Here is a 56,141-nt window from a genome sequence, read left to right on the forward strand (position 1 = left end):
CACTAGCCAGTAGGCCCTCATGGTGAGGAGGCGCGAAGCGCCGTCTCGAACCATGAGCGCGTAGTGGTAGGCAAAGCGCAGCGTGCCCACCATCCCGAGCGGAGTGCTGATGGTGGGCACGCTTCGCTTTGCCCACCCTACCGAGCTACTGAGCCTCATGAACCGAGACGAATTCCTCGCAGCCGTGCTGCGCAATCCCGCCAATGCCACCATCGCCGATGAGCTGCTGCAGCTTGCGCTGCCCGACGCGTGGCTCGTGTCGGGCTGCCTGGTGCAGACGGTCTGGAACGTAAAGACCTATCGTGTAGTCGATCACGGCATCAGCGACTACGACATTTTCTATTTCGATCCCGATACATCCTGGGAAGCCGAAGACCGGATCATCAAGCGCGTGCATGATGCGGTTGGCCACCTCGGCGTGACCGTTGAAGTCCGCAACCAGGCACGCGTCCACCTTTGGTATCCCGAAAAGCACAGCCTGCCCTACCCGCCGTTGATGCGTTCGACGGATGGCATCGACCGCTTTCTCACGAAGAACACCCAGATCGGAATCCGTTGCAGGCCTGAAGGCTATGATGTCTATGCGCCCAACGGCTTCGATGACGTCGCCAACATGATCGTGCGGCCGAACCCGGGACCGAATTTCTCTGCAGAGAGTTACGCGAAGAAGGCGGCGAGGTGGAAGGCGCTGTGGCCGGAGATCACGGTGCTGCCGAGTTGCTGATGCCTCCCCTCATTGCGAGATGCGTAGGGCGGGCAAAGCGCAGCGTGCCCACCTTCCCGAGCGGAGTGTTGATGGTGGGCACGCTGCTCTTCGCCACCCTACAACAAAACTAGCGCACCACGCCCGAAGTGAATCCCGCCTTGCGTCGCGGTGGCTTGATTTCCTTCTTCAGGAAACAATGCGGCTCGCGCCCGGCATAGCCGGGCCGCGCAAAGGTCCAGGCACGGCATTTGTTGTCGGCCGCGCACGCGGCCTTGCAGACCTCGTCGCCCTCGCCCGCCTTCAGGTCGAAATTCTTGTAGTCGCCGCCGAAACGATCGATCGAGGTTTCGACCGTGCCGTTGCGCGGCTCGACGACGCCGGCGCCGCGCACGCCGGAAACGCAGCAATTGTTCTGCGCGCGCGGCGGCACGCTGTTCTTGAGCCAGCACACCGCGCCCGTGGTGATGTCGGTCGGATAGTTGAAGCTCCAGGCGCGGCAGCGGCGATCGCGCTCGCACACCAACGCGCAATCGGCGGGGTCGCCCGAGGCGACGGGCGAACTCAGGTAGTCTCCGCCGGGGCGATCGAAGTTGACCTGCGCCAGCGCCGGCCGTGACGTCGCCACGGCCGCCAACAAGGCGAACGTCACCACACACGCCCAGACGAGGCGGCCAATTCTCATATCCAACGCTTTCGACTGTCCCCCCGCGCTCACCGCGGGCGGTCATTTGAGCGCCGCCAACCTGTACGCCGGATGAACGGCTCAAAAATGCGGCAAGCTGGCACACCAGTTATCGTGACCAGCGGCCCGCACATAGCGTGAACGCCATGCGCGTAAATATGATGCATCAGAACAAGCGGATAGGGCACGATGTCGCTAGAACGCGCATTCGGCGTAGGCCGGTTCGACGGAGCCGTTCCAGGCGCCGTTGAACTTGTCCAGCAGCTCTTCCGCCGGCGTCCGGCCACAATCGATGATCCGCTCGAGCGGCTCGAGATAGCGGCTCTCGTCGCGGCCGATATGGTCGATGCGGTTACGCCGCCGCAACCCGGCATGCGACAGTTTGAGACACTCTTTCGCGATCTCGAACAGATAGCGGTCCTTGATCCGCGCCTTGAAGCCGAAGCGCGGCACGTCGTCGCGCAGCGCCTGCCGCTCCTGCGCGGTCCAGTTCCGCACCAGGTCCCAGGCGGCATCGAGCGTATCGTTGTCGTAGAGCAGCCCGACCCAGAATGCCGGCAATGCCGGCAGCCGTCCCCATGGCGCGCCATCGGCGCCGCGCATTTCCAGATAGCGCTTGAGCCGCACTTCGGGGAAGATCGTCGAGAGGTGATTGGCCCAATCCGACAGGGTCGGACGCTCGCCGGGCAGCGCCGGATTCTTGCCCTCGAAGAAATCGCGGAACGAGGTGCCGGAGACGTCGAGATAGCTGTCGCCGCGCTTGACGAAATACATCGGCACGTCGAGGGCATAATCGACCCAGCGCTCGAACCCCATGCCGTCCTCGAACGCCCATGGCAGCATGCCGGAGCGCGCATTGTCGGTGTCGCGCCAGATCTCGGATCGGAATGACAGCAAACCGTTGGGCTTGCCTTCCGTGAACGGCGAGTTGGCGAACAGCGCGGTCGCGATCGGCTGCAGGGCGAGCGACACCCGCAGCTTCTTCACCATGTCCGCTTCGGAGGAGAAGTCGAGATTGGTCTGCACCGTGCAGGTGCGGTACATCATGTCGATGCCGTATTTGCCGACCTTCGGCATGTAGCCGGTCATGATCTTGTAGCGGCCCTTGGGCATCACCGGGATCTCTGCCCGCGACCAGGACGGCGTCATGCCGAGGCCGAGAAAGCCGATGCCAAGCGGGGTGGCGATCTCGCGGACCTGCGCGAGATGCGCCATCAGTTCGCTCTGCGTCTGATGCACGGTCTCGACCGGGGCGCCCGACAATTCGAACTGGCCGCCCGGCTCGAGCGAGATCGCCCCGCCCCCGGTGACGTCGTAGAGACCGATGATGTTGCCATTCTCCATGATCGGCTCCCAGCCGAGCAGGAGCTTCATGCCTTCGAGCAGCGCGCCGATGCCGCGCGCGCCTTCATACGGCACGGGCTGATGGCCCTGCAGCGTGAACGGCGTCTTCTCATGCTCGGTCCCGATCCGGAAATCGGCAGGATCCTTCACGCCGGCCTCGAGCCACGCGACCAGTTCGTCGCGAGATTGGAGTGGCGTCATATCGATCTGGTCACGCGCCATACGAATTCCGATACTGAAGCGCTTCGATCGAATGCGCGCGGTGGCAGGGGCATCCGCGAACCGGGCGGCCCGCGGATGCTGGTGGCAACAATGATATCATCGGGCAGTCACGCCGTCTCTTATCGCAGGCGACCTGGCGTCGCCGCAGGAACATCCCAGCCGGTCGAGGAGCGCGCACAGCTTGACCGCGTCGGCGTCAGACAGTTTCGATCCGACATGCTTCTCGATCGCCGCCGAATAGGCGCCCCACATCCGCTTCTGCAATTCGCGTCCCGTCTCGGTAATCTCGACAAACTGGCCGCGCTTGTCGACCTTGCATTCGCGCCGGGCCGCCAGCCCCTCGTCCACCAGGCGGTCGATCAGCCGCGACGTCGAATATTGCGGCAGCAGCATCTGCCGTTCCAATTCCACCGGCCGCAGCTCGCCCGACGGCGCGCGCGACAGCTCCAGCAGGGCATCGTACCAGGCGAGCGGCGGAAAGCCGGCCTTCTTCAGGTCCTGCTCCACGGCGTCGAGCACCCGGCTCTGCACCCGCATCAGGCGGATCCAGGCGGCGGTCGCCTCGGTCGATGGTTTGCGTTTCATGGCCTATAGTCCGTCATCGTCGGCACGAGTGTACCGTACTGAATGCAGGTGCATCAATCTTGACTATTCATGCAGGTGCATTTAGTCGGTCCGATGCCCAAGGCCAACAACAAAAAGGCCAACAATAGGTTCGAGAGGAGATCTCCGATGAAATTGTACTATTCGCCCGGCGCGTGCTCGCTTTCGCCCCATATCGCGCTCCTGGAAGCCGGCCTGCCCTACGAGCTGGTCAAGGTCGACGTGCGCGCCAAGAAGCTCGAAAATGGCGACGATTTCCTGCAAGTGAACCCGAAGGGCCAGGTCCCGGCGCTAAGGCTCGATTCCGGCGAACTGGTTACCGAGGGCCCCGTAATCGTGCAGATCATCGCCGACCGCGCCGCGGGCAAGAACCTGGCGCCGGCCCAGGGCAGCGCCGAGCGCTACAAGCTGCTCGAATGGCTCAACTTCATCACCACCGAACTGCACAAGAATTTCAGTCCGCTGTTCGCGCCGGTCCTGTCCGATGACACCAAGGCCTTCTTCAGGGACCGCCTGATGGCCAAGTTCAAATATATCGACAGCCAGCTCGCCGGGCGCGACTATCTGCTCGGCAACCAGTTCACCGTCGCCGACGGCTATCTGTTCGTGATGCTGGCCTGGGCCGACCGGATGCAGTTCGACCTGTCGGGCCTGCCAAATCTCGTCGCCTACAAGGCCCGCGTCGCCGCCCGGCCGAAGGTGCAGGAAGCGCTGACCAAGGAAGGCCTGCTGAAGGCGGCGTAGGCTGCGAATGCGAAGGACCGGATCATTGATCCGGCCCCTTGACTGACGCCGTACCCACGCCGATAGGGGTAGGGAAGGCAGTTAGCCTCCCCTCCCTCCGAACCGTACGGGCGGTTTTCCCGCATACGGCTCTCCAGTCGCTGGTTTCCTCATCGTGAATGTCTCGCGTGCTCGAGTGCTGTTGCGAGGGTGAACAGTCCTTGAGCCGCGAAGAAAGCATTAGGCCATCGCTGATGGTCGGCTTTGCATCGTCCGGCCCCGGGCCGCTTGTCCTGCTTGCGCAGGATGGCGCGCAACCGCCGCCGAACGAAGCCATCAAGGCTGCGAAGCTGGAATGGCGCGGCGTGCTTGAAGTAGCCGAACCATCCCCGCAGCGCCGGGTTGAGGTCCGCGATGATCCGCATGAGGCTGTCCCCTCTGCTGCGTATCGTTTTGGCCCTCACCTTGTCCTTGATCGCTGTCAGGCTCTTCTTCCGCACGAGCCGGCGACCCGCCTCGAACCGGTAGCCGAGGAAATCGAATCCCTGTCCCGGTTGTCGGCTGTCGACGATCCGCGTCTTGTCCGGATGCAGCGTCAGGCCGTTGGCCGCCATCCACGTCGTGACTTCACGCAACGCGGCCCTCGCCTCGGCTTCCGTCCGGCAGAGAACCACGAAGTCGTCGGCGTAACGCACCATCCGCCGCCCGTTCTGCTCCATCAGCAGGTCGAGCGGATGCAGATAGATGTTGGCCAGCAGCGGCGAGAGGACCGCCCCTTGGGGCGTTCCCGTCGTCGGGAGCCAGCACGCCATGTCCGTCATGATCTCTTGCCGGAGAAAGCCGTCGATCAGCGTCAGGATACGCCCGTCGCTGATGCTCTCGCCCACCCGTGCCATCAGCCTATCGTGCGGGATCGTATCGAAGTAGCTCTTCAGGTCGGCGTCCACGACATGGGTGAAGCCTTCCTTCAGCAGCCGATCGACCTCCCGCAACGCGTCCTTGCAGCTTCGTCCCGGCCGGAAGCCGTAGCTTCCCGGCCGGAACTGGACTTCAAAGATCGGCTCGATGGTCATCTTCAGAGCCGTCTGCACGATGCGGTCCTTGACGGTCGGTATCCCGAGCGGACGGGTTTGTCCGCCGCCTTTGGGAATCTCGACCCGCTTGACCGGGCTCGGCCGATAGCTGCCGTGCTTCAGATCTTCATGAAGCTCCGTCAGATATCGCTCCGCACCCGCCGCAAACCGCGCGATGCCTTGACCATCCACGCCTGCCGCCCCCTTGTTCCGCTCGACCTTCCGCCATGCGGCTTGCAGGGTCGCAGGCCGGATGGCCTTGTCCACCAGACTGAACCACTTGCCTCCTTTGACGCCGTTACCCCGCGCCGACACCATGCGCTCCGTCCAGATCGAAGCTTCCGCCCACCACCCAGTCCGCGGTTGTCCGCCGGCGGCGTCTCCCCCTTGCTTAGCCTTGCCGGCACTGTCGGGGTTATCTTGCTTCATGCCGAACCTCGTGCATCCAGCTTCCTGCCTCCCTTCCCTCGGAACGGTTTTGCTTCCCGTCCCTCTCGCCGTCAAAACGGACTGCGGTATTATGAAGGCTCTGACTCCTGTCGCTCTCACCCCGAGCGGCAGGTCTCTCCGCTTACTCCGCCTTGCCTTCCCGACATTCCGACCTCACCCACGTTGGCTGTCCCGCGGTCGCTTTGTCAGTCGCCTCAGCGCCGAGGGTTGTTCCAGGCTTCACCTCGAACGAGCAGGCTCGCCACAGCCCTACGCCGTATCAGGTTCGTCATCCTACGGACTGTCGGTTCACCTCCGGTTGCTCTCCACCCCGCCTCACGGCGACGCAGTCTCCTTCGATTACAGAGTTGCGACCAACTCCGGAACGGACTTACACCGTTCAGTCAAAGCGTCCTCACGGACGCGCTCGTCCCGGCCTTGAGCCGGGACCCATAACCCCAGGACGTCGTTGTAGCGCCCGGTGCGCGGCCGGCTTACTTGACAACACCGGCCGGTGGTTATGGGTCCCGGGTCGCGCTTCGCTTGCCCGGGACGACGAGGGAGGCTACTCCGCCGCTTCGGCGACCGGCTTCTTCGGCGGGAAACGGCCGTAGAAGGTCTCGCCCTTGGCGGCCATCTCGACCAGGAGCTTCGGCGGGGTGAAGCGGGAGCCGTATTTGGCCTCGAATTTGTGGCAGAGCTCGACGAACTTCTTGGTGCCCATGAAGTCGATATAGGACAGCGTGCCTCCGGTGAACGGCGCGAAGCCGAAGCCCAGGATCGAGCCGACATCGGCCTCGCGCACATCGGTGATGACGTGATCCTCGACCGTGCGCGCGGCTTCGACCGCCTGCACCACCAGGAAGCGCTGCTTCAATTCCTCGACATCGAGCGTATCCGGATCGAGGTGCTTCGGCTGCAGCCCGGCGAGCCCCGGCCACAGGCTCTTCTGGCCCTTGCCCTTCTCGGGATAGTCGTAGAAGCCCTTGGCGTTCTTGCGGCCGAAGCGGCCCTGCTTCTCGACCAGCTCCACCATCAGCTTCTTGTGATCCTGGTTGATGGCGTTGGGCCCGAGATCGGCCTCGGTCGCCTTCATGATCTTCAGGCCGAGATCGAGTGCGACCTCGTCCGACAGCGACAGCGGCCCGACCGGCATGCCGGCCATCTTGGCCGCGTTCTCAATCATCGCCGGCGGCACGCCCTCGAGGAACATCTCGTTGCCTTCCGCGATGTAGCGCATCACGCAGCGGTTGGCGAAGAAGCCGCGGGAGTCGTTGACCACGATCGGCGTCTTGCCGATGGTGCGGACATAGTCCAGCGCCGTGGCAAGCGCGACGTCTCCGGTGTTCTTGCCGAGGATGATCTCGACCAGCATCATCTTCTCGACCGGCGAGAAGAAGTGAATGCCGATGAACTTGCCCTGGTCCTTGAATTCCTCGGCCAGCGAATTGATCGGCAGCGTCGAGGTGTTGGAGGCGAAGATCGCGTCTCCCTTGAGCAGCGGCTGCGCCTTGGCATAGGTGTCCGCCTTCACCTTGCGATCCTCGAACACCGCTTCGATGACGAGGTCGCAGTCCTTCAACACATTGTAGTCAGCGGTCGCCGTGATGCGCGACAGCAGCGCATCGCGCTCGGCCTCCTTCGCCCGGCCCTTTGCGATCAGGCCATCGATCACGCCTTTGGCGTGCGCCTTGCCCTTGTCGGCGCTCTCCTGGTCGCGGTCAACAAGCACGACATCGATGCCGGCCTTGGCCGAGACGTAGCCGACGCTGGCGCCCATGAAGCCGGCGCCGATCACGGCGAGCTTCTTCACCTTGGTCGGCGGCACGCCCGCCGGACGGCGCGCGCCCTTGTTCAGTTCCTGCATCGACAGGAACAGAGAGCGGATCATCGCCGCCGCTTCCTTGGAGCGCAGCACTTGCGTGAAGTAGCGCGACTCGACGCGCAGCGCGGCGTCGATCGGCAACTGCAGGCCTTCGTAGACGCAGCTCATGATGGCGCGCGCCGCCGGATAATTGTCGTAAGTCTCGCGGCGGTAGATCGCATTGCCCGCCGGGAACATCTGCATGCCCATCTTGGAGAAGACGGGGCCGCCGGGGAGCTTGAAGCCCTTCTCGTCCCACGGCGCGACCGCCTTGCCGCCGCCCCTGATCCAGTCCTTTGCAGCCTTGATCAGCTCGCCGGCCGGCACGATCGCATGGATGAGATTAAGCTGCTTGGCTCTTGCGAGGTTGACCGCCTCGCCCTTCAGGAGGAGTTGCATCGCGTCCTGTGGCGGCACGATGCGTGGCACCCGCTGGGTGCCGCCGGCGCCGGGAAAGAGGCCGACCTTGATCTCGGGCAGGCCGAGTCGGGTCTTCGGGTTCTCCGCGGCAACGCGATAGTGGCAGGACAGCGTGATCTCGAAGCCGCCGCCTAGCGCCAGTCCGTTGATGGCAGCGACCCACGGCTTGCCGGAGGTCTCGATCGAGCGGAACACTTGCGAGAAGCGGCGGCTCTGCTCGAACAGCACCTGGTTGGCCGCGACCTCGCCCTTCTCCTGCAAGAGCTGCGCATAGGTGCGGCTCATGCCCTCAAGCATCGAGAGGTCGGCGCCGGCGCAGAAGGCCTCCTTGCTCGAGGTGATGACGACGCCCTTGATCGCGGCATCCGCCGTGGTCTGCTTGACGATCTCCTCGAGTTCGAGGACCGAGGTTTCGTCCAGCACGTTCATCGAACGTCCCGGAATGTCCCAGGTGACGAGCGCAATGCCGTCGGCGTCGGTTTCGAATTTGAAATTCTTGAAGGCCATGTGGTGCTCCCTCGATGCCGGCTGCCGGTAAGGCGCTGGCGGTTGGCTCTCGATCGTAGGGTGGGCAAAGCGAAGCGTGCCCACCATTAACTTCTCGGCAAGCGATGGTGGGCACGGCGCAAGAGCGCCTTTGCCCACCCTACGGCAGTTACACCCGCTCGATGATGGTCGCGGTGCCCATGCCGCCGCCGATGCACAGCGTCACCAGCGCGGTCGACTTGTCGGTGCGCTCGAGCTCGTCGAGCACTGTCCCTAAGATCATCGCGCCGGTCGCCCCTAACGGATGACCGAGCGCGATCGCGCCGCCATTGACGTTGATCTTGGCGTTGTCGATGTCGAAGGCCTGGATGTAGCGCAGCACCACCGAGGCAAAGGCTTCGTTCAGCTCGAACAGATCGATGTCCGACTTCTTCATGCCGGAGCGGGCGAACAGCTTTTCGGTGACGTCGACCGGCCCGGTCAGCATCATCGCCGGCTCCGAGCCGATATTGGCGAACGCCCGGATCTTCGCCCGCGGCTTCAGGCCGTGCTTCGCGCCCGCCTCCTTGCTGCCGAGCAGCACCGCGCCGGCACCGTCGACAATGCCAGAGGAATTGCCGGCGTGGTGCACATAGTTGACCTTCTCGATCTCCGGATGCGACTGCACCGCCACCGCATCGAAGCCTGCCATCGCCGCCATCGCCGCAAAGGACGGCTGCAACTGCGCCAGCGACTGCATCGTCGTCGTGGGCCGCATGTGCTCGTCCTTGGCGAGGATGGTGAGGCCATTGATGTCCTTCACCGGCACGACCGATTTGTCGAAGCGGCCTTCGTCCCAGGCCTTGGCCGCGCGCTGCTGGCTCTGCACGGCGTAAGCGTCGACGTCGTCACGGGAGAAGCCGTATTTGGTCGCGATCAAATCGGCCGAGACGCCCTGCGGCATGAAATAGGCCGGCACCGCCATCGAGGGATCCATCGGCCAGGCGCCGCCGGACGCGCCGATGCCGACCCGGCTCATGGATTCCGCGCCGCCGCCGATCACCAGTTCATGTTGCCCGCTCATGATCTGGGCCGCGGCAAAATTCACGGCATCAAGGCCCGAGGCGCAGAAGCGGCTGATCTGTACGCCCGGCACCTTCTCGCCGAGGCCCGATTTCAGCGCCGCGAAGCGGGCCATGTCGGAGCCGGCTTCGCCGACGGGATCGACGATGCCGAACACGACGTCATCGACGACGTCTTCGGCAATGTTGTTGCGCTCCTTCAGCGCCTTCAGCGGCACGGTGGCGAGCGCCAGCGCGGTGACTTCGTGCAGCGCGCCGTCAGGCTTGCCGCGACCGCGCGGGGTACGAACGTGATCGTAGATATATGCCTCAGGCATGACGCCCTCCTGATATGAGGATCATAATATATAGCCGAACCAGCCGAAGTCGCGAGGTGCAGCCGAAGATTCTTCAGAACGCTTCCGCTGCCAGTTCCATCGTGGTCGCGCTGCCGCTCTGGATGCGCGCCAAATGCACGGCCGTCTCCGGCAACAATTTCTCCATGAAGAAGCGGCCGGTCACGAGCTTGGTCGAGAGGTAAGGTGTCGCGCCGCCGGTAGCGATCTTGTCCTGCGTCACCTTTGCCATTCGTGCCCACATGTAGCCGAGCGCGACCAGGCCGAACAATTTCATGTAGTCGGTCGCGGCGGCGCCGGCATTGTCGGGCTTGGTCATCGCGTTCTGCATCAGCCAGCCGGTCGCCTGCTGCAGATGGCCGAGCGCGGCCGAGAGCGGCGTCACGAACGGCTTCATGGCTTCGTCCGCGGCATGCTCCTTGGCGTAAGTACCGACTTCACCGAAGAACGCCATCACCGCGCGGCCGCCGTCGCGCGGCAGCTTGCGGCCGACGAGGTCGAGCGCCTGGATGCCATTGGCGCCCTCATAGATCATGGAGATGCGGGCGTCGCGCACGAACTGCTCCATGCCCTGCTCGGCGATGTAGCCGTGGCCACCGTACATCTGCTGCGCCAGCACGGTGTTGGCGAAGCCGGTGTCGGTGAGCACGCCTTTCAGCACCGGCGTCATCAGGCCCATATGGTCGTCGGCTTCCTGGCGGTCCTTGGGATCGTTGGAGCGGTGGGCGACGTCGCTTTTCAGCGCGGTCCAGAGCACCATGGCGCGCGCCGCCTCGTTGAAGGCGCGGATCGTCAGCAGCGTGCGGCGGACGTCGGGATGCACGATGATCGGGTCGGCCGGCTTGTCCGGCGACTTCGCGCCGGTGAGCGAGCGGCCCTGCAGGCGCTCGCGCGCATAGGCCACCGCGTTCTGGTAGGCGACCTCGGACTGCGCCAGCCCCTGCACGGCAACGCCGAGCCGGGCCTCGTTCATCATCACGAACATGCCCTGCATGCCCTTGTTCTCCTGGCCGATCAGCCAGCCGGTGGCATTATCGTAATTCATCACGCAGGTGGAATTGCCGTGAATGCCCATCTTGTGCTCGATCGAGCCGCAGGTAACGCCGTTGCGTGCCCCGAGCGAGCCGTCGGGATTGACCAGCACCTTCGGCACCACGAACAGCGAGACGCCCTTGATGCCGGCCGGTGCGCCTTCGATGCGCGCAAGCACGAGGTGGATGACGTTGTCGGTAAGGTCGTGCTCGCCGGCGGAGATGAAGATCTTGGTGCCTGATATCTTGAAGCTGCCGTCGGCCTGGCGTACGGCCTTGGTCCGCAACAAGCCGAGATCGGTGCCGCAATGCGGCTCGGTGAGGTTCATGGTGCCGGTCCATTCGCCCGCCACCATCTTCGGAACATAGGTTTTCTTCTGCTCGTCGGTGCCGTGCACCAGCAGCGCCGCGGTCGCGCCCATGGTGAGCCCGCCATACATCGAGAACGCCATGTTGGCCGAGATCTGGAATTCGTTGACCGCCTGGCTCAGCGTCACCGGCAGGCCCTGGCCGCCATATTCGGTCGGCGCCGAGAGTCCGAGCCAGCCGCCTTCGGCCACCTGCTTGAAGGCTTCCTTGAAACCTTTCGGCGTCGTCACCGAGCCGTCGTCATGGCGCTTGCAGCCTTCGAGGTCGCCGACGCGATTGAGCGGCTGCAAGACTTCTTCGGAAAGCTTCGCCGCCTCGCCCAGGATCGCTTCGCGCACGTCGGCCGATGCATCGGTGAAGCCCGGCAGGTTGTCGTAGCGGTCGATCTGGAAAACGTCATTGAGCAGGAAGCTCACATCTTCGACTGGGGCTTTGTAGATCGGCATGGCGTGCTCCGGCAGGCGGTTTTTGAATTTGGCGCCGCAGGCAAAGCTCTCGCGACGCTGCGACCACTAAGGTTCCCGAAACCGACCTTAGACCTTTCGGTGTTCCGGGAAAGCGATTATCGAGATCAGGACTGCGGCTGAGATCATGATCCGATTGGACGGAATCGGATCATGATCTCATCTCTTTGTTTGAGCATGATCTTTTCGGAAAACCGGTTCCCACTTTTCCGGATCATGCTCTGGGCTGCGACTTGGCGGCGCTGGCATCACCGGCCTGCCGCATCAGCTCTTCTCCCATCAGCCGGTGCAGCAGGTTGATCGCCTTCAGCGGGCGCACCATCACCTTGAAATGCGTGATCCGTCCCTTCGCATCGAAGGTGATGATGTCGACCCCGTTGATCTTGATGCCCTCGATCTCGTTCTCGAATTCGAGCACCGCGCCGTTATCGCTGCGCCATTCGCCGCGATAAACGAAGCCGGGGCCACCCAGCACCTTTTCCGCGCTCGATAAATATTTGAAGGTGATGTCGCGTCCGCGCTGCGGCGTGTGCACGACGGGGCTTTCGAACACGGCGTCGGGGTGAAGCAGATCCCAGAGCGCTGTGCGATCATGGGACTTCATGTAAGCGTACCACTTGTCGAGGCCGGTCATTGTCATAGACGTCTCCTCTCGGCGGAACGTGCGATCGCCCAACGTTGGCGGGGCCTGTTTAGTCCTGACCGTCGATATGCACATTGACGCATATGCGCCTATGTGCATAAAGTCAAGGATGGTCGAGGCGGTAGAAAAGGGAGTGGCGACCAGTGGCGCTGGGTGACGCGATCCTCGCATGCCTGACCGAACGTCCGATGACGGGCTACGAGCTCGCCAAGACGTTTGACGCGTCCATCGGCTTCTTCTGGAAGGCCGACCATCAGCAGATCTATCGCGAGCTTTCCAAGCTGCGCGACCGCGGTCATGTCCAGGCCCGCGAGGTGGTCCAGTCGGGCAAGCCCAACAAGCTCGTTTACACACTGACCCCCGAGGGTAAGGCCGCGCTGCGGCACTGGGCGGCGCGTCCGAGCGTGCCGGCGTCGATCAAGGACGACCTCCTGGTGCGGCTCTACGCGCTCGACAGCGTCGATATCGAACCGCTGCGCACCGACCTGATGGCGCGACTGGAACATCACCGCGACCGCTACGAGCGCTACGAGCGCCTGCTCAACAAACGTTTCCCGCAAGGCACGGCCTCGCCCGCCGATATGGGCAAGCTGCTCGGGCTTCGTATCGGCCTTCGCCATGAGCGCGTCGTGGCGGAATGGTGCGAGGAGGCCATCGAGGCGCTCTCCGCTCTGGCCAACCGGGCGGCCGTTCAGCCGCTCAAAACGGGCCAGGGCGAGGATTAGCTCTCTGTCGCCCCGGGCTTGACCCGGGGCCCATAACCACAGGGAGATGTGATGCGGGGACTGGAACTGCTTTCTCGCGCCATAACAATTGCCTGTGGTTATGGATCCCGGCTCAAGGCCGGGACGACAGCGGAGAGCGCATCGGTTCCGCACAACGGTAACTTTAGAGCCCCGCGGCGCCATTCCTTAACCCGTTCTTTACCCTAACGCGAAAAAGTCGGGAGCTGAGGCAGACGCCCCGCGCGAAATTCGATTTTCTCTTCAATCGGGACGTGCGGGAGGCTGCAGGCGTGGGTGTGGACGCCTTAGTCGGGACCGGACGGAATCATGAATTCGCGCGTATCGTGGAGTGTTGACGGCATCGATCCATCCGTCCGCGAAAGGGCCGAGGCAGCGGCCCACCGCGCGGGCATGTCGCTGAACGACTGGCTCAATTCCACCATCGGCGAGCCGGCGCCGCCGCATTTCCGCAATACCCAGTCGCAGCCGGCGATGGCAAGCCAGCAAACCCGCGACGTCGCCGACATTCATCAGCGGCTCGACGCGATCACCCAGCAGATCGATCGACTGTCGCGGCCCGCGCCGCGCAACGACACCCCGCGCAGCGACGCCACGCGCGGCCAATCCAACGTCGCGCGCCAGCTCAACGACGCGATCTCGCGGCTCGACGCGCGGCTGTCGCAGATTTCAAATCCTGCCGCGGCGCGCCAGCCCCAGATGGCCGCAGCGCAGCAGCCGCAGATGCCGGAACGACAGCGCCAGGCGGAAGCGGTCGAGCGTGCCGCCGCGAAGGTCTACCGTCCGTCACCGCCGCTAAGTCCCGCTTCTTTCGATTCCGCAATTGCGGAGATCGCCGCGCGCCAAAACGAACTCGACGGTCCACCGCCGCGGCAGATGCCGCCGCGCCACGCCCAGCCGACGGGCCCAAGCGCTGCGCCGATGGCCGCGCATGCACCTCCCGTTGCAGCGGCACCTGCCGCGGTGGAACCGGCTGGCCCGGATTTCTCCTCGCTGGAGCGTTATCTGATCAAGATCACGAGCCAGATCGAGGCGCTGCAGCGGCCCGATCACGTCGAGCAGTCGATCGCCGCGTTCCGGAGCGAGCTTGCGGAAATCCGCTCGGCGATCACCGAGGCGATGCCGCGCCGCGCGATCGAATCGCTCGAAAGCGAGATCCGCTCGCTGTCGCATCGCATCGACGACAACCGGCAGAACGGGGCCGACAGCCAGGCGCTCGCCGGCATCGAGCGCGCGCTGTCCGAGATCCGCGAGGTGCTGCGCTCGCTCACCCCCGCCGAGCAGCTCGCGGGCTATGACGAGGCGATCCGCAATCTCGGCGCCAAGCTCGACCTGATCCTGCGCGCCAACGACGATCCTTCGACGGTGCACCAGCTCGAGAGCGCAATCGCGGCGCTCCGCGCGATCGTCTCCAATATCGCCTCCAACGACGCGTTGGCGCGGCTCACCGAGGACGTGCAGACGCTGTCGGCCAAGGTTGACGAGCTCGCACGCGCCGGCAACCATGGCGATGCCTTTGCGGTCCTCGAACAGCGGATCGCCGCCCTGGCCTCGACCCTGGAAAGCCGCGAGCGCCCGGCGCCAACCGAGCACTCGCAACATCTCGAAGATGCCGTGCGTGCGCTGTCGGAGCGCATCGACCGTATGCAGGTCGGCAACGACAGCGCGTCCGCATTCGCCCATCTCGAACAGCGTGTTTCCTATCTGCTCGAACGCCTGGAAACCTCTTCCAATCCTCATTCCGGCAATTTCGGCCGCGTCGAGGAAGGGCTGCAGGACATCCTGCGCCATCTCGAACGCCAGCACGCCAATCTGGTGTCGCTGGCCGAGGCGAACCGCAACGTCGGCACACCGGCGCCGCAGCCGCTCGACCCTGGCCTCGTCGACATGGTCAAGCGCGAATTGTCAGATATCCGCTACAGCCAGTCGGAAACCGACCGCCGCACGCAGGATTCGCTCGAAACGGTGCACAATACGCTCGGTCACGTGGTCGATCGCCTCGCGATGATCGAGAACGATCTGCGCACGGTGCGCGCCGTGCCTGCCGCACCGCCGCCGGCGCCCGAGTCGCCGCGCGCCGCCATGCCGCAGACAATGGTGCCACAGCCGAAGCCTGAGCTGCCGAATCCTGCGGCGCAGCAGCGCTTCACGGCGGAGGAACACTTCGCAGCGGCGCCGCGCGACTTCCATGCGGCCACGCCGCCCGAGCCGGCGCCCGTTCCGCCGCCGCTGCCGCCGCGCGCGATCAGCGAGATCCTGGAGCCGCACGCCGCGGTGCGCGCCGCACTCGAGCCGGACCTGCCGCCGGATCATCCGCTCGAGCCGGGCACGCGCCCGACCGGACGGGTGTCGACGCCGACCGAACGGATCGCCGCGTCGGAGAGTGCGATCAGCGAGATTACGACAGGCAAGAAGGAGCCGGTCTCTACGTCGAGCTTCATCGCCGCCGCCCGCCGCGCCGCGCAGGCCGCGGCCGCCCAGGCTGCCAACGAGAAGGGTGGGCGCGGTGGGGCCAAGGCGACAGCCAAGGCCAAGCCCGTCGACAAGACCAAGGCTCAAGACAAATCCGAGGGCAAGGAGACCTCGACCCTCACCTCAAAGATCCGCTCGCTGCTGGTCGGCGCGAGTGTGGTGGTCATCGTGCTCGGCGCCTTCAAAGTGGCGATGATCCTGCTCGATAGCGGCACTGCTTCGCAGATGCCGCCGATGGAGAGATCGAGCGATGCACCCGCCGCGGCACAGCCGCCGGCCGACAGTGCCGCCGCCGCACCAGCGCCCGCGCCGGCTCCTGCAGCGCCATCGATGACCTCGCCGACCCCGCTCGGCCGGCAATCCAACAACAGCACCGCGCCGAACATGCTCGACGGCGCGCAGGTGGCAATCCCGCCGGCGCCCGCGCCTTCCCCATCTCCCGTTGCGAGCAATGACATCACCGGCACGATCCCTGCGCCCCCCGTGGCGCCGAGGGGCGGCCGGCTCACGATGGTGCAGGTGCCGCCGAGCGAGCGGCTGCCTGACGGCATCGGCGGACCAGTGCTACGCGCCTCGGCGCTAAGGGGCGATCCGGCCGCGGCCTACGAGGTCGGCGTGCGCTTCGCCGAAGGCAAGGGCGTTCCGACCAATTATGACGAGGCCGCAAAGTGGTACGAGCGCGCCGCGCAGGCGGGCGTGGTGCCCGCGATCTTCCGGCTCGGGACCTTCTACGAGAAGGGGCTCAGCGTGAAGAAGGACGTCGACACCGCGCGGCGCTACTACGTGCAGGCCGCTGAGCGCGGCAACGCCAAGGCCATGCACAATCTGGCGGTGCTCGATGCCGATGGCGGCGGCAAGGGCGCCAACTACACGAGCGCGGCGCAGTGGTTCCGAAAGGCCGCCGACCGCGGCGTCGCCGACAGCCAGTTCAATCTCGGCATCCTCTATGCCCGTGGCATTGGCGTCGAACAGAACCTGGCCGAGTCCTTCAAATGGTTCAGCCTCGCCGCAGCCCAGGGCGACGCCGACGCCAGCCACAAACGTGACGATGTTGCCAAACGCCTCGACGCACAATCGCTGGCCGCGGCCAAGCTCGCGATCCAGACTTTCACCGCCGAGCCGCAGCCCGACGACGCAGTCAACGCCGCGACCCCGCCGGGCGGCTGGGACTCGGCGACCGTGCCGCCCAATGCGGCAAAGCCCGCGGCCAGGGCGGCGACGGCGAAGCGGACCGCCTCGATCGCGCATTAAAATTATGACAGGCGCGCGACGCCGCGGCTCGGCGTCGCCATATGTATCTCAACGCTGAAGCTGTGTAGAAAAGCCGCGCCACCGTGCGGGTAGTCAGCGCCGAGAGGACCAGTTTGTCAGCCCAAGATCAGGAAGGTCGCTACCGAAGCTCGCCGACCGGGCCCCGTGTGGCGCCACCACGTCAGTCGATCAATCAGCCCAGGGTGCGGCCACCTCAGCGGCCAGCCTGGAGGTGGTCGATGTGGTCGATTGTCATATTCGTCCTCCTGATCTCCAGCGTCGGCATCCGCGCCTATCGGGACCTGTCGGGGCCCGATGCCTGGGCGTATTGGAAAGACCAGTATTTTTCGCCGAGCCTGAGTTCGCAGTTGATCACCAAGGCCGATCTCGGCGGGCCGGTCGGCTCGCGACCCGCTTTGGCCATCAGGGGAGAGATCGGCCCGGCCGCCGCGAACTGGTTCCGCGACAGGCTGGATGCAGCCCATCTTGCGCCCGGCGATGTTGTCCTTCTGTCATCTCCCGGCGGCGATCTGAATCAGGCGCTCATCATCGGCGAAATGATCAGATCCCGCGGGCTGACGACCGCCGTCGGCGTCGCCGATGCTTCGGGCCGGGTGCGGCCGGCCTATTGCGCCAGCGCCTGCGTGCTCGCCTATGCCGGTGGCACCACCCGCTACGGCATCGAGGGCTCGATGCTGGGCGTCCACCGGTTCGTCACCACGGCGCCGGTTGCCGATCCCGTCGCCGACACCCAGCGCGTCACCGGTGCCGTCCTGCACTACATGACCCGGATGGGCGTCTCCTCGACCATCGTCGAGGCGATGTCACAAACCAGGGACATCCGCTGGCTCGGCACCAGGGAGGCCGAGGCGATGAACCTGATCACCGATCCCATCGGCCGGCTGTGAGGCGAGGCCCGGCGCACGTGCGACAAAAAAGCCCGCATTCGCGGATTCTATAGTCCCTCGTCGCGGCGATTTCGGTTATGCAGGGTTGCGGCAACCGATCCGCGCCCGCTTCCGCGTCGGATTCCGCTGCCCGCAAGCTCGATCAGAAAACCGCGCCGTGGGATGGCCGTGCGCCAGCCCCGCTGGCGCATCATAAGAAGCGACCGCGCGTGCAGCTCTACCTCCCGATCGCCGATATTCCCGTCAATATCTTTCTCGTGCTGGCGATGGGCGCGGCGGTCGGTTTCGTCTCCGGCATGTTCGGGATCGGCGGCGGCTTCCTGATGACACCGCTGCTGATCTTCATCGGCATCGCGCCGGCGGTCGCGGTTGCCTCCGTCGCCAGCCACATCGCGGCCTCCTCCTTCTCCGGCGCGATCTCCTATTGGCGCCGCCGCGCGATCGATCCGACGCTGGCGCTGATCCTGTTGAGCGGCGGCACGATCGGCACCGCGCTCGGCGTATGGACCTTCACCTATCTGCGCTCGCTCGGCCAGCTCGACCTGATGATCGGGCTGTCCTATGTCGTGCTGCTCACCGCGGTCGGCGGGGCGATGGCCTATGAGGGCCTGCGCGCGATGCTGCGCGCCCGCGGCGGCGGCACCGTCACGCTGCGCCGCCCGGGCAGTCACGGCTGGATCCATGGCCTGCCGCTGAAGATGCGCTTCAAGCGCTCCAAGATCTATCTCTCCATCATTCCCGTCATCTTCGTCGGCCTCGTGATCGGCTTCATCGGCGCCATCATGGGCATCGGCGGCGGCTTCATCCTGGTACCCTTGATGATCTACCTGCTGCGGGTGCCGACTTCGACCGTGATCGGCACCTCGATGGTGCTGACGCTGGTGACGATGATCTTCGCGACCCTTTTGCACGCGGTGACTAACCACCTGGTCGACGCCGTGCTGGCCCTGATCCTGATGGTCGGCGGCGTCACCGGGGCGCAGTTCGGCGCGCGGGCGGGCCAGAAGATCCGCGGCGAGCATTTGCGGCTGCTGCTCGGGCTCCTGGTGCTCGCGGTCGGCATCCGCTTTGCGGTCGAGCTCGTGATCCGTCCCGCCGATCTCTTCACCATCCGCGAAGCCGGCGGAGGCTCGCCATGATCGCGCGCCCCCTCCTTGCTTTCGCCGGCCTGCTGGCTGCGATCCTCGCGGCACTCCCCGCACATGCCGAGCGGCTGATCGTCTCGGTGTCGAACCACCGCGTCACGGTGACGCCGAACTATTCCGGCGAGGAACTGGTGCTGTTCGGGTCGGTCGAGAGGGATGCCGACACGCCGCCCGGCCGCAACAACTACGACCTCGTGGTGACCGTGATCGGCCCGCGCGCCGATCTGGTGACGCGGCGCAAGGAGCGCAGATTCGGCATCTGGATCAACACCGATTACCGGCAGTTCCTGCAGGTGCCGAGCTATCTCGCGCTGTTCTCCAACCGCCCCTTCGACCAGATCGCTTCGCCGGAGGTGCAGCGGCGCCAGCAGCTCGGGCTCAACAACGTGCTGCTGATGCAGCGCGTCGGCCCCGACTATGCCGACGTCGTTCCCAACGACGTCTTCCGCAGCGCCTTCGTGCGGCTGCGCTCCGAGCGCGGGCTTTATCGCGAGGAGACCTCGGCGGTGACGTTCCTGACCCCGACCCTGTTCCGCACCACCATTCCACTGCCGGCCGAGGTGCCGATCGGCACCTACAATGTCGAGATCAAATTGTTCACCGACGGCGCGCTGGTGACCAAGGCCGATACCGCCTTCGAGATCGTCAAGGTCGGTTTCGAGCAGTTCGTCGCCAATACCGCGCGGCAGAACGGTCTTGCCTACGGCCTCGTCACCGCCGCCATGGCGCTGATGACCGGCTGGATGGCCTCGATCGTGTTCCGGCGCGATTGACGGCACGCACAAGATCAGTCCGGCCGGAACACCGGCAGCGCGATGCGCACCCGTGTGCCGCCGCCCGGCGCTTCCATCATGTCAATTGTCCCATCATACGCCTCGACCAGACTGCGCACGACCGCAAGTCCAAGCCCCGCGCCACCGGTCGCGCGATTGCGCGAGGCTTCGAGCCGATTGAACGGCTCCAGCATGGCTTGCCGTCGGTCGGCGGGAATCCCCGGCCCCTCATCATCAACAGTGAGAATGACGGAGGCCCGCTCGAGCTTCATCCGCACATGCGCGGCGTGACCGTATTTCAACGCATTGTCGATGATGTTCGCCACGATACGCCGCAACGCGAGCCGGTCGCCGAGCACGATCGCGCCTTTGGCTGCCTCGTCCATCGCAACGTCAACGCGACCGCCTTGGGCGCGCCTGTCGTCGGCTTCCGCACTGACGACGGGCGCAAACTCGACCATCTCCTGGGAAAGCTGCCCGGCGCCAACGCGGCTCGACAATAATGCATCGTCCAGCAGACGGATCATGTCATCGATATCGGCGATGGCGCGCTGCTGCTCGACGGCATCAGGGATCTTGTCGACGCGCAGACGGAGCCGCGTCGCAAAGGTCCGGACGTCGTGCGCGATGCCACCGACCAGCGTCATGCGCGCGCGCATCATTTCGCCCAGCCGCGCCTGCAGCCGATTGAACGCTGCGATCACCGCGCGGATCTCCGGCGCGCTGCGACGCGCTTCGGGAAGCGGCGGCGGATCGGCCGACAGGTCCACCCGATCGACGGCCGCTGCGAGCCGCGCCAATGGCCGCGTCTCCCGCTGCATGACCAGCAGGGCGATCAGCCCGATGATGGTTCCGATCAGTCCCGCACCGAGGCCGACCGGCAGGCCGAGCCGCGTGACCGGCAGCCGTGTGGATGCATCGACGACAAGCGTCTCCCCGCTATGCAATCCAATCCTCAACTCGACGGCATTCGATATCGCCCTGCGTAACCGCGGAAACCGCCGGCCATTGCTCGCTGCGGACGCCCTAGCGACGCTGACGTCACGTCCAGGCAGCGCGTTGGCGTAGAACTCGCGCAGCCGCGCCTGCGCGTCCTGCACGTCAGGCTGCGGGTCCGGGGTCGCGCCGGCGGCATCGAGGCGCACGGCAAATTGCGGGGATGACAAGGCCTGCAGGATCAATTGACGCATGTCCGGGGCCGATCGTTCGATCAGCTCCGCGATCGCCGAGAGCCGCATCGGAGAGGGTCGCGCAAATTCGCCTTCCCGCACCGACGTGAGATAGAAGACGGTGGTGATCAGGAGGCTGATGACGAAGAGCGCGACGATCGCGATCAGGGCTAGGCGCGTTGCCAGCGTCACGCGCAGCATCACGACACCTGCTTGACGATCGCGGTGAACAGATAGCCGCCGTTGCGCACGGTGGTGATCAGGTTCGAGCCGGGGCTTGCGGCATCGAGCTTCTTGCGCAGCCGCGAGATCAGCATGTCGACCGTGCGGTCGAACGGTTCGGCAGACCGGCCCCGCGTCCAATCGAGGATCTGGTCCCGGGTCAGGACGCGGCGCGGCCGCTGCACAAAGCAGCCCAACAGATCGAACTCGGCGCTGGTGAGTGACAGAGCGGCTTCGGCCGCCTCGCCGAACTGGATGCTGCGCGAATCAAGGTCGATCACGAACCGATCGAACGCGTACCGACGGGCTGGAAGCTTTGCCGGCACCACCTTGACGCGGCGAAGGATGGCGCGCACCCGCGCCAGCAATTCGCGCGGCGCAAACGGCTTTGACAGGTAATCATCGGCGCCCATCTCGAGACCGACCACGCGGTCGATCTCGTCGCTCTTGGCCGTCAGCATCAGGATCGGGATATCGGCGTCCACGCGCAGCCGCCGGCAGATCGACAGCCCATCCTCGCCCGGCAGCATCAGGTCCAGCACGATCAGGTCGGGACGCATCCGCTGCAGCACCGCGTCCATCGACTTGCCGCTGTCGGCGCACTCGACCTCGAATCCTTCACGCCGCAGGAGGTCGGCAACCAGCCGGCTGATCTCGGGATCGTCCTCCACGATCAGAAGCGAAGCTTGAGACGCTGTCATGGCCGCATTTTGGACAAGGTTGTGCACGGCGCAAGGCTGCGGCCTGCGTTGTTACACACTGTTACACGGCATCGACAAAGCGATACCGGCCGTTGCGCTCCAGCAATATCGCGCTGACACGCCGCCTCCAGTCTCCACGCATGGCTACCGCAACGGCAGCCGCTATCCATCAAGGAGACCGCGACCATGAAGAAGCTTCTCGCCATGTCCACGCTCGCCGGCCTGCTCTCGATCGCCGGTATCGCCGAAGCCAGCGCCTGGACCCGCTATGGCACCTTCTACGGCCCGCGCGGGGTGTCGACCGTGCGCGTGAGCGGCGGCTGTGGCTATGGCTACTGCTCGCGCACTGCGGTGCGCACCGGCCCGTACGGCAACACCTACGTCCGCCGGACCACGGTCTCGCGCTGGTAAGCGCTCTGACTGCCCGATGGGTCGGGCAGTCGTTCCACGACATATCGACATCAGGAGAACAGCATGTCCGTTTCTTCCGCCGTCCTGGCGCCGCTTCGCATCCTGTCCGCACTCGCGCTCGCCGCAACGGTGACCGCCAGGGCATCGCGGGCCGAAAACTTGGTCCCGACGCAATTGCGCAGCGAGACCCGAGCCACGATGCAGGCCTGCCGCGGCGATTACAGCCGTCTGTGCAGCAGTGTGTCGCCCGGAGGGGGCCGCATCATCGCCTGCCTGCAAAGCCATGCGAGCGAACTCAGTTCGGGTTGCGCACAGGCTCTCCCGCGGAAAGACGGCGCCGCCGGCACAACGCCGAAGTAACCGAGCTAGACCGCGCCGAGGAACCATCCCGCACCCATCGCAACCACGCTCAGCAGCATCGCCACGGTCGACAGCCAGCCGAGCCAATAGAGCGGGCCGGTGATGACATACCGGCCCATCACGTCGTGGCGGCGGGCCATCGCCATCAGCAGCACCATCACGGGAACGGCGAGCACGCCGTTGATGACCGCGCTCCAATACAGCGCCGAGATCGGGTTGATCGGCGTGAAATTGAGCGCGATGCCGAAGCCGGCCGACAGCGCCAGCACGGCATAGAATGCGGCGGCCTCCTTCGGCTTGCGCGCCAATCCCACCGGCCACCGACGTCCCTCACCGACCGCATAGGCGGTTGCGCCCGCGAGCACGGGAATGGCAAGCAGCCCGGTGCCGACGATGCCGAGCGCGAAGATCGCTTCCGCAAACGGGCCGGCGATCGGACGCAGCGCCTCTGCCGCCTGCGCCGAGCTCTGGATGTCGGTCTTCCCTGCCACGTGCAAGGTCGCAGCGACCGTGACGATGATCGAGAGCGCGATCAGGTTCGAGAACGCCATGCCGACGATCGTATCGGCGCGGATGCGGGAAAACTCCTTCCGCGCGCCATAGTGCTTCTCGATCAGCGGCTGCTTCCTGGTGTCGACGCGCTGGTCTTCGGCCTCCTGCGAAGCCTGCCAGAAGAACAGATAGGGCGAGATCGTGGTGCCGAAGATCGCGACGATGGTCGTGAAATAGTTCTCGCTCCAGGAGAACCTTGGAATGAATATGCCGGCAAGCGCCTCGCGCCAGGAGATATGAGCGAAGGCAAGGGCCGCGACATAGGCGAACAGGCTGAGCGTCAGCCATTTCAGCACCGCGACATAGCGCTTGTAATCGAGGATGATCTGAGCGGCCACCGACGCCACCCCAAAGAGCAGCACGTAGAGGATCGCATGCCCGCCGACCAGGAGCGTCGTCGCATCCGCCATGGCGCCGAGATCGGCTGCGATGTTGATCGTGTTGGCAATGAACAAGAGCGCGACCACGATGTTGAGCAGCCACAGCGGATAATGCCGGCACACATTGCCCGAAATGCCGTGACCGGTGACGCGGCCGACGCGGGCCGAAATCTCCTGGATCGCCACCATCAGCGGGAATGTGAACAGCATGGTCCAGCCGATGCCGTAGCCGAGCTGCGCGCCGGCCTGGCTGTAGGTGCCGATCCCGGACGGGTCATCGTCGGAGGCGCCGGTGATCAGGCCGGGGCCGAGCGATTTCAGGAAGCGCTTGAGATCGAAGGGCTGGCGCGGCTTGGCCTTCGGGGCCGGCTTATTGCCGGGCTTTACGTGATTGCCAGTCGATGCCCTGTGTTGCGCCATGCCCGGTCCAGTCGCCGCGACAACGAACCGGAGATGGTTCGGTTCCCGGCGCCGTACCTGCCCGACAGTTTTGTCGCAAGCAAGACACGTCGTCAGGTGGTCGATGCAGGCGCCGCGGCCGGACGCGTCACGAGATAGATTCCGAGAGCGACCGGAATGATGCCGAGCAGATCGCGGGACTCGACGTGCTCGCCGAGCACGAGGAACGCAAACAGCATGCCGAGCGGCGGCATCAGGAAGTGGTAGGCGCTCGCGGCGGTGGCGCCGCACACTTTCAACAGATGAAACCACAGCGCGTAAGCCAGGATCGATCCGCCGAACACCAGGAAGACGAACGCGCCGAGCAGCCGCGCACTCGGCACGATCTCGGAGACGCTGGAGAGCGTGAGCGCGAACGGCAACAGCGCCAGCCCCCCGGCGAGATTCTGGATGCCATTGCCGATCCACAGGCTGCCCTTGGGCGCGAGCAGCTTGAACAGGATGGTGCCGGTGACGATGGAGGCGAGCGAGGCCAGCGTGAACACGATGCCTTCCAGATGCTCGGTGCCGACGGAGATCCGATGCCAGACGATGAAGGCGACGCCGACAACGCCGAGCACGAGGCCCGCGACCTTGCGCCAGGTCAGCACCTCGCCGAGGAACAGCGCGGCGAGCACCGCCGTGAACACCGGATTGGCGGAGACGATCAGCCCGCCGATGCCGGCCGAGACCGTCTTCAGCCCGGTATAGCCAAGCCCGAGATAGAGCGCGTTGTTGGCGACGCCGAGCACCGAATAGACCGCGACGTCGCGCCAGGAGAGCTGCCATCCGTCGCGGCGCAGGGCCAACACGCCGAGGATCAGGATGCCCGCGAGAGAAAATCGCGCCGTGAGCAGGATCAGCGGCGGACAATCGGTGACGCCGATCTTGCCGGCGATGAAGGCGTAGCTCCAGAGCAGGCAGAACAGGGCAATCAATAGCGGCAGCGGATTGAAGCCTTGACGGGGAACCGCGACCGAAGGGGCGAGCGACATGAAGTGTCCTTTGGAAATTCTCCTTGGCCCTTCCATCTAGGCGGTCGTCTTCCCATTTGGAAATTAAATGATAGACTGGCAGCCAGTGGATTTTTGAATAGGTGCCGCCATGTTCGATTTGGAACTGCTGCGCAGTTTCGTCTCGGTGGTCGATGCCGGTGGCTTCACCCGTGCCGGCGAGCGCGTCCACCGCACGCAATCGACCGTCAGCCAGCAGATCAAGCGGCTGGAGGAAGACGTCGGCCAGCCGCTCCTGGTCCGCAACGGCAAGGACGTCACACCAACCGAGGCCGGCGAGCGGCTGCTCTCCTATGCGCGGCGGCTGCTGGCGCTCGCCGAAGAGGCGCGCGATGTCGTGACGCGGCCGACCTATCAGGGCGCGATCCGGCTCGGCATCCCCGAGGATTTCGCCGCCTATCGGCTGACAAAGCTGCTCGGCGCCTTCTCGCGGTCGCATCCAACGCTCCGGCTCGACGTGCGCGCCGACCAGAGCATGCACCTGCAGCGCGATCTCAATCGTGGTGAGCTCGATCTGGCGCTGCTCAAGCGCACCGCCGGCGAGAAGGGCGCGATCGCGGCATGGCCGGAGCGGGTGCACTGGGTCACCAGCAAGACGCATCCGCGCGATACGCGCACCGGCTCGGTGCCGCTGATCGGATTTCCTGCCGGCTGCATCTACCGGGCCGGCGCGATCCATGCGCTGGAGAGCGCGGGCCGCTCCTGGCACATGTCCTATACGTCGTCGAGCCTGTCCGGCATCCAGGCGGCGGTCGCCGCCGGCATGGGTCTCAGCATCCTGTCGGAGATCGCGATCCAGGCCGATCACCGCGTGCTCACGACAAAGGACGGTTTTGCGCCGATCGACAAGACCGAACTCGCCCTGCTCGCCTCCCCCGCCGCCAGCCCCGCCACGCTGCGGCTTGCGGACAGACTCGCGGAATTCTGCGACACTGTGCAGGCGAAAGCGGCGTAGTTTCGCAAGGCTTGGCTGTCATTCGATCCTCATCCTGAGGAGCGCGGAACGCGCGTCTCGAAGGATGAGGCCCCGCTAGTGGCCTCGCCCTTCGAGACGACCGCTGCGCGGTCTCCTCAGGGTGAGGAGATAGAACTGAGTTCGCGGCTCTCCACGTTGTTGGCTCTGATTCAAATGTCAAACAGCTACCCGCTGTCATCGTCCGCGAAGGCGGACGATCTAGTATTCCAGAGGCGGCAGTGCTTACGTTCAGATGCCGCGGGATACTGGATGCCCGCCTTCGCGGGCATGACGGTGGAGTATAGTGAGAGGACGTGAGTTTGCATTCTCGCGGCATGTGCTGCCCGAGCTTTGCGTCTCGTTTCACCCTCTCATCGAATAGAGGGCGCAGGGAAAGCCGGGTGCCGGTTGCACCCGTGGGCCCCGTGCAACAAAAAGCACGGGGGTAGGACCACAGGTCAACCGAAGCAACTCCGGCTTTCCCTGCGCGATGGTTTTACAGCTTACTTCGTGCTCTTCCCGGTGACCGGGCTTTCTTGCCACCGTCACCTGCGGGATACTTCCCGCAAGCTTAGCGCCAGCGTCGGGGCGCCAGAACCACACGACTTCGCCGTCCGTGATGTGTGTGCTCGTCAGTCGCACGCATCGCGTCCACCGCATCTCACCGCAACGTTCGTGACGATCGCGAGCCGCCCCTCATTCGGGTGAGACGCGCGGAGTTAAATCACTGATTTGCCCGACGACGGAAGCGGAATGTTTTTTGCGGAAGGGCTGGACAGACTTTTGGTGATTTGCCCGACGGGCACTTTTTGCATAGCTCGCGCCACAACACACACTGTCATTCCGGGGCGTCGGAAGGACGAGCCCGGAATGACGGAGAGTGAGGAAACCCACGACGGCCCATCCCTCGAGACGCCGCTCGCGCGGCTCCTCGGGATGAGGGTGATCTGCGGCGGAGGTCAATAACAGCGGGAGGCGGCGATGGTGTGCAGCTTGGTGTCGCCGAGGAGGTGGGCGGTGAAGGCCGGCGTGCCGAAGAGTTTTGCAAACGCGGCGTCGCGGATGCTCAGGCCGCCGGCGTAGGCGCCGAAGGCGGGCATCACGGCGCGCTCGCCGTCGCTGGCGAAGCAGCGGCGTTCGACCGCGCGGCCGCGGGTCGAGACGCGGGCCTTGGGATGCAGATGGCCGGCGATCTCGCCAATGGCGCCGGTCGGCTCATGACGAAAGCGGATGCGGCCGATCGCGACTTCGGTCGCGACCATGCCGCCGAGATCGGACGGCAGCGCCGGATCGTGATTGCCGGAGATCCAGATCCAGTCGCGCCGCGCCTGCAGCGCGGTGATGGCGTCGCGGTCCTGCGCGCTCAGACGTTGATGCGCGCGCCGGTCATGAAAACTGTCGCCGAGCGCGATCACCATGCGCGGGTCATGCCGCGCGACGACAGCAGCAAGCCGGCCCAGCGTCGCCGCGGTGTCGTAAGGCGGCAGCAGCACGCCGCGCATGGCGAAGCTCGAGCCCTTTTCCAGGTGCAGATCGGAAACGACCAGCAAGCGCTGCTCTTCCCAGAACAAAGCACCGGAGAGGTCGGCGAGCATCGTCACGCCGGCGATGTGGAAACTACTTGGAGGATCGACAGATATAGCCGCTTGCTCCGTCATGGCCGGGCTCGTCCCGGCCATCCACGACTTTCCGCAAGCGCTGAGGCGAAGAACGTGGATGCCCGGCACAAGGCCGGGCATGACGACGTGGAGAGATGTGAGCCCCGAAAATTCATTTGCTTTGCTACGATGCCTCATGACATCGCCTCTTTGACGAGCTCGTCGGCGGCTTCCGCCAGCAGCTCGTCGGATGCTTCGCCATAAACCGACTCGCGGCCGATTTCCAGCATCACCGGGACCGCGAGCGGCGAAACATGCTCCAGTTCCCGATGAGTGATTCGTCCCTGGATCCGCGCGAGCATATCGCCGAGTCGGCGCAGATCGAGCAGGCCGGTCGCGGCATCGGCACGCGCCGCGCGCAACAGGACGTGATCGGCCTGATGCTTGCGCAGGACATCATAGACGAGATCGGTTGAGAACAAGACCTGACGGCGCGACTTCTCCTCTCCGGTATGGCGACGCGCGATTAGCCCTGAGATGATGGCGCAATTGCGGAAGGTACGCTTCATCAGCGCTGATTCGGCGAGCCAGGCTTCGAGATCGTCGCCGAGCATATCCGGGTTGAACAGCGTGTTGAGGTCGAGGTGGCCTTGCCGGATCAGATAAGAGAGGTCGCCGAGCCCCCAGATCGCGAGCGCATACTCATTGGCCATGAAGCCGAGCGGCCGGGTGCGGGCGCGCTCCATCCGCCGTGTCAAGAGCATGCCAAGCGTCTGGTGCGCGAGCCTCCCCTCGAAGGGATAGCAGACCAAATAATGCTTGTTGCCGCGCGGAAACGTCTCGACGAGGAGTTCGCGCACCGCCGGCACGAGGGAAAAATCCTTCTGGAGCGACAGCCATTCGTGGACCTGCTCGGGGAGCGCATTCCAGGCACGGCGATCGTCAAGCAGTTTGCGTACGCGCTCGGCGAGATAGGTGGAGAGCGGGAATTTGCCGCCCATATAGGACGGCACCTTGGCATCCCGGTCGTTGGCGCGGGAGACATAGACCTGGTCCTCGACCAGCGCCTCGTAGCGCACCACCTCGCCGCCGAACACGAAGGTGTCGCCGATCACGAGGCCTTCGATGAAGACTTCCTCGATATCGCCCAGCACGCGGCCGCCACGGCCGAGGGCACCGGTCGAGCCGGTGCCGCCGGCGCGCGAGCGCACCAGCCGCACCTTCAGCATGGTTTCCTCGACGATGGTGCCGACGTTGAGACGGTAGCTCTGCCGCACGCGGGGATTGGCGACGCGCCAGCGGCCTTGTTTGTCCTGCTTGATGCGCGCGAAGCGCTCATAGGTCTTCAGCGCATAGCCGCCGGTGGCGACGAAATCGACGATGTCGTCGAAATCGGCCCGCGTCAGCGCCGCGTAAGGTGCCGACGTCAGCACCTCCTCATACAATTCGTCGGCAAGGAACGGCTCGCCGCAGGCGCAGCCGAGCACGTGCTGCGCCAGCACGTCGAGCGCGCCCGATCGGAGCGGCGGCGTGTCCTGCGCGTTCTCTGCGATCGCATCGATCGCGACGCGGCATTCCAGGACCTCGAAACGGTTGGCCGGCACCAGCACGGCACGCGAGGCTTCGTCGAAACGGTGATTGGCGCGGCCGATCCGCTGCATCAGCCGCGACGAGCCCTTGGGCGCGCCGATATTGATGACGAGGTCGACGTCGCCCCAGTCGACGCCGAGATCAAGCGAGGAGGTACAGACCACGCCACGCAGCCTGCCGGCCGCCATCGCATCCTCGACCTTGCGGCGCTGCGCGACGTCGAGCGAGCCGTGATGCAGCGCGATCGCGAGCCCATCGTCGTTCATGCGCCAGAGATCCTGGAACAGCATCTCGGCCTGGCTGCGCGTGTTGACGAAGACCAGCGTGGTCTTGTTCTGCTTGATCAATTCGTAGATTTCGCCGAGCGCGTGGCGGGCGGTGTGGCCCGCCCAGGGTAATCGCTCGCGCGTATCCAGCATCTCGACGACCGGCGGCGCGGCACCGCCGGCGATGACGACGTCGGCCGCATCTTGCCTGCCGGGACGTTGCGGCACCAGGAAGCGCGCGAGCTGCTCCGGCTCGGCGACCGTCGCCGACAGGCCGATCGCGCGCATCTCCGGCGCGAGCCGCCAGAGACGCGCCAGCCCGAGCGACAAGAGGTCGCCGCGCTTGGAGGTCGCCAGCGCGTGCAGCTCGTCGAGCACGATGCGTTTCAGCGAGGAGAACAGGAACGGCGCGTCGTCGGATGACAGCAGCAGCGCGAGCTGCTCGGGCGTGGTGAGCAGGATATCCGGCGGATAGCGCCGTTGCCGCTGGCGCCGCGACACCGGCGTATCGCCGGTGCGGGTCTCGATCTTGATCGGCAGCCCCATCTCGGCAACGGGCGTCTCCAGATTGCGCGCGATGTCGACCGCGAGCGCCTTCAATGGAGAGATGTAGAGGGTGTGGAGGCCGCCCGTGCGCTTCACGCTGCGGCCGGTGGAGATGAGGTTGGCACGTGGGAGGTTGGAGCGTGCCACAGCCGACGTAGCTCCCTCTCCGCTGGCGAGCTGCGCATTCTCCCTCCCCCTGAAAGGGGGAGGGTTGGGGTGGGGGTCCGCCGCTTGCTCCGTGCCCGTGGCTGACCCCCACCCGTCGCGCTCAGGCGCGCAAGTGCGCTGCCGAGCGCGCCGACTTCCCCCTTTCAGGGGGAGGTGAGCACCGGCGCTCAGTTCCACGAGCGTCGGCAAAAAGCCGGCCAGCGTCTTGCCGGCGCCCGTAGGCGCGATCAGCAGCGCCGAACGATTTTCGCGCGCCTTTGAGAGCAGCGCGAGCTGATGCTCGCGCGGCGACCAGCCGCGGGCCGCGAACCATTTCTGGAAGCGGATGGGCAGAAGGGGTTCGGCCTCGGTCGAGGCCGCGGGCTGGGTCAGGACGGACACGGCATTAGAGCTATGTCGTCACGGGCGCTTCGTCGAGGGGCGCGAGTCGCCCGCCAAGTCCTCCGCCGTCGTCCCGGGCTCGACCCGGGACCCATAACCACAGGCGTTCGTGATGCGCTCCGCTGCAACCGCCGTCATTGCGAGCGCAGCGAAGCAATCCATGCCTCCACTTGCGGCACGATGGATTGCTTCGCTGCGCTCGCAATGACGGGATGGGCAACGGTGCACATCACATGGTCCAAGTGGCTATGAGTCCCCGCTTTCGCGCTAGGGCATGCACGGATGTCTGAGGCTCCATCCGACTGCGGCGGCATGGAAGTATTCCAGGCCGTTTTTGAAGGTGATCGGGCCTGGTGGCTTGGATGATCGATAGCCATCCCAGCCGCCGAGACGACCGATGATCCAGGCGGCCCAGGCGAGGCTGTGGGATGGATGCGGGTTTCTCAGCCGTTTGCTCCTGGTTTCGAGCTGCTGATTGAGGGCAGTAAGCGCGGCGACCTCGCTGGCGTTGAAGGCAATGTGGACCGACTGTGGGCTGCCGTTGCGCGCTTGCAGGAGTTGGATGGTGATGACGGCGGCCTTGGCTGCGATGGCGACCAGTTTGAGCAGCCGGTTGGCGGTGCCGATTTGGCTGTCTTCGAGCCGGAAGCCTTGCGTCTTGAGGACGCGGAAGAACTGCTCGATGATCCAGCGCTGTTTGTACCATTCGACAATGCGCCAAGCGTCTTCTGTATTGGCGATCTGATGCGAGGTGAGAAGCCGCCAATGCAGCGGCTCGACCCCGGCTCCGGCGTTGACCTCGCGCACGTCAACCACGGCCAGCGGCAAGCTTTTCGGTAAATGGCGCAGGAACTTGGTCTGCGGTCGAGCGAGCTCGGTTGCGCCAAAACGGAGTTCGAGGTGAGCCGAACGTGCAGGCCGCTGTGGGCGTGCAGGCAGCTCGATGGTGCGCCGATCCACCACCGTCATGGCGTCGCTGGCCGCATACAAGCCGTCGCCGGAGGCCAGCTTGCGATCATGCATGCTGCGGGCGATCACGTGGTAGTGCTGCTCGGCCGCACTGGCATAAAGGGCGAAGATGTCGCTCTCGCGGTCGCCGAGCACGGTCACCATCGCGGCGCCGGCGAGCAATGGCTTGGCCGCAAGCGCAGTGGATATCCAGCGCTGCGATTCCTTGTCCGACAATTCGCGCGAGTCATGCGAGACGGTGCGGCGACCCTCGCGCGTCCACACTTCGCCGCTCACAAGTCCAAGGCAGGCGCCGTTGTCCGCATCGACCGCCAGCAGCGGATGCAGCAGCACGCCATGGTGATTGCCCTTGCCGATCTCCCCGAGCCCACGCCGATGGTGTGGCGTGGTGTTGAAGTGGATCTCGCTGGTGTCCTGGATCGCCAACACATGGCGGCCCGCGACCGCCGCAACCGTGCCTTCGCTCCAGCTCTCGATAATGCGCTCCGTCGTCACCTTGGCGTGGCCGAGAAAGCGGTTGAACCGCACCTCCAGCGCGCGGTCGCCCTTGGCAAGCCGCCGCAGGCAAACATCCTTGCCCGCAACCATGCGTTCGACGAGCGCCGCCCCCCTTTATCGAGACGACGATCCCCGAACCGGCCCAACGTCCAGTCAATCCGTGGCAACATGGCGGCACCTCCGTCAAATCGAAGTGCCGCAATAGAGATCACACAGATTCCCGATTCTGGAATCCCTCACACCCGCCCCGAGTCAATCCGTCGCACCAGATACGTGCATGCCCTAGCGCTTTCGCGGGGACGAGGGAGAGATGTAATGCTGGTCGCTGCGCTACTCCGTCACGGGCTTGTCGGAGATGTCCCAGTCCTTGCCGTTGAAGATCGAGATGTAGAGCGTCTTCATCGGCGTGTAGTCGTCGGGCGTGTAGCTGAAATTGACGCCGTCAAGGAAATAGGGCGAGTGGAAGCCGGCCAGCGTAGTCGCGTGCTTCAGCACATTGGCGCGGGTGAGATCGTCGCCGCAGCGGCGCAGGATTTCCGCCATGCTCGCGACCTGGCCGTAGCCGGCGAACGCGATGGTGTTATCCGGATCGACATTGGGCAGATATTTTTTCCGCAGTTCCTCGAAGGCCAGCACGTCAGGATCCTTCTCGAAGCGGGGCACGCCGACTTCCTTGGCGTAGCGGATCGCGACGATGCCGGTTGCGTTCTCAAGGCCGGCGGCATTCAGGATCGAGCGGCCGGTCGAGCCCGCCGACAACAGATGCAGCGGCTTCCAGCCGAGCTCGGCCACCTTGCGGATCGACTGCGACGTCGCCTTGCCAGTGGTGATGTTGTAGAAGACCTCGGCGCCCGATTTCGAGAGATTGATGAGCTGGGAGTCGACGGTCGGATCGGTGAGATCGTAGGTCTGCTCCATGATCACCTGCGCCTTGCCGCCGGCATCCGCCAGCACCTTCTTGAACGGGCCTAAGAAGTCGCGGCCGAAATCGTCGTTCTGATAGAGGATGCCGACCTTGGCGTCCGGCTTCACGCTGACGACGTGCTTGGCCAGGATGCGCGCTTCGGTCGGATAGAGCGGCAGCCCGGCCATGGTCCATTTGAAATTCTTCGGGTCGTTCCACTTCGACGCGCCGGTGTTCAGCAAGAGCTGCGGCACGCCCTTGGAATTGAGATATTTGTGCACGGCGGTCTGCGGCGCGGTGCCGAGCGAGCCGTAGAGCGCCAGCACTTCCTCCTGCTCCACCAGGCGCCGCGTCGCCTCGACGCATTTCGGCGCGCTGTAGGCATCGTCCATGGTGAAAAACTTGACCTTGCGCCCGTTGATGCCGCCCTTCTCGTTCAGCATCTGGAAATAGGCCTCGCCGACGCGGCCGAGCACTCCGTACAGCGAGCCGGCACCGGAATGCGGCACGGTCTGTCCGAGCTTGATCTCGGTATCGCTCGCGCCGGGATCATACTTCTTCTCGGCGGCCCAGACATAAGGCGCCGGCAAAGCGGACGCAGTGAATGCACTGATGGCGGTGGCGCAGAACTCGCGCCTGGTTTGCTTTTTCATAGTTGTTGCCTCTCCCTAGACCGCAACAATGAGCAACATTCCGCTTTGCCCGGCAATACCGAACTTGTTGCTTTGCGACGCAATGCCGCTTGGAGCATTTCCGCTGAGCGGAAATGGTAGCGCCTAGACTCAAGTTTTCGCTGGCGAAGGCGACTGGACTCCCTATCCCGCTTGCGGGAAAGGGTCGGGGTGAGGGTGTCTCCGCGATGGGACTTCCTTGTGGAGAGAGCCCTCACCCGGATCGCATCTTACGATGCGATCCGACCTCTCCCGCAAGCGGGAGAGGTTTAAGGGAGATCACGCCTTGTCCGCGTCGCCACCGCCACGAGACCGGGTACCGGGGCGTTGTCCTCGTTGCGGGCGGAAAGGTTTTCGAGCCGCAACAGTTGGAGGTCCGCGGCCGCGACAGCGTCGCGCACGTAAGCTGCGGCATGGGCGTAGCGCAGTCCCCCGCCGATCACGACGCCCTCGCCGTCATGGGTTTCGGTCGTGAACGCGAACAGGCCGCCCGCCGCCAGGACGCGCTCGGCTTCGGCAAGCACCGGCGCGAGCTCGGCAACATAGACCATCGCGTCGGCAGCAATGATGAGATCGGCCGAAGCGTCGGGCTTGCGGCGCAGGCCCCGCAGCAAGTCATCGATTTCCAGCTCCGCATAGAGCCTGGTCCCACGCGCCTTCTCGATCATCCGTGGCGACAGGTCGATCCCGATGAACGAATCGACACTCTCGCCAAAGGCAGCGGCCACAAGGCCCGTGCCGCAGCCGAGGTCGATCGCGCGCTTGAAGAAGGCCGGCTTCCTGGCCGCCGCCCGAACCGACCGCACCGCCTTGAACAACAGCGCCGGCCCGCGATAACCGAGATCGCCGACCAACGATGCTTCGAACCGGGGCGCGTATTGATCGAACAGCGTCTGCACGTAGCCTGCCGGCATCGCCGAGATGGCTTCGGCGCCAAGCCGCATCAAGCGCAGCCCGGCGCCGTGACGATCCTCGGGATCCGCCGCGCGAGCTTCGCGGTATGCCGCGACGGCCGCATCGCGCTCGCCGAGCTTGTGGCGGATTTCACCGAGCGTGAACCAGGCGGTAGCGAATTTCGGCGCGAGCTCCACTGCCTGCTCGAGCAAATCGGCGGCGGCAGCAAGATCGCCCTTCAATTGCAGATCGCGCGCGAATTCATAGCGGCGGTCGGCGACGAGATCACCGGACGACAGGAAGAGGCGCGCGGGCATCGCTTGGGGAACCAGATCCGTCATTGCCGGGTTCGACCCGGCAATCCATCAAAAGAAAGACTCTTTAGAGAGATGGATGCACGGGTCAAGCCCGCGCATGACGGCTAAAAATCGGACCGAGCAGGCCTATATAGGCGGCATGCGTCCGCAAGACATCCTGCTGCCAGTTGCCGCCGGTCTGTGCTGCAAACCGGGCGGCTTCCACATCGATCCGGTCCGCCCGGTGGAGCGCGCGATCATCACCCATGGCCATTCCGACCATGCGCGGGCCGGCCACGGCGCGGTGCTGGCGACGCAAGAGACGCTCGACATGATGCGGCTGCGCTATGGCGACAATTTCGCGGGCTCCACGCAGGCGGTTCGCTACGGTGAGGAGATCAGGCTCGGCGACGTCACGGTGGAATTCCATCCGGCCGGCCATGTGCTGGGCTCGGCGCAGATCGCGGTGAGTTGCAAGGATCTCTGCATCGTGGCGTCCGGCGACTACAAGGATGCGCGCGACCCGACCTGCGCGCCGTTCGAGCTCGTGCCCTGCGACGTCTTCATCACCGAGGCGACGTTCGGCCTGCCGGTGTTCCGGCACGGCAATGCGGCGGACGAAGTGAAGAAGCTGTTGGCATCGGTCGCGCTGTTTCCGGAGCGCGCGCATCTGGTCGGCGCCTATTCGCTCGGCAAGGCACAGCGCGTGATCGCGCTGCTCCGCGAGGCCGGCTATGACGCGCCGATCTATTTGCATGGCGCGATGGAGAAGATCACACGCTATTACGAGAGCCGCGGCGTTGCGCTCGGCGATCTGCGCCCGGTGCGCGGGATGAAAAAGGCCGAGCTTGCCGGCACCATCACGCTGGCGCCGCCAACGGCGACCTCCGACATCTGGACGCGGCGCTTTCCCGATCCGGTCACCGTGTTTGCCTCGGGCTGGATGCGGGTGCGCGCCCGCGCGCGGCAGCGCGGCGTCGAACTGCCATTGGTGATCTCTGATCATGCCGACTGGGATGGGCTGACCGCGACGATCGGCTCAACCGGCGCCGGCGAGGTCTGGGTGACGCACGGCCAGGAAGATGCGCTGGTGCATTGGTGCAAGGCCAAGGGTCTTGCCGCGCGGCCGCTCGATCTCGTCGGCTATGGCGATGAGGAGGAGACGGAGGTCGTGCTCGACGGCGAGGAAGGCGGGACATGAACCGGTTCGCCGAACTCTTGGATCGCCTCGCCTACGAGCCCGGCCGCAACAACAAGCTGAAACTGCTGACGGCCTATCTGCGCGACACCGAAGATCCCGACCGCGGCTACGCGCTGGCGGCACTCACCGGCGCGCTGTCGTTCAAGCACGCCAAGCCGGGCCTGATCCGGGACCTGATCATGGAGCGCACCGACACGGTGCTGTTCGGATTCTCCTATGATTACGTCGGCGACCTTTCGGAAACGGTGGCGCTGATGTGGCCGAAGCTGGCGCTGGCCGGCCATAACAATCTCCCGCCGCCGACGCTGACCGAGGTCGTCACAAGGCTGCGCACGCTCGGCAAGACCGAGTTGCCGGCGCAGCTCGCGCGCTGGCTGGACGAGTTGGATGAGACCGGGCGCTGGGCGCTGCTAAAGCTCGTCACCGGCGCGATGCGGATCGGGATTTCGGCGCGGCTGGCGAAGACCGCGGCCGCGGCGCTCGGCGAGAAAGATCCGCACGAGATCGAACTGATGTGGCCGGGGCTCGCGCCGCCCTATCTCGATCTGTTCGCCTGGCTGGAGGGCCGTGCCGAGAAACCCGTCAACCGCGATCCCGCGCCGTTCCGCCCGGTGATGCTGGCGCATGCGATCGAGGATGCGGATTTCGCCAGCCTCGATCCGGCCGATTTCATCGCCGAATGGAAGTGGGACGGCATCCGCGTGCAGGCGGTTTCCGGCCGGGACGAGCGAGGAAACCTGCAGGCGCGGCTCTATTCGCGCAGCGGCGAGGACATAACGAAAAGCTTCCCGGATTTGCTGCCCTCGCTGCATCTGCCCGGCGCGATCGACGGCGAACTGCTCGTGCTGCGCGACGGACGGGTGCAGACCTTCAACGTGCTGCAGCAGCGGCTGAACCGCAAGGTGGTCTCGCCGAAACTAATGAAGGATTATCCGATCCATCTGCGCGCCTATGATTTGCTCGGCGATGACGAGAACGACTTACGCGAACTGCCGTTCGAGGAGCGGCGTACGCATCTGGAAGCCTTCATCAAGAAGCTCGCCGATCCGCGGATCGACCTGTCACCGACCGTTCCCTTCAGCGACTGGGCCGCGCTGACCGCGGCGCGTGCCGATCCGGCCGGCGCCGGCGCGGGGCTCGATGCGGAAGCGGTCGAGGGCGTGATGCTCAAGCGCCGCGATGCGCCCTATCTGCCGGGCCGGCCGAAGGGACAATGGTGGAAGTGGAAGCGCGATCCGCACATCATCGACGCGGTGCTGATGTATGCGCAGCGCGGCCACGGCAAGCGCTCGTCCTATTATTCCGACTACACCTTCGGCGTCTGGACCAATGGCGATGATGGCGACGAACTGGTGCCGGTCGGCAAGGCCTATTTCGGCTTCACCGATGAGGAACTCTTGCAGATCGACCGCTTCGTCCGCCGCAACACCACCGAGAAATTCGGACCCGTTCGCCACGTCGTGCACGAGCCGGACCAGGGCCTGGTGCTGGAAGTCGCGTTCGAGGGACTGGCGCGCTCACCGCGGCACAAGTCCGGCGTCGCGATGCGGTTTCCGCGCATCAACCGATTGCGCTGGGACAAGCCGCCGCGCGAGGCCGACCGGCTGGAAACGCTGGAGCGGATGCTGAAGACCGAGACGCGAGTTGAGGTTCCTCCCGCGCATGACAGCTATTGACGGCGCGGTGCGGGTTCCCCATTTGCATCGCCTTGCCTATAATAGATGGGCAGACCCGCGAGGAGACAGCAATGCCGAATGACGTCCGTGACCTGCCGGCCAGCCAGAATGACGGTTTGTACCGTTTTCTCGGCGGCTCGCCGCTGTCGGTCGCCTTCCGGCTGATCCTGCTGTCGATCCTGGTCGGCGTCGTGCTCGCCGCGGTCGGATTCGATCCCTGGAATATCGTCCACAGCATCCGCGTGCTGTTCCAGCGCTTGTGGGATCTCGGCTTCGACGCCGTCAACTGGCTGTGGCGCTATTTCCTGCTCGGCGCCGTCATCGTGATCCCGGTCTGGCTGTTATCGCGGCTGTTCGGCACGCCGCGCGGCCGCTAGCTGTCGCGGGCGGGGCGATGCAACTGCGATTTGTCGGCTGCGGTGATGCCTTCGGCTCTGGCGGCCGCTCAAACACCTGCTTCCACGTCACCGGCAGAAGCGTCAATTTCCTGATCGATTGTGGCGCGTCCTCGCTGCCGGCATTGAAGCAGTTCGCGATCGCGCGCGATGAGATCGATCTGATCCTGATCACGCATTTCCACGGCGATCATTTCGCCGGCCTGCCGTTCTTCCTGCTCGATGCGCAGTTCTCGCGGCGCAGCCGGCCGCTGGTGATCGCCGGGCCTGAAGGCATCGAGACCCGGCTCGCCCAAGTCATGGAGGCGCTGTTCGAGCATTCGTCGAAGACGAAGCAGCGCTTCGATCTCTCCGTTGTCCCGCTCGTGCCCGAACAAAGCCGTAGCTTCGGCGCGGTGACAGTGACGCCGTATCCGGTGGTGCACGGCGACTCCGGCGGGCCGTTCCTGGCCTACCGGATCGAGGCCGAGGGCCGCGTCATCAGCTACAGCGCCGACACCGAATGGACGGACGCGCTGGTCCCGGCGGCGCGCGATGCCGACCTCTTCATCGCGGAAGCCTATACCCATGACAAGGTCGTCAAGAACCACCTCAGCCTGAAGGCGCTGGAAGCGCATCTGCCCGAGATCGGCGCCAGGCGGCTGGTGCTGACCCATATGAGCGACGACATGCTCGGCCGCCTGGACGAGATGCCCTACGTCACCGCCAGCGACGGCATGGTGGTCGTGTTCTAGACGATGCACGCGCGAAACCCACCCGCCGAGGTCACGAGCAGGCAGGTGTTCGCCATCGCGGGGCCCGCGATGATCGCGAACCTGACGACGCCGCTGATCGGGATCGTCTCCACCACCGCGATCGGACGGCTTGATGACGCGGCGCTGCTCGGCGGCGTCGCGATGGCCTCGGTGCTGTTCGATTGCATGTTCTGGCTGTTCGCGTTCCTGCGCATGGGCACGGTCGCCTTCACCGCGCAATCGCTCGGCGCCGGCGAGACGCAGGAACTGCGTGCGATCCTGGTGCGCGGCTTCATCGTCGCAGCCGTGATCGGCGCGGCGCTGATCGTGCTGCAGGTGCCGCTGGCCGCGATCCTGCTCGGCGCGATGGGCGGCAGCGAGGGCGTCACGTCGGCCGCGAAGACCTATTTCCTGATCCGCATCTGGTCGGCGCCGCTCGCGCTCGCCAATTACGTCGTGCTCGGCTGGCTGATCGGCCAGGCGCGGGCGACACTGGCGCTATCGACACAGATCGCGATCAACGTCGTCAACATGGCCGCGACCATGCTGCTGGTGCTGGTGTTCAATCGCGGCATCGCGGGCGCGGCGATCGCCGCCGTGATCGCGGAAGCGGCCGGGCTCGTGCTCGGCGTCCTGATCGCGCGATATCTGACGGGCGGCAAGCTCGACATTCCACCCGGCATGCTATTTGCGCGCGCAAAATTGATGCGGATGCTCGCGGTGAACCGCGACATCATGATCCGCACCGCGGCGCTGATCACGGCGTTTTTGTTCTTCACCGCGCAAGGCGCCCGCGCCGGCGATGTGACGCTGGCGGCGAATGCGGTGTTGAACAATTTCCTTTTGGTCAGCGCCTTCTTCCTCGACGGCCTCGCCAATGCCGCCGAACAACTCTGCGGCCGCGCCTATGGCGCGCGCGATCGCTATGCGTTTGCCGGCGCGGTGCGGCTGGTCGTGGTCTGGGGCTTTGCGTTCGCGCTCGCGGTGATGGCTGCGTTCGCGCTGTTCGGGCCGGCGCTGATCGACGTGATGACCGCGAGCACAGAAGTGCGGCAGGCCGCACGCGCGTTCCTGCTGTTCGTGATCCTGTCGCCGCTGCTGGCGGTGTTCGCCTTTGCCTATGACGGCGTCTATATCGGCGCGACCTGGGCGCGCGACATGCGCAATCTGATGGTGCTGTCGCTCGTGATCTTCCTCGCCGCCTGGTTCCTGCTGCGGCCCTTCGGCAATGCCGGGCTGTGGACCGCGCTGCTGGTGCACTATGCTGCGCGCGGCGGACTGGAAGCGCTGCGCTACCCGGCGCTGTTCCGCGCGTCGTTCGCTCGATCATGATCCGATCAAGAATCGGATCATGATCTCGTCTCTTTGTTTGAGCATGATCTTTTCGGAAAACCGGCGTCCACTTTTCCGGATCATGCTCAGCGCACCGGCCAGTCCTCGGCGGTAATCGTGGCCGCGTCGGCGCCGACGATTTCGGACAGCGAATCGCGGCCGGTGCGCAGCAGCGTCGAGGAGAGATCGCGCTTGATGTCGTCGACGAGGCCGAGGCCCTTATAGACCAGCGCGGAGTAGAGCTGGATCAGGCTGGCGCCGGCCCGGATCTTGGTCAGCGCGGCGCCGCCGGAATCGATGCCGCCGACGCCGACGAGCGGAAACGCGCCCTCCGCGCGCACGTAAGTCTCCGCCACCATCCGCGTCGACAGGCGGAACAGCGGGCGGCCCGAGAGACCGCCCTGCTCTTTGGTGCGGGCCTGCTCGCGCAAGGTCGAGGGCCGCGCCAGCGTGGTGTTGGCGACGATCATGCCATCGACCCGCCGCGAGCGCGCGATGTGGACGATGTCATCGAGCTCGGCGAGACTCAAATCCGGCGCGATCTTCAAGAGCACCGGCGAGTCGCCGGCATTCTTCCGCACCCGCTCGCGGGTATCGATGACGCGTGCCAAGAGGTCGTCGAGCGCCGCCGATTGCTGCAGGTTGCGCAGGCCCGGCGTGTTCGGCGAGGACACGTTGATGGTGAAGTAGCTGGCGACCGGCGCAAAGGTCTCGATCAGCTTCACGTAATCGGCGGTACGATCAGGCGAATCCTTGTTGGCGCCGACATTGACGCCGACGATGCCGGAAAGATGCGCGCGGCCGGCGAGCCGCCGCAGCACCACCGCCGCGCCGTCATTGTTGAAGCCCATGCGGTTGATGACGGCCTCGTCGCGCTCGAGCCGGAACAGCCGCGGCCTCGGGTTGCCGGCCTGGGGCAGCGGCGTCACCGAGCCGATCTCGACAAAGCCGAAGCCGAGCTTGAGCAGCGCGTCAGGCGCCTCCGCATTCTTGTCGAAGCCCGCAGCCATGCCGACCGGATTGGGAAAATTCAATCCGAACGCGCGCACTGCAAGTTTTGGGTCATCGACCCGCTGCCGGATCGGCGGCAGGAAGCGCAGGCCCTGGATCGCCAGCCGGTGGGCGTCCTCCGGATCGAGCCAGCGCAGGAGCGGCAGCGAGACGGCATCAAAGGCGCGGATCACGAGAGCTGCTCCGGGATCACATGCGTGCCGTCGGCGCGCGCCGGCAGGTCGTAGACCGCGGCGACCGCGCCGAGATCGAGTTCGCCATAGAGATGCGGAAACAATTCATCGTTACGAGAGGGCTCCCAGCGCAAGGCATCACCCAGCGCATCGGCATCAACAGCGATCAGGAACAGGCCGGTCTGGCCGAAAAAATGCTTCCGCGCCGTCCCCGCGACCTGGGACGCGGTGGAGAAGTGGATGAAGCCGTCCCTGACATCGTCGGCACTACCCCGGTACACACCGGCCCGCTCGGCCTCGCGCCAGGCCGAGGCGGGGCTGATTTTATAGATCGTGCGCACCTTTCCGGTGTCCCTTGCTTGTCGCTTGAGTCTGTTGGGGTTTTCCCGATGCTGGCCGGGCCGGCCAAGGACCGTATCGGCGCTCGTGGCGCAACTCAAGCGCCACAGCAGGGCCGATTGGGGACATTTGCGGAAAGCCTCAGGTTCCGGCAATAATTCCTAAATCCGAATGGCGGAATTCCGATGGTCAGACCGCCCAAGCAATCGCGCCTGCTGACCCACGGCCAGGTCTGGGCCGCCCTGGACCGGCTTGCGGAGCGCGCCGGAATGTCGCCGTCGGGGCTTGCCCGCCGCGCCGGGCTGGACCCCACGACCTTCAACAAGTCCAAGCGCATCACCGCCGACGGCCGCGAGCGCTGGCCATCGACCGAATCGGTCGCCAAGGCGCTCGCCGCGACCAGCACGTCCATCGACACCTTCGTGCAGCTCATCGGCGACGGTGGCGGACGCGGCCCCTCGGTGCCGCTGATCGGCCTTGCCGAGGCGGCGGCAAGCGATGCTTTCGACGACAACGGTTTTCCGACGGGCAAAGGCTGGGGCGAGGTGGCGCTGCCCGCGATCCCCGACGAGCACGCCTACGCGCTCGAGATCTCCGGCGATACGCTGCGGCCGGTCTTCCGCGACGGCGACATCATCCTGGTGTCGCCGGCAACCCCGATCCGCCGCGGCGACCGCGTGGTGGTGCGGACGAAGGATGGCGAGATACTGGTGAAGGAGTGCAAACGGCGTACGGCGAAGGCGCTGGAGTTGCAGTCGCTCAATCCTGCGGAGGCGGATCGCACGCTCGCAGCCGAGGATGTGACGTGGATTGCAAGAATCGTGTGGGTACGACAGTGAGGGCAGCGACTGACGATGCCGCTCCGCACATACTTGATGCTTCGAACCAGGTTTCGGGGGCTGCGACTCCGAAGCTTGAATCACATCCGTAGCGGATCCGCTAATGCACTAGATTTGGTTCCGCTTTCGGCGGGATAGTGGACACGGCAGGCTCTGGCTCGCTCGCGGCTTGACTCGTTGCTGCATTTCCATAAATCTGGATATATGGAAACTGAAGAAGCAGTGCTGGCCCTCGCGGCCCTCTCGCAGTCGACCCGACTGGAGGCGTTCCGGGCGCTGGTCAAGCACGAACCCGACGGCCTCGCCGCGGGCGACCTGGCGCGCCTGCTGGAGGTGCCTTCGAACACGCTGTCGGCGCATCTGTCGATCCTTACCCGCGCGCGCTTGGTTACGTCGGAACGGCACAGCCGGTCGATCATCTATCGCGCCAATCTCAACGAATTCCGCGACATCGCGGTGTTCCTGCTCCGCGATTGCTGCGACGGGCGGCCGGAGGTCTGCGCGCCTCTCGTTGAAAGCCTGCAATCCTGTTGTTCTCCGAAACGAAAGGAGCGAACCCGTGGCTGACCACCTCTACAACGTCCTGTTTCTCTGCACCGGCAACTCGGCACGTTCGATCTTGGCAGAATCCATCCTGCGGAAGGACGGCGTTGGCCGCTTCCGGGCTTTTTCCGCCGGCAGCGCCCCGAAGGGCGCGGTGCACTCGCTGGCGCTGCGAACGCTCGAGAGCCTCGATTACCCGACCGACGGCATGCGCTCGAAGAGCTGGCTCGAGTTCGCCGCGCCCGATGCGCCGGTGATGGATTTCGTCTTCACCGTTTGTGACAACGCCGCCGGTGAGGCCTGTCCGGTCTGGCCCGGCCAGCCGATGACCGCCCACTGGGGCATCGAGGACCCCGCCGAAGCCCAAGGCACCGAGCTGGAAAAGCAGGCGGCGTTCATGACCGCGTTTCGCTACCTCAAAAACCGGATCGGCACCTTCATCAGCCTCCCGCTGCGGAGCATCGACAAGCTCTCGCTGGGCACCAAACTCCGCGAGATCGGCCGTTCCGAAGGTGCGACACATCCGACGCCGAAAGCCGGCTGATGGACACGTTCGACCTTTCGCGGCGTCTGGCGGCCGAAGCTCTCGGCACAGGCATTCTCGTCGCCACCGTGGTCGGATCCGGCATCATGGCCGAGACGCTGACCAAGGACGTCGCTCTTGCGCTTCTCTGCAATACCCTGCCGACGGGGGCTATCCTGGTCGTCCTGATCACCGTGCTCGGACCGATCTCCGGCGCACACTTCAACCCGGCCGTGACGCTTGTCTTCACCGGCAAGCGCGAGCTGCCGGTCAACGAGGCCGCGCTCTACGTGGTCGCACAGATCGCCGGCGGCATCGGCGGAACAATCGCCGCGCATCTGATGTTCGGGCTGCCGCTGATCGACTTCTCGACCAAGGTTCGCACCGGCGGTGCTCAATGGTTCGCGGAGGCGGTGGCCGCCTTCGGACTGGTCGCGACCATCCTGGGCGGCATCCGGTTTCAGCGGAATGCCGTCCCGTGGCTCGTCGGGCTCTACATCACCGCGGCATACTGGTTCACGGCTTCCACCTCGTTCGCCAATCCCGCCGTGGCGATTGCGCGTTCGCTAACCAACACGTTCGCCGGAATCCGGCCCATCGATCTGCCCGGCTTTATCATCGCCGAGTTGCTCGGCGCGCTGCTTGCTTCGCTGCTGATGAACTGGCTGCTCGGAAGGCCGGCGGTCCGTGGACCTGTACCTATCGCGGAGACTTCGCCATGACCATCACCATCTATCACAACCCGGATTGCGGCACGTCCCGCAACACGCTCGCCATGATCCGCCAGAGCGGGGTCGAGCCGACTATCATCGAATACCTGAAAACTCCGCCCTCGCGCGAAAGGCTGGTCGAACTCATCAGCGAGATGGGCACGCCTGTTCGTGCGCTTCTGCGCGAGAAGGGGACGCCGTTTCATGAACTCGGTCTGGATGACCCGAAGTGGACCGACGACGAGCTCATCGATCAGATGCTGGCCCATCCGATTCTGATCAACCGTCCCATCGTGGTGAGCCCGAAAGGCGTCAAATTGTGCCGCCCGTCGGAAGCGGTGCTGGACCTGCTGCCGGCACCTATCGGACGGTTCACTAAGGAAGACGGCGAAATTATTGATGGCTAAGGTGGCAGACCTTCCGAATCTCGCTCCCGCGGCGATTTTGCTTCCCGACTCCCGGAAGTTATGGCCGGTACCGTCCAGGCACAGGCCGCGGATCCTGTTGCTGTACGGGTCACTGCGCGAGCGCTCGTTCAGCCGCCTGTTGGCGGAAGAGGCCGCCCGCCTGCTGGAGATGTTCGGTGCCGAATGCCGGATTTTCAACCCGTCGGGTCTGCCGCTGCCGGACGATGCGCCCGCTGATCACCCCAAGGTGACTGAACTGCGCGAACTCTCCGCTTGGTCCGAAGGGCAAGTGTGGAGCAGCCCGGAACGCCACGGCGCCATCACCGGCATCATGAAGGCCCAGATCGACTGGATCCCCTTGGCGATGGGAGCTGTGCGCCCGACGCAGGGCAAGACGCTTGCCGTCATGCAGGTCAGCGGCGGCTCGCAGTCCTTCAATGCCGTCAACCAGCTTCGCGTGCTTGGACGCTGGATGCGCATGATCACGATCCCGAACCAGTCATCGGTGGCGAAAGCATACGAGCAGTTCGACGATGCCGGGCGCATGAAGCCATCGCCCTACTACGACCGTGTCGTCGACGTCATGGAGGAACTGGTGAAGTTCACGCTGCTGACGCGCGATTGCTCTGGCTATCTTACCGACAGGTACAGCGAACGGAAGGAAGAAGCGGCAAAGCTGCAGGAACGGCTGGCTTTGGAAAGAGCCTTGTGAAAGGTCCAGGCGACGCTCTGCCAGGCAGTGGACCTCCGTTATCGTGACGCAATGAAGGCTACGTCCGTTTCGCCCCGTTAGCGACCAAGATCGCGCGGCGGCGCCATATGTCGCGAAGGGCCAAATAGCGACAAACCCGCGCTTCCGATCAGATGCCGAAAAGGCGGCGCTGTGCAGCATTCACAGCATGCGGCTCAACACCGTCTTCGCGCCTGTCGCGGTACACGCTTTTGTACCGTTCAAGACCGAAAAAGAGCGTCCCGTGAATGCCATGTGCATCTCGCTTGCGGATGGGGCGCTCCCAAATTGGGCTTGCCCCTAAGGTCTCCGCGACCAGAGGGTCTAGGTCTTCGGCAAATTGGATTTCCTGCCCCGGCTCCGGAAACAGCAGTACAAACTCTTCATCCGTCGCCCGAAAAATACTGAAGGTGCAATTCAGGGCACCGTCGATGACTTGAATGTTTTTCATGTCAGAACCTCGGCAGCAATAGCCTCGCGGAGCCGGCGCGCAAGTTTGCCAGTCTGAAAAAAATTGATCGACGCAAAGTACCCGCCAAACAGAACGACGCGCACGACAGCTAGGTAGACGGTGCCCCGGTCGTGAGAAATCCGAATACAACGCCCTAACCCGTGTAGACGGAACAGTTCAGCACTACGAAGCTCACGAATTGGGACTTCGATCGGCGAAGGCCCGGTGATCGTCAAAGCGTCCTGGGTTAGCGCTGCGCGTCCCTCTAATCCCTTCGTTTGCAAGTTCAGCGTATCCCCAATGTGGTAGATCACGCGATATAGCCCCAACGGTGCGCGCTGGCCGCTGAAGCGCGTAATCACGATCCATGCAGCAACGAGCAAGAGGGGCCACCACGACGACAGCGCCGACAGCAAATCACCATTCATGCCAGCGTTTCCATTTTCCTTTACGGGCACCGGACAGGCCCAGCGCTCAACAGGATGCTGTCCATCCCTTAACAAACAAGAACTCTCTCGATAATAAATGTATTCACTCGTTACCCGCTCAGATTGTCGGCGCGTAACCGCGAGGACGGTGCGGTCGATGCCGTCGCCCGCGCCGTCGGGCATGAGTCATTTTCGACAGCTTCAGCGGCGGTTGTCGGCTGGTCAATATCGGCTTTGCCCCGAAAGCGCCCCAGGCCTGGTCGGGCCAGGAGCGTCGCGATTGGCCGGACGCCTGTGATGCAAACTCCCAAACTGGGGGCTCCAATCATGCGCTATGAACTGGCCGATTGTGAACGGGCTGCCATCAAGCCGATGCTGCCCGACAAGCCGCGTGGCTGCGCGTTAATGAGTCCGCGCCCTGGGAGAGCGGTGCGGTCCGCGCGGCATCGACCGAGAGCAGGCGGGAGCAGATGTCCGCGGTTGCAAGCATAGGATCGGAGCCCCGGCCGAGGCCGGGGCTTTCGATGCCTAGGCATGGTACTCGAGCGACTTGAAGCTTAGGTGCTTCACGCCTTCCGGAGCATCGGCGATCTTGCGGATGTTGGCCCAGGTCTGCTTGTAGTTCGGGATAATGAACTCGTTCACCCCGTCCGACACCACATTGCCTTGGACGCCGGTCGGGTATGCGAACAGCATGAACGTCTGCCGCGGCTTGGCCGTCGGCGTCGGATACACCATGGCTTGCGTGGAGCCATTGTCGTTGAACACCTCGACCAGATCGCCCGGGTTGAGTCTAAGCTCGTTCATGTCCGTCGGGTTCATCTGGATGTATGGATAGGGCATGCGATCCATCACGAGCTCATTGTCCTGATCGAGATACGCACTCTGCCAGACGACGTTGGCACGCCCGTTGTTGATGAGGAAGGGGAACTTCTTCATCTCGGCTTCCTTGCCAGGCGCCTGCAGGCCGCGCCACGCCGTCTCCATGAACTTGGCCTTGCCATCCTTGCTGTTGAATTTGCCGTCGGCATACAGACGCTTCGTGCCGATAATGCGCTCGACGCCGCCCGGCGAGGCAGCCGGGGATGATGCAGCACCCGACTTCGGGACCGGTTCCTTTCCACGCGCCCCTTCAATGGCAGGGCCTTTCAAGACTTCTCCGGTTGTCACCCCGGTCGACGTGCCGCCGGCAACAACACCGGCGGTGTCGAGCCCGACGGCCGGCTCCTGGAAGCCGTTCGTACCCATCGCGCGCAGCCGGGCGTAGGTGACGAACTCGCCGCCTTTTTCATGTTGGTGATAGCCATCCATGAAAGCGTCTTCTTCGGTCTTCCAGTCGAAGCCCTTGAACTTGTCCGCCGCTTCCACTTTGCCTTGCTCGCGCAGAACCCGCTCGATGTTGTTGGCGATCCGCGCCGCGATCAGACAGTCCGGCATCGCTTGCCCTGGCGGGTCCATGTATTTTTCGGTCAGGCGCATGCGGCGCTCGCCGTTCATCGACGTGAGATTGGCTTCCCCGGAGGTTGCTGCCGGCAGCCACACATGGCAGGCCTCGCCGATCTTCGTCGGTACGATATCGACATCGACGGCGAACAGGCCTCCCTTCTTGATCGCATCCATGATCGCCTTGACCACCGCATCGCGATCGCCGTACGGCACCGTCATCATGGCGTCCTTCACCATGTCGGTCCGTTTCTTGTAATTCTGCTTGAATTTGAAGGCGTTTAGCGTGGTCTTGTAGTGGTCGCACCCCCAGATGTGATGGACGCCGCCTTTGCCTTCGATCAGGAGCTTGTCGACGTAGGCTGCGGGCCGTCCGACATGCGCGTCCGAGGGGCGCGAGTAGCCTTCCTGGTGCCCGCCCATGCGGACGCAGCCTCCGCCGGGTTGGCCGATATTGCCCGTCGCCAGCGCGACATTCACCAGGGCGCCGTTCGTGCGGTAATTGTCGTTGCCCCAGATCAGGCCCTTTTCATACGCGAACATCGTGCGGCGGCGCACATTCCCTGCCTTCGGCTGCGCGATCCATTCCGCGGATTTGCGGATTTGATCGGCGCCTAGGCCGGTTATTTTTGCTGCGTCCTCCAAGCTGATCTTGTTGGCGGCCTTCATCTGGTCGAAGTTGGTCGTCGAGGCCTCAATGAAGGCTTTGTCGACCCAGCCCTTGTCCGCGATGTAGGTCATCCACGCATTGAACAGCGCGAGGTCCGTGCCGGAATTGATCGCAAGGTGCATGACGTTGTCCTTGCCGGCTTCGACCTCGCAGGCATTGACCGTCACCGTTCGACGCGGATCGACGATGATGACCTTGGCACGCTCCACCGGCTCCGAGCCGAATTCGGTCTTCTTCTTGTCGAGCGAGGTTCCGCGCAGGTTCGGAATCCAGTGGTTCAGGAAGTAGTTGGTCTGGGTTTCGAGCGCGTTGGTTCCGACCGCCACGATCGTGTCAGCAAGCTCGGCATCTTCGTAGCAGTTGTTGAGCTCACCCACACCCATGTCGCGTGTGGCGTGGACTTCGGAGTTGTAGGCCGGGCGATTATGGATGCGGATGTTCTTGACCTTCATCGCGCTGAAATAGAGCTTGCCGGTGCCCCAGGTGTTCTCGTACCCGCCGCCGGCGCCGCCATGGTCGAACGCCGAGACGAACACGCCGTCTTCGCCCATGTCATTCATCACGGCGACCGTAACGCGCGCGACGAGGTCAAGCGCATCGTCCCAACTGGTGGGCTGCATCTGCCCGTAGCGCCAGACCATGGGGTCCGTGAGGCGCTGGAGCTGGGTGTTGCGCTGCTGTGAATAGCTCATCTCTGCCATACGCGCGCCGCGAATCGATCCCAGCCCGGAGTTCACCACGCAATTCTTGTCAGGCTTTATGACGATGTGCACGTCGTGGCCGTTTTGGCGGACGATGTTGTACATCGCAGGCGAGTACCAGGCTTCGGTTTCCGCGCCTTGCTGCCTCGAGAGGTCAACACCAAATTTGTTTTGATCTGGAGCCGTGCCACCCTGCCTGCTGGCAGCCCAGGTGTAGGCCTTATAGCCGCAGCCCACGATGCAGTAATGGCAGGTGACGTTGAATTCCTTGGCGTCGGCGGGGATGATCGGAAGCTGATCGATTTGCCGCTTGTAGGCCATGAGCGTTCCTCCCCTCAGAGCACGTTGGAAAGGCGACCGTAGAGCAGCTCGTCCACGCCTTCGGCGTAGATGTCGCCTTTGTCATCCACGCGCAGGACGTACTGCGGGAGATTTTGCGTCGCCTGGCCCCAGATCTGCTGGCCACCGGCCTCACAGTCGAAGCGGGAATAATGGCCGGGACAGTTCATCGTCCGATCGGCCGCGCTGTAATTGAGGGGATAGCCCTTGTGCGGGCATATCGTCGTGAAGCCGACAATATCGCCTTCGGCCCCGACCCCGCCTGGCACTGTCTTGCCGAGCTTCAAAAGCACGCCAGGAGCCTTGTCGTCGGGATAGGAGACGTTCAGCGGCTCATTGAGCTTGAGCTCCCTGACGTTGGCCAGACGATTGACGGGATAGTCCACCCTTGCGGCTCCGGTCGCAGCCTGAGCCGGAAGAGGTGTGATTGAGGTGACGGCAACGCCGGCGGCGGCGAGACCCGCCCCGCTCATGAAGCGACGGCGGCCGACGTCGACCATACGATCGCAGCGCGACATGGTGATGCTCCTCGGGTTCGCCAGTACGCCTACTGGCGGGTGTTTCCTCGAGATCGGACCGGTACGCCTACCGGCCGGAGCGCTCGTTGTTCTTATGTCGCATGCCCGTCACATCGAGAGGCTACGATTTGTCGAGACGTCTCGACATATTCAATAGTCGAAACGTGCTGGCTTGTCACCTGATCCGTGGGTTAAAGATGATGCACCTGGACGACGCGCGCGGAGACTACGGAATGCGGAAATCGATGCTGGCCGCCGCCAGCCACGCCAGCAGCGGGCCGGTCCAAGGAGAGTTGGCCGAGCCGCATGCGATTGCCGCTCTTGCTGCGCTTGCTCAGCCCACGCGCCTGGCGATCTTCAGGCTGCTCATCAAGCACGAGCCGATCGGTATCACTGCCGGCGTGATCGCCGATACCATTGGCGCGCCGCACAACACGCTTTCCACCCATCTGGCCATTTTGGTGCGGGCAGGCCTTTTGCGCAGCAGCCGCGAGGGACGGACGATCATCTACCGCTCAAATGTGGAAGGCATGCGGGCGCTGATAGGGTTTCTGATCAGCGAGTGCTGCGACGGACACCCGGAGCTCTGTAGCCTGGTTGTCGAAGACGCGAGCAAAGCCTGCTGCGCCCCAGCCAATTCCAAGGTTCATGCGCAACCGAGGAAAAGCTCGGCCAAACGGAAAGCCTGATGGGCTGCCCTTGCTTCGGCCAAAGCCAACATTCGGCTCTGGAGGAAGTTGGCCCGTTTGAGTGAAGCCGGTCCGCGACTATTACCGCCCGTGACCCGGAGCGACCATGCCGCCTGAGCGCAGCGTGCCGCGTCCTACCACCAGCGCGGCTGCATCGGTTGGTAGTTCTGGCCGGCGCGCGGACGCGGATTGCCGGGTTGGGAGTTCCAATTGGGCTGGAAAAAGAAGCCGAAGCCGTTGTTACCCCAGTCGTTGCCGCTCGCAACGGGGACATCGACCGCAGGCGTAGGCCGGCGCATCATGAAGCCGCCCTGGGGCTGGTTGCTCAGCACCGCGACGAACTCGGTGCGATAGTTGGTCTCGCGGCTCAGCGGCTCGTCCGAGACGATGATCGAGGATCGCGGCAATGCCGTCGGCGCGATGCGATCGAGCACATCCTGCGGGATGGTGATGCGGTCGAGCGCGTTCTTGGCGTCGTCCCCATTGTCGATCGTAACCGCAGTCCAGCGCAGGCCGGCGCCGCTGCGCGTCATCGCCGTGAACACATGCGTGCCGATCCGCTTGTCGGGATTGCGGATCGCGACTGGAACCTCAATGGTCGCATCGAACACCTCGCCCCCGTCCGGCCACTGCTTATGAGTGTTGCGCCGTACGTAAAGCTTCTGCGTCGCGCGGCTGATGTAGACCGAGACCGGCTCCAGCGCGAGCTTCGCCTCGCTCGCCGCCTTGGCGGTGTCGGCCTTCCTGGTCTGGGCCGCTTTGGCGGCGTCCTTTGCGGCGGCAGCAGCGGCGAGCTTCGAATTCGCCTCGGCCTTGGCGGCGTCGAGTTGCGTCCCCGCTTCCGCGGCCCTATTGGCGGCCTTCTCCTTCTGCTCGTTGGCCTTCGCCTTGGCCTGGTCCGTGTTTGCGGCGGCGAGCCTCTTGTCGGCGGATGCGAGCTCGGCGTCGGCGCGGGTCTTGAGCCCCTCCAGCTTGCGCAGCGACGCCGTGAGCGACGCTGTCTCGCGCGCCGTTGTCGCGGCGGCTTTCTTCGCCTCGTCGGCTGTCTTGGCGGCCTCCTCGGCCTCGCGGGCGAGCGTCTCGGCACGCGCTGGAGCAGCCGCGACGGTCTCCGCGTTCGGCATGAATAGTGCCGGATGGGAAAACTCGACCGGGGCGGCGTCGTTCGGCGAGATGATCACCCGCATGCCGATCCGCGTCTTGTCGAACAACTTCTCCGCAAAGTCGTAGGGCATCCGCACGCAGCCGTGCGAGGCCGCATACCCGGGCAGCGGCCCGCCGTGCAGCGCGATGCCGTTCCAGGTGATGCGCTGCATGTTCGGCATCCAGGCGTCGTCATAGAGGGTCGAGTGGTGGTCCTTGTCCTTCTCGACGACGGCGAAGATGCCGGCAGGCGTCTCGCGTCCCTTGGTGCCGGTGGACACCGGCGCGCGCAGGATCCAGCCCTCGGCGTCGTAGAAAGTGACCTGCTGGGTCTTGATCGACACGATCGCCATGATCGGCTCGCCTGCATCGCGCGGCGCCATAGCCTCGGTGGGTGGCGCGGGACGCGCCTGTCTCGCCGCGGCGTCGGCGGTCAGCGCCGTCAGTGCGGCCATCGCCGCGAGCGTCACAATAGTGGGCCTCGCCCAACGCCGCCTCTCCACGGTGGATTGCGCCGCCATGAATCGATTTACCATGCCATGTCCCGGTTGAGATGCCACGCTTGCGATCCGTCAAGATCGGCGACCAGCTTATTTGACTCGCCCCGACGCGGCTAGACCGCCCCGATATCGGCTGCCGGCCCATCGCGTCATTTCGGTGCGCTGCGGATGCGCCGGCTCGTCCGGCTTGATTGCCGCGCCGGTTCAGGACAAGCTCACTGACGGAGCTCGGAGGAGAGAGGGAGCTCGGAGAGGGAATGGCGCGCATTATTGTGCTCGGTGCGGGGTTTGCCGGCCTCTGGGCTGCCATTGGCGCTGCGCGCGCGCTCGATGAGATCGGCCAGGCCGCCGAGATCCTCGTCATCGACCGCAACCCCTACCACAACATTCGCGTTCGCAATTACGAAGTCGACCTCAGCGCGGCAGCGATCCCGCTTGGCGAACTGCTGGACCCTATCGGCGTCGCCCACAGGGTAGCCGAGGTCCAAGCGATCGATCCGGTCAAGCAGCAGGTGACCGTTGCAACGAGCGACGGCGGGGAGGTTCTGACTTACGATCGGCTGGTCCTGGCGCTCGGCAGCGAACTGGCGCGTCCCGCGGTTCCAGGCCTCGCGGCCAACGGCTTCGACGTCGACACCTACGCGGCGGCGGTCCGGCTCGATGCGCACCTTGCAGCGCTTGGCGAAGAGGCGCCATCGGAAGCACGCGCCACGGTCGTCGTGGTCGGCGCTGGTTTCACCGGGATCGAAGTCGCGACCGAGATGCCGGGCAAGCTTGATCGGGCCGGCGTCACCGGCGATCGACGCATCATTCTCGTGGACCCTAATCCCGCAGTCGGCGCCACGATCGGGGATAACGCCCGCCCGGTCATCAATGAGGCGCTCTCGGCACTTGGCGTCGAAACGCGGCTGGGCGTAAAGGTTGCCGCTGTTGGGCCGAGCACCATCGCACTCAGTTCCGGGGAGATCATTGCCACGCAGACAGTCGTGTGGTGCGCGGGCATGCGCGCAAGTCCGCTGGCCGGGACGCTGCATGTTGAACGCGACCGGCATGGTCGTGTCATCGTCGATCAATTCATGCGCGCAACCGGTGCAACGAATGTCTTTGCCGCCGGCGACGTGGCCTGCAGTTTCGTGGACGGCGTCCACGCTTCCGTGATGTCCTGCCAGTTCGCCCGACCGATGGGCCGCTTCGCAGGCTACAACGTCGTGGCCGACCTGTTCGGCCGGCCGATGCTGCCGCTTCATATCGATTGGTATGTGACCGTGCTCGATCTCGGCACGTGGGGGGCCTTGTATACGGAGGGATGGGATCGCCAGGTGCGCACGAGCGGGGCTGCCGCCAAATTGACGAAGCAGACCATCAATCACGTGCGAATCTACCCGCCGCGGACCGGCAATCGTGCAGAGATTCTCGCGGCTAGCGCGCCAACGCTTCAGGCGCCGCCGGCGTCGCGATCGTAAGCCTCGCGCAACACGACAATTCCCGTCGTCCCCGCGAAAGCAGGACCCATAACCACAGGGAGGTGTTGTCGCGCGAGCAAGCGGTTACAGCTTTGCGCATCACATCTGCCTGTGGCTATGGATCCCGGGTCAAGCCCGGGACGACAGGTGGATGCAGGCGCGCGCAAGCTTCTCCAGCTTACGTCGCGTAGTCCCGCTCCTTGCGGTCCAGCATGCGCTTCAGCGCATCGAAGTGTCGCTGCGCCGGGCTCGGGCCGTTGTAGAGGCTGGTGCCGCCGATATCGCGCATGGTCCTTTCGACCACGGGAGCAGGCAGCTTTTTCAGCGGCTGTCCGGTCCACATCGCGTAGATCTGCACCTGCGCGGCGCGCTCGATGTAATAGAGCCGGTCATAGGCCTCGGCGACCGTCTCGCCCACGGTCGAGATGCCGTGGTTGGCCATGAACAGCACCGTCTTGTCGCCGATCACCTTCGCCAGCCGTGCGCCTTCGGCGGGGTCGAGCGCCGGGCCGGTATATTCGTCGTCATAGGCGATCTCGCCGGCCATGCCGACTTCGGTCTGGCCGATCTCCTTGATGCGGGGATCCTCGAGCCGGGTCAGCGCGCTGGCAAACGGCATGTGGGTGTGGAACACCGCCTTTGCCTGCGGCAGCGCCTTGTGGATCGGCGCATGGATGCAATAGCAGGAGCGCTCGACCTCGCCCTCGCCCCGCTTGACCTCGGCATCGTCGATGCCGACTTCCATGAAGCAGGAAGCGGTGACTTCCGACCAATGCATGCCGAACGGTATCTGGTAGTAGCGATCACTGTGGCCGGGCACCACGAATGTCAGATGGTTGAAGATGCCCTCACTGAAGCCCTGGATGAAGGCAAGCCGGTGCGCGGCGGCGAGATCGACCCTTGCCTGCCACTCTGCCGCGCCCTGATCGGTAAGCGTGTCCGGTGAAACCCTGAACTGCATGTTGATCCTCCGTTGCGCGCCTGTGCTGGCGGCTTGTTATCGAGATAGTCTAGCTTAAGTTTGCAGCCGTTCCGGTTGAAATTACCGTGGGCCACCCATCCCGATTTTGCGACCCGGCGACAAGTTGTGTGATGATGCGTTGCGAAGGAGCCGCGATGGCGGCAACTGGCAGGAACTTCTAAAGATGGCGCGCCGGGATACTGGAAACCGCACCAATTATTGGCAAAGTCGGCGGATTCCGGGGCTCAGCCTGTTGCGCGCGGATTTCACCGCGCACCAGTTTGCCCCGCATACCCATGACGCTTTTGTCATCGCGGTCACCGAGGCGGGCGGCGCGGAAATCACCAGCCGCGGCATCACGGAGCAGGTTGGCGCCGCCACGCTGTTCGTTTCGAATCCGGAAGAGCGCCAATCGTCGCGCATGGCGTCGGACAAGCGTTGGCTCTACCGCTCATTCTACCTTACGCGCTCGGCCATCGACGCTATCGGCGACCAGCTCGGCGCCAGGGCTACGCCCTATTTCATGCAAAACATGTTTGACGATGCCGAACTGATCAAGCGCTTCGGCCGCCTGCACCGGGCGCTTGAGGCCGATCAGGACGATGCGCTCACAGACGAGCTGGCAATTTGCGCCTTCAGCGCGCTGTTCGAACGATACGGCCACGGTGGCGATCGGCCCGAAAGGGCACCGCAGGACCGCGCCATTGTTGCCCGGGTGGTCGATCTGATGCAGGCGCGCTATGCGGAAAACCTGGGCCTCAGCGAACTCGCACGTGTCGCGGGGCTGACCCAGTTTCAGCTAATCGGCTTGTTCAAGCGGACTGTCGGTCTCACACCCCACGCCTATTTGGTCCATATCCGCCTGAACGCTGCCTGTCGGCTGCTCAAACGGGGCACACCGCTGGCGGAGGCGGCATTGGCCGCGGGATTCTGCGACCAGAGCGCACTGACCAAGCATTTCCGGCGCTGCTATGCCATCACGCCGGCGCAATTCGCCGCGGCGGCTCGGGCCACGGAGCCGAGAGACCGCAATTTCAGCCAATACCCATGACGGTACTGGCCCTACAGCACGCTTTCGGAGGTTTGCCACGCCATGCCATCGAGCGCCGAAAATTCGGATCGCAAGACCATTGCCGTCGTCGGTCTCGGAAGCATCGGCGGCATTATCGCGGGCCTGCTGCGGGCGGCCGACCGGCACGATGTGGTCGCCTGCGTCAGGCGGCCGCTCGATCATCTCGTGGTCGAGCGGGCGGAAGGCACGATCGATGTTCCGCTCCGCGCCCTGACCGATCCGCAGCAGGCCGCGCCGGTGGACTGGGTGTTGTTCTGCACCAAGGCGCAGGACACCGCCTCCAGCGCGCCCTGGCTTGCGAGACTCTGCGATGCCGGCACGCGCGTCGCGGTCCTGCAGAACGGCATCGGACACAGCGAGCGGCTGGCGCCGCTGGCCGGGCATGCGACCATCGTTCCGACTCTCGTCTATTACAACGGCG

The 56,141-nt window shown here is 64.7% G+C and carries 51 protein-coding genes (2 of these 51 only partly in view); 26 read left to right on the plus strand and 25 right to left on the minus strand.

Annotation, left to right across the window (positions count from 1 at the left end; translation table 11 throughout):
* Together lepB and ACVJGD_RS25130 are read left to right on the plus strand one after the other, a co-directional pair.
* Positions 1–6, plus strand: partial view of a signal peptidase I gene (lepB, locus tag ACVJGD_RS25125; protein WP_456636822.1) — the 3' portion only. 765 nt of this gene lie to the left of the window's left edge; only the last 6 of its 771 coding nucleotides appear in the window; its start codon lies beyond the left edge, outside the window; it ends in the stop codon at positions 4–6.
* Positions 7–157: 151 nt separating this feature from the next.
* On the plus strand, positions 158–724 hold the full coding sequence (locus ACVJGD_RS25130) for a nucleotidyltransferase family protein (protein WP_456640363.1): 567 nt from the start codon (positions 158–160) through the stop codon (positions 722–724).
* A gap of 109 nt (positions 725–833) precedes the next feature.
* Here the strand turns inward: ACVJGD_RS25130 and ACVJGD_RS25135 are convergent, their stop codons facing one another.
* From ACVJGD_RS25135 to ACVJGD_RS25145, 3 genes are all read right to left on the minus strand, one after another.
* Positions 834–1,388 (minus strand): PAN domain-containing protein, encoded by a 555-nt coding sequence (locus ACVJGD_RS25135; RefSeq protein ID WP_456636823.1) that lies wholly within the window; start codon positions 1,386–1,388, stop codon positions 834–836.
* 195 nt (positions 1,389–1,583) lie between these two features.
* Positions 1,584–2,954: a glutamate--cysteine ligase gene (locus ACVJGD_RS25140; RefSeq protein ID WP_456636824.1), complete on the minus strand. Its 1,371-nt coding sequence runs from the start codon at positions 2,952–2,954 to the stop codon at positions 1,584–1,586.
* A 96-nt stretch (positions 2,955–3,050) separates the two neighbouring features.
* On the minus strand, positions 3,051–3,539 hold the full coding sequence (locus ACVJGD_RS25145) for a MarR family winged helix-turn-helix transcriptional regulator (protein WP_456636825.1): 489 nt from the start codon (positions 3,537–3,539) through the stop codon (positions 3,051–3,053).
* Positions 3,540–3,686: 147 nt separating this feature from the next.
* On the opposite strand from ACVJGD_RS25145, the gene gstA reads away from it, so the two are divergent.
* Entirely contained in the window at positions 3,687–4,301 is a 615-nt protein-coding gene (gene gstA / locus ACVJGD_RS25150) for a glutathione transferase GstA (RefSeq protein WP_456636826.1), read from the plus strand.
* Between the two features lie 149 nt (positions 4,302–4,450).
* Here gstA and ltrA read toward each other — a convergent pair whose 3' ends face one another.
* The 5 genes from ltrA to ACVJGD_RS25175 form a co-directional block, all read right to left on the minus strand.
* Positions 4,451–5,782: a group II intron reverse transcriptase/maturase gene (ltrA, locus tag ACVJGD_RS25155; RefSeq protein WP_456636827.1), complete on the minus strand. Its 1,332-nt coding sequence runs from the start codon at positions 5,780–5,782 to the stop codon at positions 4,451–4,453.
* A 565-nt stretch (positions 5,783–6,347) separates the two neighbouring features.
* Positions 6,348–8,573 carry an FAD-dependent oxidoreductase gene (locus tag ACVJGD_RS25160; protein ID WP_456636828.1) on the minus strand — a complete coding sequence of 742 codons (2,226 nt, stop codon included), beginning with the start codon at positions 8,571–8,573 and terminating at the stop codon, positions 6,348–6,350.
* A gap of 148 nt (positions 8,574–8,721) precedes the next feature.
* Complete coding sequence (locus ACVJGD_RS25165; RefSeq protein WP_456636829.1) at positions 8,722–9,930, minus strand: acetyl-CoA C-acetyltransferase; 1,209 nt, start codon at positions 9,928–9,930, stop codon at positions 8,722–8,724.
* A gap of 73 nt (positions 9,931–10,003) precedes the next feature.
* The gene (locus tag ACVJGD_RS25170) at positions 10,004–11,794 is read right to left on the minus strand and encodes an acyl-CoA dehydrogenase C-terminal domain-containing protein (protein ID WP_456636830.1); all 1,791 of its coding nucleotides are present in this window, start codon (positions 11,792–11,794) and stop codon (positions 10,004–10,006) included.
* Between the two features lie 232 nt (positions 11,795–12,026).
* Entirely contained in the window at positions 12,027–12,452 is a 426-nt protein-coding gene (locus ACVJGD_RS25175; RefSeq protein WP_456636831.1) for a nuclear transport factor 2 family protein, read from the minus strand.
* A gap of 146 nt (positions 12,453–12,598) precedes the next feature.
* Between ACVJGD_RS25175 and ACVJGD_RS25180 the strand changes: the two genes are divergently transcribed.
* The 5 genes from ACVJGD_RS25180 to ACVJGD_RS25200 all read left to right on the plus strand — a co-directional run bounded on the left by ACVJGD_RS25180 (position 12,599) and on the right by ACVJGD_RS25200 (position 19,747).
* On the plus strand, positions 12,599–13,180 hold the full coding sequence (locus ACVJGD_RS25180) for a PadR family transcriptional regulator (protein ID WP_456636832.1): 582 nt from the start codon (positions 12,599–12,601) through the stop codon (positions 13,178–13,180).
* Positions 13,181–13,507: 327 nt separating this feature from the next.
* Positions 13,508–16,921, plus strand: a complete 3,414-nt coding sequence (locus tag ACVJGD_RS25185; protein ID WP_456636833.1) for a hypothetical protein — start codon at positions 13,508–13,510, stop codon at positions 16,919–16,921.
* Positions 16,922–17,160: 239 nt separating this feature from the next.
* On the plus strand, positions 17,161–17,829 hold the full coding sequence (locus tag ACVJGD_RS25190) for a hypothetical protein (protein ID WP_456636834.1): 669 nt from the start codon (positions 17,161–17,163) through the stop codon (positions 17,827–17,829).
* Between the two features lie 209 nt (positions 17,830–18,038).
* Complete coding sequence (locus tag ACVJGD_RS25195) at positions 18,039–18,968, plus strand: sulfite exporter TauE/SafE family protein (RefSeq protein WP_456636835.1); 930 nt, start codon at positions 18,039–18,041, stop codon at positions 18,966–18,968.
* The gene (locus tag ACVJGD_RS25200) at positions 18,965–19,747 is read left to right on the plus strand and encodes a TIGR02186 family protein (RefSeq protein WP_456636836.1); all 783 of its coding nucleotides are present in this window, start codon (positions 18,965–18,967) and stop codon (positions 19,745–19,747) included. Before ACVJGD_RS25195 ends, ACVJGD_RS25200 begins: the two co-directional genes overlap by 4 nt.
* Before the next feature lie 14 nt (positions 19,748–19,761).
* Here ACVJGD_RS25200 and ACVJGD_RS25205 read toward each other — a convergent pair whose 3' ends face one another.
* The gene (locus tag ACVJGD_RS25205) at positions 19,762–21,117 is read right to left on the minus strand and encodes an ATP-binding protein (protein ID WP_456636837.1); all 1,356 of its coding nucleotides are present in this window, start codon (positions 21,115–21,117) and stop codon (positions 19,762–19,764) included.
* On the minus strand, positions 21,117–21,839 hold the full coding sequence (locus ACVJGD_RS25210; RefSeq protein WP_456636838.1) for a response regulator: 723 nt from the start codon (positions 21,837–21,839) through the stop codon (positions 21,117–21,119). Before ACVJGD_RS25210 ends, ACVJGD_RS25205 begins: the two co-directional genes overlap by 1 nt.
* 186 nt (positions 21,840–22,025) lie before the next feature.
* On the opposite strand from ACVJGD_RS25210, the gene ACVJGD_RS25215 reads away from it, so the two are divergent.
* Together ACVJGD_RS25215 and ACVJGD_RS25220 are read left to right on the plus strand one after the other, a co-directional pair.
* Positions 22,026–22,250 (plus strand): hypothetical protein, encoded by a 225-nt coding sequence (locus ACVJGD_RS25215; protein WP_456636839.1) that lies wholly within the window; start codon positions 22,026–22,028, stop codon positions 22,248–22,250.
* A gap of 63 nt (positions 22,251–22,313) precedes the next feature.
* Positions 22,314–22,610, plus strand: a complete 297-nt coding sequence (locus tag ACVJGD_RS25220) for a cysteine rich repeat-containing protein (RefSeq protein ID WP_456636840.1) — start codon at positions 22,314–22,316, stop codon at positions 22,608–22,610.
* A 5-nt stretch (positions 22,611–22,615) separates the two neighbouring features.
* On the opposite strand, the gene ACVJGD_RS25225 is transcribed toward ACVJGD_RS25220, so the two are convergent.
* Positions 22,616–23,962 (minus strand): NRAMP family divalent metal transporter, encoded by a 1,347-nt coding sequence (locus ACVJGD_RS25225; RefSeq protein WP_456636841.1) that lies wholly within the window; start codon positions 23,960–23,962, stop codon positions 22,616–22,618.
* Positions 23,963–24,054: 92 nt separating this feature from the next.
* Positions 24,055–24,975 carry a DMT family transporter gene (locus tag ACVJGD_RS25230; protein ID WP_456636842.1) on the minus strand — a complete coding sequence of 307 codons (921 nt, stop codon included), beginning with the start codon at positions 24,973–24,975 and terminating at the stop codon, positions 24,055–24,057.
* 109 nt (positions 24,976–25,084) lie between these two features.
* Here ACVJGD_RS25230 and ACVJGD_RS25235 point away from each other — a divergent pair, with 109 nt between their 5' ends.
* Positions 25,085–25,948 carry a LysR family transcriptional regulator gene (locus tag ACVJGD_RS25235; RefSeq protein WP_456636843.1) on the plus strand — a complete coding sequence of 288 codons (864 nt, stop codon included), beginning with the start codon at positions 25,085–25,087 and terminating at the stop codon, positions 25,946–25,948.
* Positions 25,949–26,907: 959 nt separating this feature from the next.
* On the opposite strand, the gene pdeM is transcribed toward ACVJGD_RS25235, so the two are convergent.
* The 5 genes from pdeM to ACVJGD_RS25260 all read right to left on the minus strand — a co-directional run bounded on the left by pdeM (position 26,908) and on the right by ACVJGD_RS25260 (position 34,750).
* Entirely contained in the window at positions 26,908–27,606 is a 699-nt protein-coding gene (gene pdeM, locus ACVJGD_RS25240; protein ID WP_456636844.1) for a ligase-associated DNA damage response endonuclease PdeM, read from the minus strand.
* Between the two features lie 134 nt (positions 27,607–27,740).
* The gene (locus ACVJGD_RS25245; protein WP_456640364.1) at positions 27,741–30,488 is read right to left on the minus strand and encodes a ligase-associated DNA damage response DEXH box helicase; all 2,748 of its coding nucleotides are present in this window, start codon (positions 30,486–30,488) and stop codon (positions 27,741–27,743) included.
* Positions 30,489–30,764: 276 nt separating this feature from the next.
* Entirely contained in the window at positions 30,765–32,054 is a 1,290-nt protein-coding gene (locus ACVJGD_RS25250; RefSeq protein WP_456635696.1) for an IS4 family transposase, read from the minus strand.
* A gap of 240 nt (positions 32,055–32,294) precedes the next feature.
* Positions 32,295–33,521 carry an ABC transporter substrate-binding protein gene (locus ACVJGD_RS25255; protein WP_456636845.1) on the minus strand — a complete coding sequence of 409 codons (1,227 nt, stop codon included), beginning with the start codon at positions 33,519–33,521 and terminating at the stop codon, positions 32,295–32,297.
* A gap of 287 nt (positions 33,522–33,808) precedes the next feature.
* Positions 33,809–34,750: a methyltransferase domain-containing protein gene (locus tag ACVJGD_RS25260; RefSeq protein WP_456640365.1), complete on the minus strand. Its 942-nt coding sequence runs from the start codon at positions 34,748–34,750 to the stop codon at positions 33,809–33,811.
* A gap of 139 nt (positions 34,751–34,889) precedes the next feature.
* Here ACVJGD_RS25260 and ACVJGD_RS25265 point away from each other — a divergent pair, with 139 nt between their 5' ends.
* The 5 genes from ACVJGD_RS25265 to ACVJGD_RS25285 all read left to right on the plus strand — a co-directional run bounded on the left by ACVJGD_RS25265 (position 34,890) and on the right by ACVJGD_RS25285 (position 40,067).
* Positions 34,890–35,930, plus strand: coding sequence for a ligase-associated DNA damage response exonuclease (locus ACVJGD_RS25265; protein ID WP_456640366.1), 1,041 nt, complete (start codon positions 34,890–34,892; stop codon positions 35,928–35,930).
* Positions 35,927–37,606, plus strand: coding sequence for an ATP-dependent DNA ligase (locus ACVJGD_RS25270; protein ID WP_456636846.1), 1,680 nt, complete (start codon positions 35,927–35,929; stop codon positions 37,604–37,606). The genes ACVJGD_RS25265 and ACVJGD_RS25270 overlap by 4 nt, the downstream gene beginning before the upstream one ends.
* 71 nt (positions 37,607–37,677) lie before the next feature.
* Positions 37,678–37,983 (plus strand): DUF6460 domain-containing protein, encoded by a 306-nt coding sequence (locus ACVJGD_RS25275; protein ID WP_456636847.1) that lies wholly within the window; start codon positions 37,678–37,680, stop codon positions 37,981–37,983.
* 17 nt (positions 37,984–38,000) lie between these two features.
* Positions 38,001–38,735, plus strand: coding sequence for an MBL fold metallo-hydrolase (locus tag ACVJGD_RS25280; RefSeq protein WP_456636848.1), 735 nt, complete (start codon positions 38,001–38,003; stop codon positions 38,733–38,735).
* A gap of 3 nt (positions 38,736–38,738) precedes the next feature.
* The gene (locus ACVJGD_RS25285) at positions 38,739–40,067 is read left to right on the plus strand and encodes an MATE family efflux transporter (protein WP_456636849.1); all 1,329 of its coding nucleotides are present in this window, start codon (positions 38,739–38,741) and stop codon (positions 40,065–40,067) included.
* Positions 40,068–40,153: 86 nt separating this feature from the next.
* Here the strand turns inward: ACVJGD_RS25285 and ACVJGD_RS25290 are convergent, their stop codons facing one another.
* Both ACVJGD_RS25290 and ACVJGD_RS25295 read right to left on the minus strand, forming a co-directional pair.
* Positions 40,154–41,251 (minus strand): quinone-dependent dihydroorotate dehydrogenase, encoded by a 1,098-nt coding sequence (locus ACVJGD_RS25290; protein WP_456636850.1) that lies wholly within the window; start codon positions 41,249–41,251, stop codon positions 40,154–40,156.
* Positions 41,248–41,592: a DUF952 domain-containing protein gene (locus tag ACVJGD_RS25295; RefSeq protein WP_456636851.1), complete on the minus strand. Its 345-nt coding sequence runs from the start codon at positions 41,590–41,592 to the stop codon at positions 41,248–41,250. Before ACVJGD_RS25295 ends, ACVJGD_RS25290 begins: the two co-directional genes overlap by 4 nt.
* 183 nt (positions 41,593–41,775) lie before the next feature.
* Between ACVJGD_RS25295 and ACVJGD_RS25300 the strand changes: the two genes are divergently transcribed.
* The 6 genes from ACVJGD_RS25300 (at position 41,776) to arsH (ending at position 45,324) form a co-directional block, all read left to right on the plus strand.
* The gene (locus ACVJGD_RS25300) at positions 41,776–42,429 is read left to right on the plus strand and encodes a S24 family peptidase (RefSeq protein ID WP_456636852.1); all 654 of its coding nucleotides are present in this window, start codon (positions 41,776–41,778) and stop codon (positions 42,427–42,429) included.
* A 204-nt stretch (positions 42,430–42,633) separates the two neighbouring features.
* Positions 42,634–42,996, plus strand: coding sequence for an ArsR/SmtB family transcription factor (locus tag ACVJGD_RS25305; protein WP_456636853.1), 363 nt, complete (start codon positions 42,634–42,636; stop codon positions 42,994–42,996).
* Positions 42,989–43,516, plus strand: a complete 528-nt coding sequence (locus tag ACVJGD_RS25310; protein WP_456636854.1) for an arsenate reductase ArsC — start codon at positions 42,989–42,991, stop codon at positions 43,514–43,516. The genes ACVJGD_RS25305 and ACVJGD_RS25310 overlap by 8 nt, the downstream gene beginning before the upstream one ends.
* On the plus strand, positions 43,516–44,217 hold the full coding sequence (locus tag ACVJGD_RS25315; protein WP_456636855.1) for an aquaporin: 702 nt from the start codon (positions 43,516–43,518) through the stop codon (positions 44,215–44,217). Before ACVJGD_RS25310 ends, ACVJGD_RS25315 begins: the two co-directional genes overlap by 1 nt.
* A complete protein-coding gene (arsC, locus tag ACVJGD_RS25320; RefSeq protein ID WP_456636856.1) occupies positions 44,214–44,612 on the plus strand; it encodes an arsenate reductase (glutaredoxin) in 399 nt (132 codons plus the stop codon). Before ACVJGD_RS25315 ends, arsC begins: the two co-directional genes overlap by 4 nt.
* Positions 44,605–45,324, plus strand: a complete 720-nt coding sequence (arsH, locus tag ACVJGD_RS25325; RefSeq protein ID WP_456636857.1) for an arsenical resistance protein ArsH — start codon at positions 44,605–44,607, stop codon at positions 45,322–45,324. Before arsC ends, arsH begins: the two co-directional genes overlap by 8 nt.
* A gap of 148 nt (positions 45,325–45,472) precedes the next feature.
* On the opposite strand, the gene ACVJGD_RS25330 is transcribed toward arsH, so the two are convergent.
* The 4 genes from ACVJGD_RS25330 to ACVJGD_RS25345 form a co-directional block, all read right to left on the minus strand.
* On the minus strand, positions 45,473–45,793 hold the full coding sequence (locus ACVJGD_RS25330; RefSeq protein ID WP_456636858.1) for a hypothetical protein: 321 nt from the start codon (positions 45,791–45,793) through the stop codon (positions 45,473–45,475).
* Positions 45,790–46,404, minus strand: coding sequence for a hypothetical protein (locus ACVJGD_RS25335; RefSeq protein WP_456636859.1), 615 nt, complete (start codon positions 46,402–46,404; stop codon positions 45,790–45,792). Before ACVJGD_RS25335 ends, ACVJGD_RS25330 begins: the two co-directional genes overlap by 4 nt.
* 345 nt (positions 46,405–46,749) lie before the next feature.
* A complete protein-coding gene (locus tag ACVJGD_RS25340; RefSeq protein WP_456636860.1) occupies positions 46,750–49,356 on the minus strand; it encodes an arsenate reductase (azurin) large subunit in 2,607 nt (868 codons plus the stop codon).
* A 14-nt stretch (positions 49,357–49,370) separates the two neighbouring features.
* Positions 49,371–49,892 carry an arsenate reductase (azurin) small subunit gene (locus ACVJGD_RS25345; protein WP_456636861.1) on the minus strand — a complete coding sequence of 174 codons (522 nt, stop codon included), beginning with the start codon at positions 49,890–49,892 and terminating at the stop codon, positions 49,371–49,373.
* Between the two features lie 233 nt (positions 49,893–50,125).
* Here ACVJGD_RS25345 and ACVJGD_RS25350 point away from each other — a divergent pair, with 233 nt between their 5' ends.
* Positions 50,126–50,581, plus strand: a complete 456-nt coding sequence (locus ACVJGD_RS25350) for an ArsR/SmtB family transcription factor (protein ID WP_456636862.1) — start codon at positions 50,126–50,128, stop codon at positions 50,579–50,581.
* A 134-nt stretch (positions 50,582–50,715) separates the two neighbouring features.
* Here the strand turns inward: ACVJGD_RS25350 and ACVJGD_RS25355 are convergent, their stop codons facing one another.
* Positions 50,716–52,260: a L,D-transpeptidase family protein gene (locus ACVJGD_RS25355; protein ID WP_456636863.1), complete on the minus strand. Its 1,545-nt coding sequence runs from the start codon at positions 52,258–52,260 to the stop codon at positions 50,716–50,718.
* Between the two features lie 221 nt (positions 52,261–52,481).
* On the opposite strand from ACVJGD_RS25355, the gene ACVJGD_RS25360 reads away from it, so the two are divergent.
* The gene (locus ACVJGD_RS25360) at positions 52,482–53,687 is read left to right on the plus strand and encodes an NAD(P)/FAD-dependent oxidoreductase (RefSeq protein ID WP_456636864.1); all 1,206 of its coding nucleotides are present in this window, start codon (positions 52,482–52,484) and stop codon (positions 53,685–53,687) included.
* 178 nt (positions 53,688–53,865) lie between these two features.
* Here ACVJGD_RS25360 and ACVJGD_RS25365 read toward each other — a convergent pair whose 3' ends face one another.
* The gene (locus ACVJGD_RS25365; RefSeq protein ID WP_456636865.1) at positions 53,866–54,648 is read right to left on the minus strand and encodes a class II aldolase/adducin family protein; all 783 of its coding nucleotides are present in this window, start codon (positions 54,646–54,648) and stop codon (positions 53,866–53,868) included.
* A gap of 184 nt (positions 54,649–54,832) precedes the next feature.
* Here ACVJGD_RS25365 and ACVJGD_RS25370 point away from each other — a divergent pair, with 184 nt between their 5' ends.
* On the plus strand, positions 54,833–55,699 hold the full coding sequence (locus ACVJGD_RS25370) for a helix-turn-helix domain-containing protein (protein ID WP_456636866.1): 867 nt from the start codon (positions 54,833–54,835) through the stop codon (positions 55,697–55,699).
* 42 nt (positions 55,700–55,741) lie between these two features.
* Positions 55,742–56,141, plus strand: partial view of a 2-dehydropantoate 2-reductase gene (locus ACVJGD_RS25375; RefSeq protein WP_456636867.1) — the beginning only. 545 nt of this gene lie beyond the right edge of the window; 400 of the gene's 945 nt are visible here — the first part of the coding sequence; the start codon lies at positions 55,742–55,744; its stop codon lies off the right edge, out of view.

The sequence above is a fragment of the Bradyrhizobium sp. USDA 10063 genome, assembly GCF_054063735.1.

Bases quoted from the DNA above. Each gene is read 5' to 3' on its own strand.
- ACVJGD_RS25130 (WP_456640363.1), top strand. From the start codon at position 158: ATGAACCGAGACGAATTCCTCGCAGCCGTGCTGCGCAATCCCGCCAAT.
- ACVJGD_RS25135 (WP_456636823.1), bottom strand. From the start codon at position 1,388: ATGAGAATTGGCCGCCTCGTCTGGGCGTGTGTGGTGACGTTCGCCTTG.
- ACVJGD_RS25140 (WP_456636824.1), bottom strand. From the start codon at position 2,954: ATGGCGCGTGACCAGATCGATATGACGCCACTCCAATCTCGCGACGAA.
- ACVJGD_RS25145 (WP_456636825.1), bottom strand. From the start codon at position 3,539: ATGAAACGCAAACCATCGACCGAGGCGACCGCCGCCTGGATCCGCCTG.
- gstA (WP_456636826.1), top strand. From the start codon at position 3,687: ATGAAATTGTACTATTCGCCCGGCGCGTGCTCGCTTTCGCCCCATATC.
- ltrA (WP_456636827.1), bottom strand. From the start codon at position 5,782: ATGAAGCAAGATAACCCCGACAGTGCCGGCAAGGCTAAGCAAGGGGGA.
- ACVJGD_RS25160 (WP_456636828.1), bottom strand. From the start codon at position 8,573: ATGGCCTTCAAGAATTTCAAATTCGAAACCGACGCCGACGGCATTGCG.
- ACVJGD_RS25165 (WP_456636829.1), bottom strand. From the start codon at position 9,930: ATGCCTGAGGCATATATCTACGATCACGTTCGTACCCCGCGCGGTCGC.
- ACVJGD_RS25170 (WP_456636830.1), bottom strand. From the start codon at position 11,794: ATGCCGATCTACAAAGCCCCAGTCGAAGATGTGAGCTTCCTGCTCAAT.
- ACVJGD_RS25175 (WP_456636831.1), bottom strand. From the start codon at position 12,452: ATGACAATGACCGGCCTCGACAAGTGGTACGCTTACATGAAGTCCCAT.
- ACVJGD_RS25185 (WP_456636833.1), top strand. From the start codon at position 13,508: ATGAATTCGCGCGTATCGTGGAGTGTTGACGGCATCGATCCATCCGTC.
- ACVJGD_RS25190 (WP_456636834.1), top strand. From the start codon at position 17,161: ATGTGGTCGATTGTCATATTCGTCCTCCTGATCTCCAGCGTCGGCATC.
- ACVJGD_RS25200 (WP_456636836.1), top strand. From the start codon at position 18,965: ATGATCGCGCGCCCCCTCCTTGCTTTCGCCGGCCTGCTGGCTGCGATC.
- ACVJGD_RS25205 (WP_456636837.1), bottom strand. From the start codon at position 21,117: ATGCTGCGCGTGACGCTGGCAACGCGCCTAGCCCTGATCGCGATCGTC.
- ACVJGD_RS25210 (WP_456636838.1), bottom strand. From the start codon at position 21,839: ATGACAGCGTCTCAAGCTTCGCTTCTGATCGTGGAGGACGATCCCGAG.
- ACVJGD_RS25215 (WP_456636839.1), top strand. From the start codon at position 22,026: ATGAAGAAGCTTCTCGCCATGTCCACGCTCGCCGGCCTGCTCTCGATC.
- ACVJGD_RS25220 (WP_456636840.1), top strand. From the start codon at position 22,314: ATGTCCGTTTCTTCCGCCGTCCTGGCGCCGCTTCGCATCCTGTCCGCA.
- ACVJGD_RS25225 (WP_456636841.1), bottom strand. From the start codon at position 23,962: ATGGCGCAACACAGGGCATCGACTGGCAATCACGTAAAGCCCGGCAAT.
- ACVJGD_RS25230 (WP_456636842.1), bottom strand. From the start codon at position 24,975: ATGTCGCTCGCCCCTTCGGTCGCGGTTCCCCGTCAAGGCTTCAATCCG.
- ACVJGD_RS25235 (WP_456636843.1), top strand. From the start codon at position 25,085: ATGTTCGATTTGGAACTGCTGCGCAGTTTCGTCTCGGTGGTCGATGCC.
- pdeM (WP_456636844.1), bottom strand. From the start codon at position 27,606: ATGACGGAGCAAGCGGCTATATCTGTCGATCCTCCAAGTAGTTTCCAC.
- ACVJGD_RS25250 (WP_456635696.1), bottom strand. From the start codon at position 32,054: ATGGTTGCGGGCAAGGATGTTTGCCTGCGGCGGCTTGCCAAGGGCGAC.
- ACVJGD_RS25255 (WP_456636845.1), bottom strand. From the start codon at position 33,521: ATGAAAAAGCAAACCAGGCGCGAGTTCTGCGCCACCGCCATCAGTGCA.
- ACVJGD_RS25260 (WP_456640365.1), bottom strand. From the start codon at position 34,750: ATGCCCGCGCGCCTCTTCCTGTCGTCCGGTGATCTCGTCGCCGACCGC.
- ACVJGD_RS25265 (WP_456640366.1), top strand. From the start codon at position 34,890: ATGCGTCCGCAAGACATCCTGCTGCCAGTTGCCGCCGGTCTGTGCTGC.
- ACVJGD_RS25270 (WP_456636846.1), top strand. From the start codon at position 35,927: ATGAACCGGTTCGCCGAACTCTTGGATCGCCTCGCCTACGAGCCCGGC.
- ACVJGD_RS25275 (WP_456636847.1), top strand. From the start codon at position 37,678: ATGCCGAATGACGTCCGTGACCTGCCGGCCAGCCAGAATGACGGTTTG.
- ACVJGD_RS25280 (WP_456636848.1), top strand. From the start codon at position 38,001: ATGCAACTGCGATTTGTCGGCTGCGGTGATGCCTTCGGCTCTGGCGGC.
- ACVJGD_RS25285 (WP_456636849.1), top strand. From the start codon at position 38,739: ATGCACGCGCGAAACCCACCCGCCGAGGTCACGAGCAGGCAGGTGTTC.
- ACVJGD_RS25300 (WP_456636852.1), top strand. From the start codon at position 41,776: ATGGTCAGACCGCCCAAGCAATCGCGCCTGCTGACCCACGGCCAGGTC.
- ACVJGD_RS25305 (WP_456636853.1), top strand. From the start codon at position 42,634: ATGGAAACTGAAGAAGCAGTGCTGGCCCTCGCGGCCCTCTCGCAGTCG.
- ACVJGD_RS25315 (WP_456636855.1), top strand. From the start codon at position 43,516: ATGGACACGTTCGACCTTTCGCGGCGTCTGGCGGCCGAAGCTCTCGGC.
- arsC (WP_456636856.1), top strand. From the start codon at position 44,214: ATGACCATCACCATCTATCACAACCCGGATTGCGGCACGTCCCGCAAC.
- arsH (WP_456636857.1), top strand. From the start codon at position 44,605: ATGGCTAAGGTGGCAGACCTTCCGAATCTCGCTCCCGCGGCGATTTTG.
- ACVJGD_RS25330 (WP_456636858.1), bottom strand. From the start codon at position 45,793: ATGAAAAACATTCAAGTCATCGACGGTGCCCTGAATTGCACCTTCAGT.
- ACVJGD_RS25335 (WP_456636859.1), bottom strand. From the start codon at position 46,404: ATGCCCGACGGCGCGGGCGACGGCATCGACCGCACCGTCCTCGCGGTT.
- ACVJGD_RS25340 (WP_456636860.1), bottom strand. From the start codon at position 49,356: ATGGCCTACAAGCGGCAAATCGATCAGCTTCCGATCATCCCCGCCGAC.
- ACVJGD_RS25345 (WP_456636861.1), bottom strand. From the start codon at position 49,892: ATGTCGCGCTGCGATCGTATGGTCGACGTCGGCCGCCGTCGCTTCATG.
- ACVJGD_RS25350 (WP_456636862.1), top strand. From the start codon at position 50,126: ATGCGGAAATCGATGCTGGCCGCCGCCAGCCACGCCAGCAGCGGGCCG.
- ACVJGD_RS25355 (WP_456636863.1), bottom strand. From the start codon at position 52,260: ATGGTAAATCGATTCATGGCGGCGCAATCCACCGTGGAGAGGCGGCGT.
- ACVJGD_RS25360 (WP_456636864.1), top strand. From the start codon at position 52,482: ATGGCGCGCATTATTGTGCTCGGTGCGGGGTTTGCCGGCCTCTGGGCT.
- ACVJGD_RS25365 (WP_456636865.1), bottom strand. From the start codon at position 54,648: ATGCAGTTCAGGGTTTCACCGGACACGCTTACCGATCAGGGCGCGGCA.
- ACVJGD_RS25370 (WP_456636866.1), top strand. From the start codon at position 54,833: ATGGCGCGCCGGGATACTGGAAACCGCACCAATTATTGGCAAAGTCGG.